Below are 56,439 nucleotides of genomic sequence, written 5' to 3'. Positions count from 1 at the left end.
GTCTCGCAGACGGGGTTGTCTGACAGAACTGCAATCATGTCTCTCTCTCCTGCTTCGATGAGAGTCAGCAGGAGGGCCGACCGTTTCACCGCGTCGCTGAGAACATCGGTTCGTAGAGAGACAGACAGAAATGCAGGCGCGCCGTGCTTGGTCAGCGCGGTTGGCCAGCGGCGGCGGAACTGGAAGATTCCGTTTCTGCGCACGAGATGCAGACCCCATCTTCGGCGGGAATGACTCGGCCTGACGCGCATACGATGTGAAGCAGGCTGTGAAGCAGTGTGACACATCGGGGACAGGTTGGCCGTTTTGACATCGGCTAACCTATTGGAAAGTATTGAATTTTTCATGTTTGTTGGCTGGGGCGGTAGGATTCGAACCTACGGTACACGGTACCAAAAACCGATGCCTTACCACTTGGCCACGCCCCAACGTGAGGGGCTGATTACTCTGACATTGATACGGGTTCAAGACCCGTTCTTGAAAAAAACGACAGGTTTCGCGTTTCTGGTCATCACTCCCTGACCTCGTCGGGTTTGACGCCCCAAAGCGCGGTCTTGGGGGCCCAGCCGCGATAGCCTCCGGCCGAGAGGCGGCACCAGTCGGGGGTGCAATTGTCCAGGCGTGCCACCACGCCCTGCTCCAGATGCGCATTGGCAGGAGCTGCGGGGTCGGGGCGGCTATGCAGGGCCAGCATGTCCTGATCCACGATCACCGTGCGCGTTCCCGAGAGCAGCGAGTAATGCACCCATCCCCCCGCACCGTCACGGTCGCGCACGCGCCGCCAGTGGCCGTGTTCCGCCGTGATCTCGACAGGCATATCCTCGCGGGTGAAGACCCAGTCGACACGGTGCGTCAGAGAGGGGCCGCGCCGCACATTGACCTCGCCCGACTTGATCGAGACGTAGCGCGGCAAGGGCAGGTTGGTGACGCTGCCCCTGTCCGCCGCCTGCGCCTGTGGCGCGAGAGGTGACATCACCAGCACCGCCAGAAGCGCCGCCACGGCCCGTTTTGCCCGCACAGACCCGCGGTCCGCCCGAAAACTCAGCTTTTTCATTGCGTCTGCCTGCCTTCTATCCGCTCTGACCGGGTGAAATCTGGATTGGGGTTCTTGTGCCCCGCCGGTTCATCCGCCACCATGCCATCAGCCAGCTGATTTGGAAAGAAGGGGAGGGCCTGAATGCCAACTGCACGTCTGAGTGTTGTCGTGACGCGACGCTTGCCCGAAGCGGTCGAGACACGGATGAAGGAACTGTTCGATGTGCAGCTGCGTGAGGACGACACGCCCATGACCCGCGCCGAGCTGGTCGAGGCGATGGCTTCGGCCGATGTGCTGGTGCCGACCGTGACGGATGAGATCGACGCAGGCCTGATTGCACAGGCCGGGGCCCGGATGCGGCTGATCGCCAATTACGGGGCAGGGGTGGATCACATCGACGTGGAAACGGCGCGGCAGCGCGGGATTCTGGTGTCGAACACGCCCGGCGTGCTGACTGACGATACGGCGGACATGACCATGGCCCTGATGCTTGCGGTGATCCGGCGGATGCCGGAAGGGCTTGCCATCATGAACGAGGGCAAGTGGACCGGCTGGTCCCCCACGGCCCTGTTGGGCGGGCGCATCGGCGGGCGGCGTCTGGGCATTCTGGGCATGGGCCGGATCGGGCAGGCCGTGGCCCGCCGCGCCCGCGCCTTCGGCATGCAGATCCATTACCACAACCGCCGTCGCCTGCGTCCCGAAATCGAGGATAAGCTGGAGGCCACCTATTGGGAGAGCCTTGACCAGATGGTCGCGCGGATGGATGTGATCAGCATCAACTGCCCGCATACGCCCTCGACCTTCCACCTGATGAACGCGCGGCGGCTGAAGCTGATGAAGCCCGATGCGGTGATCGTGAACACCTCGCGCGGCGAGGTGATCGACGAGAACGCGCTGACCCGGATGCTGGCGGCGGGTGAGTTGGCCGGGGCCGGTCTGGACGTCTATGAACATGGCACCGATGTGAACCCGCGCCTGCGTGAGCTGCCCAATGTGGTGCTGCTGCCGCATATGGGATCGGCCACGCGCGAAGGCCGCGCCGAGATGGGCGAAAAGGTGATCATCAACATCAAGACCTTTGCCGACGGGCACCGCCCGCCGGATCAGGTCGTGCCATCCATGCTGTAAGGGGCCTCTGACGCCCCGGAAAGGGAGGCTGTCATGAAACACGTTCTTCTGACGCTGGTCGCGCTCTGCGGCTTGGCGGCTGCGGCCTCTGCACAGCAGGCGGCGGATTCGGTGGCACCCGAAGCGGCGAGTGCCCGCGCCAAGGCCGAGGGGCGCCCGGTCGTCGCGCAGGACTGGATGGTCGTGGCGGCGCATCCGCTCGCGTCACAAGCGGGCGCGGATGTTCTGGCCGCTGGTGGCACGGCGGCGGATGCGATGGTCGCGGTGCAGGCCGTGCTGGGGCTGGTCGAGCCGCAATCCTCGGGCCTTGGAGGCGGGGCCTTTCTGGTCTGGTATGACGCGGCCTCCGGGCAGGTCACGACGTTGGACGGGCGCGAGACGGCGCCGCTGGCCGCAACCCCGCGCCTCTTTCAGGATGCGTCGGGTGAGCCGTTGAAGTTCTTCGAAGCGGTGGTCGGCGGGCGCAGCGTCGGCACTCCCGGCACGCCCGCCCTGATGGCGCAGGCGCATCTGCGCTGGGGGCGCAGCGACTGGAGCGGGCTTCTGGACCCGGCGATCCGGCTGGCGGAAGAGGGCTTTGCCGTATCGCCACGGCTGGCCACGCTGGTGGCGGGCGATGCAGAACGACTGGCGGTGCATCCCGATACGGCTGCCTATTTCCTGCCCGGTGGCGTGCCTCTGGCAGAGGGTGATACCCTGCGCAACCCGGCCTATGCCGACACGCTGCGCCTGTTCGCCCAACTGGGCACCGATGGTTTCTACACCGGGCCGGTGGCCGAAAGCATCGTCGCGGCGGTGCAGGGGGCTGCGGGCAATCCGGGCGTGCTGGACATGGTCGATCTGGCGATCTACCGCGTCAAGGAACGCGCCCCCGTCTGCGCGCCTTACCGGTTCTGGCAGGTCTGCGGGATGGGGCCGCCCTCGTCCGGAGCGCTGGCCGTGGGGCAGATCCTTGGCATGCTGCAAGGCCATGATCTGGCCGCCCTTGGCCCCGACAATCCCGAAAGCTGGCGCTTGATCGGCGATGCAAGCCGCATGGCCTTTGCCGACCGGGGCCGGTATGTCGCCGATAGCGATTTCGTGCCTGTCCCTGTTCAGGGGATGCTCGATCCCTCGTATCTGCAAGGACGCGCGATCCTGCTGGCAGGGGATGACGCCTTGCCAGAGGTGACGCCCGGCACGCCGGACTTCGACCACACGCTGCTCTGGGCGGATGGCGACACGCTGGAGCAACCCTCGACCACCCATGTTTCAATCGTGGACAGCTACGGCAATGTGCTGTCCATGACCTCGACAATCGAGAACGCTTTCGGCGCGCGCGTCATGGCAGGCGGGTTTCTGTTGAACAATGAATTGACGGATTTTTCCTTCCGCAGCCATGACGGCGGCGTGCCGATTGCCAACCGGGTGGAGCCGGGGAAACGCCCGCGCAGCTCCATGGCCCCGACCATCGTCATGCGCGACGGTGTGCCGGTTCTGGCCATCGGCAGCCCCGGCGGAAGTTCGATCATCGGCTATGTGGCACAAGCCCTGATCGCGCATCTGGACTGGGGCATGAATGTGCAGCAAGCGGTCAGCATGGGCCATGCGCTGAACCGCTTCGGGGTCTATGATCTTGAGGACGGCACGGATGCCGCCGCGCTGGCCGAACCTTTGCAGGCGATGGGTTATGAGGTGAAGATCGGGGCGCAGACATCGGGTCTGCATGCGATTGCCATTACTGCGGATGGCTTGCAGGGCGGCGCCGATCCCCGACGTGAAGGTGTCGCGCTGGGCAAGTAAGCACGCGGCACGCGTCGCTTTCGTGCGCCAGGTCGCTTTCAGACAGGATTGCGTCGGCTGGTTCACACGCGCATTTCTGTGACTGCTATTGATCGGCCAACGCTTGATCCAAGGGAGTCGCAGGCACCATGAAAACACATGTCAAAGCTCTGGTCGTCGGTGGCGGCGCGGTAGGCACCTCGATCGCCTATCATCTGGCACGCGCCGGCTGGCAGGATGTGATGCTGCTGGAACGCGACGAGCTGACATCGGGCTCGACATGGCATGCGGCGGGGCTGTTGCCGCTGTTCAACATGTCCTTTGCGACCACCCATATCCACAAATATTCGGTCGAGTTCTACAAGTCGCTGGAGGCCGAAACCGGCCTGAACGCGGGCTTTTCCGTCGTCGGCAACCTGCGGATGGCGCAGACACAGGCGCGGATGGACGAATACATGGTCTATGCCACCACGGCCGAGACCTGCGGCGTGCCCTATGAATGGATGACACCCGCCCAGATCAAGGACCGCTGGCCCTTGGTGCGGACCGAGGATCTGAAAGGCGCGATCTATCACCCCACGGATGGCTATATCAATCCGGCCGACGTCACGATGGCCATGGCCAAGGGCGCGCGGCAGCGCGGCGTGATGATCGAGCGCAAATGGCAGGCCGACGCCTATCACTGGACCGGGTCCGAATGGCAGGTGACCTGCACCAAGATGGTGGAAAAGGGCGGCAACCTTGTGCCATCCGACGAGCAGATCGTCATCACCGCCGAACATGTCGTGACCGCCACGGGCAATCACGCGCAGCGCACGGCGCGGCTTTTGGGGATCAAATCGCCCGCGATTCCGGTCGAGCATCAGTTCATCGTGACTGAGCCTGATCCGGCGCTGGTCGCCTACCGCAAGGCGGGCGGGCTGGAGCATCCCGTGCTGCGCGATGCCGATGCGAAATGGTATGTGCGCGAGGAACGCGGCGGCTGGATTCTGGGCCCCTACGAGCGGAACGCGCCTGCGCGCTTCGAATTCGGTGTGCCCGACAGTTTCCGCGCCGATCTCTTCCCGCTGGATCTGGAGCGGATCGAAGAGGAATACATGTCCATGATCCACCGGATCCCGTCCTCGGAATCCGTGGGTCTCAAGGATGATTTCAACGGGCCGATCTGCTATACCCCCGACGGTAACCCGCTGGTCGGTCCCGCACCGGGCCTGCGCAACATGTGGCTGGCCGAAGGCTTCAGCTTTGGCATCACCGCCGCTGGTGGCACCGGCTATTATCTGGCGCAAATGATGGTCGAGGGCGAGGCCGAGATTGACATGGCCGCCCTTGACCCAAAGCGTTACGGCAGCTGGATGACCACCGAATATGCCGCGCGCAAGAACGAGGAATGCTATGAGCATGTCTTCATCCTGCATCACCCCGATGAGGAACGAGAAGCCTGCCGCCCGCTGCGCACCGCCCCCGCCTATGACCGCCAGAAAGCGCGCGGCGCACAGTTCGGCCATGTGAATGGATGGGAACGGCCAAACTACTATGGCCCGCTGGATGCGCCGGACAATTTTGACCATGATGCCCGCAGCTTCCGCCGTGGCGGCTGGTGGCATTATGCCGTTGAAGAAGCGACGGCGATCCGCGAGGGCGTGGGCCTCATCGATGCCACCGCCTTTACCAAGCATCTGGTCAAGGGACCGGGCGCAACGCAGTTCCTCGATTGGTTCACCTGCAACAAGCTGCCGAAGGTGGGCCGGATCAACCTGACCTATGCGCTGACCGATCACGGCACCACGCGGACTGAATACACGATCGTGCGTCTGGCCGAAGATGAGTATTATCTGGTCAGTGCGGGCGCATGGACCGATTATGACGCGGATTTCCTGCGCAAATCCGCCGCCGACAAGATGGGTGATTTTGGCTATGTCGAGATCCAGAATGTCACCACGCAATGGGGCGTCTTTGCCATCGCGGGGCCGAAATCGCGTGATGTGCTGAAAGCGGTGATCAAGGATGCCGATCCCGGCACCGCCCTGTCGAACAAGCGGTTCCCGTGGCTCAGCGCGCGGCAGATCGAGCTGGGCATGTGCCCGGTCAATGCGATCCGCGTCGCCTATACGGGTGAATTGGGCTGGGAACTGCACCATCCGATCGAGATGCAGAACTACCTTTTTGACCTGCTGGAAAAGGCGGGTGCGGATCATGGCATGAAGCTGGTCGGGGCACGGGCGCAGAACTGGCTGCGGCAGGAAAAATCCTATCGCGCCTTCGGCAACGAACTCGGCCGCGACGCCACCCCGCTTGAGGCCGATCTGCCGCGTTTCGTGGATCTGTCCAAAGACTTCCGTGGCAAGACCGCGATGGAGGCCCTTGGCATTCGCTCCAAATGCGTGACGATCCTTGTGGATGGTCCCGCCGATGCCGATCCCTGGGGCCGTGAGGCGCTTTATGCGACCGACGGCACCCGCGTCGGGCGACTGACTTCGGGCGGCTATTCGGTGCATTTCGGCCAAAGCATTGGCATGGGCTATGTCCGCCCCGATCTGGCGGTGCCGGACACGGCGCTGAAGGTCAAGATGTTCGATCAGTTGTGGGATGCACGGGTGGTCGAGGACAGCCCCTATGACCCTGCCAACGCAACGATCCGTCAGGACGGATAAAGGGGCAGGGGGCGTGGTGACACGCCCCCGCCTGTCCGGTCAGCCAGCGGCGGCTGTCATTTCGTCATAACATTCCAGTGCCTTGGCCGCATACATCATCGAGGGGCCGCCCCCCATCTGGATGGTCATCGCCAGCACATCGCCGATTTCCTCGCGACTGGCCCCGGCGCGGATCAGGGTTTCCACATGCAGCACGATGCAGGCGTCGCAGCGGGTGGCGATGGCGATGCCAAGGGCCACGAATTCCTTGGTCTTGAACTCCAGCACGCCGCCTTCCTTCACGGCTTTGCCCAACCCGCCAAAGGCGCGTGTCGCCTCGGGGATGGCCTTGTTCAGGGCGCGCAACTGGTCGCGGGTGCTGTCGAGCTTGTCATTCCATGTCATGATGGGTCCTTGCCTTGATGTCAGTCCGGCAAGGGATAATCACGGCGCAACCGGGCCCGCCTTGATCCTGATCATGAAACCCGCTCAGGGGCGGCGCGCGACAAAGGCAAGGTTGTTGGCGGGCATCTCGACGACCTGCACAAGATCCAGCCAGTTGGCGTGAATCCAGTCGATGACATCCCAGTCGTCCTTGTAGCCGATCTCAGGGTCCTGCGCCCGCAACGAAGCGTGAAAGGCTGTATCCCCATCGGACGTGGTCTGGCCATCCCGCAGGAAAGGACCGTAAAGCACGAAGCGACCGCCGGGGGCCAAGGCCTGCGCCACTTCGGCGATCAGGGTTTTCGCCTCAAACACGCTGATCAGATGCAGCAGATTGACCAGAACGATCAGGTCCTGCCCGGCATGCGCCGCACCCCAACCCGCCGCGGTCGCGTCCAGCGGGATCGCGGGCCGCAGGTTCGGCAGACCGGCGACCGCTGCATGGGCATTGACGGATGACCGCCGCGCCGCGTCGATATCCGTGGGCTGCCAGTCCAGACCGGGCATGGCGCGGGCAAAGACGGCCGCATGCTCTCCGGTGCCCGAGGCGATTTCCAACGCGCGCCCTGTGGCGGGCGCGTGATCGGCCACCAGCGTGGCAATATCGGCCGCATTGCGCGCGGCAGATGGCGCGAACATGCGCCCGTCATCCGAAGGATGCGCGACCGACGCCGTATCGGGCAGGTTCAGGCGGCGCGACATCTCAGGCAAACCGTTTCGGATCAAGGGCCGCGACCGTCGACGCATCCAGCGCGGGCGTGCGGTCCAACACCAGATCTGCCAGCAACTGGCTTGCAGCGGGGGCGGTCTGGAACCCATAGCCACCTTGCCCGGCGCACCAGAAGAACGACGCCTCCTCCGCATCCGCCCCGATCACCAGCGCACGGTCAGGCGCGAAACTGCGCAACCCTGCCCAATTGGCCAGCATACGTGTCACGGGCGCGGTCACGGCCTCCTGATAGCGGGCAAGACCTTCGGCCAGCACCATGTCATCGGCCCAGGCATCCTGCGGCTCTATAGGGTCCTCGTCGGCGGGGGACACGATCAGTGCCCCCGCATCGGGTTTGCAATACCAGCTTTCGCCTACCCCATCGACAAAGGGCCAGTCCGCGGGCGACATGCCCTGCGGCAGCGCAATCCGCGCCATCGACCGGCGATATGGCTGTATGCCCAAGGCAGTCAGCCCTGCCATCTGTGCCACGGTGTCGGCCCAAGCCCCGGCCGCGTTCACCAGAAGATCGCCCTCATGGGTCTGCCCGTCCGCAGTGGTCACACGCCAACCCGTGGCCATGCGCTCGATTCCCGTGACCCGCGCACCGGTCACGATCTGCGCGCCAGCCGCGCGGGCACTGCGGGCGAAATTCTGGATCAACAGATCCGTGTCGATATCCTGCGCATCCTCGCGATAGGCGGCATGGGTGATCGTGTCGCGGTTCAGGATCGGCCACAGTGAGGCCGCCTGATCCATCGTGATCGCGTCCAGCCCCAGATCGGCGCTGTCGGCGCGAAAGGCCTCTTCATGCCCCGCGCTGGCCACCATCATCATGCCGCGCGGCGACAGCACACCGCCATCGGCATGGTGATGATGATCCGCGCTGGCTGCGTTCAGCGCCTTGATCGTGGCATTGCCGTAGTTGCGCAGGAACATGGCCGCCGACCGGCCCGAGGCGTGATAGGCCAGACTGTCCTCACCCTCCAGCACGGTGACATCCGCATGCGGTGCGAGGCGGGCGGCCGCGGAAATGCCCGCGATGCCTCCGCCGATGATGAGGACCCGGCTCATGCCTCCTCCAGCCGGTCCGTGGCGGGGGCGGGCGTGGGGGCAAGGGCCGTCAGCCGCGCGTATAGCGCGTCGTCAAGTGTATAGGTCATGGCCGCCAGAGATGGCGCCAACTGTTCAGCCGAGCGGCCCGAGACGATGGGCGTCGGCCCGGCCTTGTGGCGTGCGGCCCATGCGACGGCCAGCGTCGCGGCATGGACGCCCACATCGGCCGCAATCTCCTGCAACCCGACGGCCGCCTTGTGCATCCATTCGGGCGCATAGCGGCTGGCATAGGCCTGATCCTCGACCAGACGGCCGCTGCCCCCGGCGGCATATTTGCCCGTCAGCAGGCCACCGCCCAGCGGAGAATAGGGGGCGATTGCAATGCCTTGATCGACACAGGCAGGGAACAGCTCCACTTCGGCCTGCCGTTTCACGATGTTGTACATCGGTTGCAGGATGTCGATCCGCAGATCGAATTCGGACGCCACCCATTGTGCCTTCATCACCTGCCATGCGGCGAAATTCGACACGCCGACATAGCGGATCTGGCCCTTCTGTTTCAGGTCCGCCAGCGTCTCAAACGTTTCGCGCAGCGGGGTGTTGTCGTCAAAGCGGTGCAGATACAGGATATCCACCTGATCCATTCCCAGCCGTTGGCGCGAGATGTCGAAAGTTTTCAGGATATTCGCGCGCGTCGATCCGCCCACATAGCCCGCCTTGGTCGCCAGGATCAGCCGGTCACGGTGCGGCGCGATCAGGCGGCCCGTGATCTCTTCCGACGCACCGCCTGTATAGGCATGGGCCGTGTCGAAATGGGTGATGCCCGCGGCAAGGCTCGCCTCGAACATGGCGGCAGAGGCGGCTTCGTCCGCGCGTCCACCGAATTGCATGGTGCCAAAGGCAAGGCGGCTGGCGGGAGTGCCGTCACGGCTGGTCAGGATATGTGTCATGGCGTGAAACTGCCACGAGTCCGGACCAAGGAAAAGGGGCAACCTCAGTCCGGCGCTGTCATCCGCATCTTGCGCAAGGCCCAGACGAGGGACAGCAGGTAAAGAAGGTCCAGCATCATCAGCGTGACCCAGGGAAAGCTTATCAACGCCGCAAGGAAGCAGACGAATCCGACATAGAGATAGCGCACATTCTCGCGTCGGATGGTCAGGGATTTCAGCGACCATGTGGGCAGGCGGCTGATCATGAGCAGACCCACACCCAGCATGTAAAGCGCCACGATGGCATCCGGAATGCTCGGCGCACCGGGCAGAGCGCGGTCAATGAACAGCGGCAACAGCACCAGAAGCGCCCCGGCGGGCGAGGGGACACCCTCGAAATGGCTGGCAGGTTTGTCGCCTTCGGCGGTCTTGGTCCCGACGTTGAACCGCGCCAACCGCAGCACGCAGCACAGCGCATAGATCACGACGGCGATCCAGCCCAGATTGCCCATGTCCTTGAACGCCCAGAAATACATCAGCAGGGCCGGGGCGATCCCGAAGTTCAGGAAATCGGCAAGGCTGTCGAGTTCCGCACCAAGCGCGCTTGCGCTTTTCAGCAGCCGCGCAAGGCTGCCGTCCAGACCGTCCAGCACGGCGGCCAACAGGACAAGCTGCACCGCCACGGTGAAATTGCCGGCCGTGGCATAGCGGATTGCCGTCAGGCCCGCGCAGATCGCGCCGACCGTCACCAGATTGGGCAGCAGCTGCACGATCGGCAGCTCGCGCCGCGACCGGACCGGGGGCATCAGGTCGGGATCAGGCTGTTCGCCCACTGCGTGCTCCTTCCGTCGAGGTCAGGTCTGCGATCACCGTCTCGCCCGCGACCATGCTTTGCCCGACGCTGACCAGCGGGGCCACACCATCGGGCAGATAGACGTCGACGCGGCTGCCAAAGCGGATCAGGCCAAAACGCTCGCCCGTCAGCAGGCGATGCTCGGGCCGCGTCCAGCACACGATGCGCCGCGCCACCAGTCCGGCGATCTGCACCACCGCGATCTGCCGACCGTCTTCCATTTCGATGGCCAGCGAATTGCGCTCGTTATCGACCGACGCCTTGTCCAGCGAGGCGTTCAAGAACTTGCCGGGGCGATAGGCGACGGCCGTCACGCGGCCCGCGATGGGGGCACGGTTCACATGACAATTGAACACGTTCATGAAGACGCTGACACGCGTCAGGGCGTGATCGGCCATGCCCAACTCGGCCGGCGGCACGGCCTTCTCGATCAGCGAGATCACCCCGTCAGCCGGGCTGATCAGCAGACCTTCGCGCGTGGGCGTGGTCCGCTTGGGGTCGCGGAAGAAATAATAGCACCAGACCGTCAGACCCACGCCGATCCATCCCAGCGGCTCCCAGATCAGGAACAGAACCGCCGTGATCGCGGCAAAGATCGCCACGAACTTGCGCCCCTCGGGGTGCATCGGCTTGATGAATGTGTCCAGCATGGTCATGGGGCGTGTCGTCCTTCAGGATGTTGGCCCTTGCCCTACATCCTTGCAGGCGTCAGTGCAATGCGACTGACTGGACAGGCCCTCGTCCTGTCGCGGACCGCCTAGGTCCGGCGATCCGCGATGCGCGCGCCCGCCTGTGTCGCGATCTGGGTCAGTTGGCGCAAGGCCGCGCGCAGGTCACGCGGCGGGGCTTGCTCCAGATCGGCATCTATTCGGCCATGTGTCGCGTGCCAGACGGGCAGGGCGGATTGCAGCAGGGCGACACCCTCGGGCGTGATGGCAAGAAGGCGGCTGCGCTTGTCCGTGGCGCAGGGCAGAACACGCACCAACCCCTTGCGCTCCAGTGGTTTCAGCGCGGCTGTCAGCGATGTGCGGTCCATCGCCAGAAACAGGGCAAGCTGGCCGATTGTCGGTGGCTCGGCCCGGTTCAACGCCATCAACAGCGAGAATTGCCCGTGGGTCAGGCCAAAAGGCCGCAACGCCGCATCGAACAGGCGACCCAGCGCCCTTGCCGCCCGCTGGCTGTGCAGGCAAAGGCAGGTCTCGGCGACATGTCGCACGACATCGGGGGCAAGGCGGCTTTGGGTGGACTCTGGCATGATAGGTTGATATCAACCTAAATGATCCGGCGCAAGTCCGGGCGATTCCCGCGCGGCCAACGGATCGTGCGGGGCAGACAAGGAGGGATCGGCACAATGGCATATCTCCAACGCAAGCTGCGCACTTGCCTGTGGTTCCCCCGCGACGGCGACAAGGCGGCTGATTTCTATGTTTCCCTGCTGCCCGACAGCGCCATCGAAGGGGGGCATGGTCCCGCAGGCGGCCCGCCTTTGGTGATCGAATTCACGCTGGCCGGTGCACCGATGATGATCCTGAATGCCCAGGGCGCACCCGCGCCCGGCCACGCCGCCTCGATCAGTGTGCTGACCGAGGATCAGGCCGAAACGGATCGACTCTGGTCCGCGCTGACCGCCGATGGCGGGGCAGAGGTGGCCTGTGGCTGGCTGACGGACCGCTGGGGTGTCTCGTGGCAGATCGTGCCGAAACGCCTGCCCGCGATGTTGGGCGACCCGGACCGGGCAGCCGCCGACCGCGCCTTCACCGCCATGCAGGGCATGGTGAAACTGGATCTTGCCGCACTTGAAGCGGCATTCGCAGGACCTCGAAAGGGAGAGACATGATGTATGTGGATGGATTTGTTCTGGCCGTGCCTTCGGCCAACAAGGAGGCCTATCGCAAGCACGCGGCCGAGGCCGCCGTCATTTTCAAGGAACACGGCGCCTTGTCGATGGTGGAAGGATGGGGCGACGACGTGCCCGAGGGGAAGATCAACTCCATGCACACGGCCGTTCTGCGCAAGGAGGATGAAACGGTCGTCTTTTCGTGGATCACCTGGCCCGACCGGGCGGCCCGCGATGCCGGTATGGCCAAGGTCTTTGCCGATCCGCGCATGAACGGCACCATGGAGGCGATGCCGCTGGATGGCAGCAGGATGATCTTTGGCGGATTCGAGGTGATCGTCGACGCCTGACCCTTGGTGGGGCTGTGCCCGGTCTGAACGCGCCCGAGGATGCGGGTGGCAAGACCAGCTACTTGACCATTCTTCCCCGGTGAATTACTTGAGCCACCAGTGCGGGCGTTGTGTAATGGTAAGACCCTTGCCTTCCAAGCAAGAGACGCGGGTTCGATTCCCGCCGCCCGCTCCAAATCCCCTTCCCATGATTGAACTGATGGCATGCCCGGTTGTGGCGGCTTGACTCGTGCTGTCCTCTGGTTAGGATCGTATACAATCCGTGCGGTTCAGATGGTCGCGCCCTTCATTGTGGCAAGACACGCTCCGCCGGACGCTGTGGCAGAAGGAGGAGCTGCCACAGCGGTTAAATCTTGAAATCCATCCTTTCAGAAACACGACACGCAGAAATCGGACGGGAGCGTATGGCGCACCCGTCCGCTCCGCAGGATCACGCCGGTCTGGCAGCAGGGCTGGACCGGGGTCGGGCAAGGACGTAAGACTTCGTCAGAGAGGGGCGACTCTGATGCAGGATCAGGGCGCGACCTCGGACCGCAGAGCCGTTTTCGGCCGGTCCTGCGGGGGCAGATCGCAAGGGGTATGCAGGGCGCTACGCCATGTACCCGCGCCCCCCGTCCATGGCAGGAGGAGCCGTGACAGGGGGCAAAGTCGCCGAACGCTCAACGCCGCACCGCGGCACTGTCTTTGGGAGGAGATGGAGCATGACATTCACACGGATCGGGCTGGTTGCAGCCCTCGCTCTGGCGCCGGTCGCCAGTTTTGCCGAAAGCTACAACGTCACGATGGTGGCGGGCCATCCGCCGGTGTTCCGCTGGGTGCGGATGATCAGCGAAAGCTTCATCCCCACCGTGCAGGCCGAACTTGAGGCGGCAGGCCACACCATGACCTTCTCGGAACAATACGGCGGCGCACTGGCTGCGGTGGGCGAGGAATTGGAGGCGGTCGAGGCCGGGCTGGCCGAGATGGGCACCTGTCAGGCGCTGTTCGACCCGGCCAAGCTGGCCGTGCAGAACGTGACCTATTACACGCCCTTCGTCAGCGATGACGTGCGTCTGATCGCGGACACCGTGAACGAATTGCACCGCACCCATACCGAAATGAACCTGGCCTATGCGGAAAACGGCGTGGTCTACCTGGGCGCGCCCATCGGGATTGACGACTATACGCTGATGACGAATTTCCCCGTCACCTCGCTGGATGATCTGAAAGGGCGCAAGATCGCCGCACCGGGAGCCGCGATCAACTGGTTGTCGGGCACGGGGGCCGTGGGGGTCGCAGGCAACCTGACCACCTATTACAACGAGTTGAAAGCGGGCGTGTATGACGGCGTTCTGGTTTTTGCCAGCGCCGCCCTGCCGGGCAAGCTGTTCGAGGTTGCCCCCTATATCACCAAGATGGGTCTGGGCGCGCAATATGCGGGTTCGATCTGCGCAAATGCGGAATGGTTCGCGGGTCTTCCCACCGAAGTGCAGACCGCGCTTGTGACCGCCGCCGATGCTGCGCAGGTCTGGTATCACGACGATCTGGAAGCCTTTGTCGAAGTCGCCCTGACCAAGATGGCCGAAGCTGGTGCGACCATCACCGAGGCCAGTCCCGAAATGCGGGCGGCATGGGCCGAAGGGATGGACAATGCCGCCGCCAAATGGACTGCGGAACTGGACGCGCAGGGCAAGCCCGCCAGCCTGATCCTTGGCCTTTACATGGAGGCGATGCGCGCCGCCGGGGCCACCCCGTTGCGGGACTGGGACAAGGAATAGGCGCGTCATGCGCCCATTCCTGGCCACGTGCCTGCGCCTTTTGGACGGGATCACCCAAGGGCTGAACGTCCTTGGGTCGGTCCTGATCCTGATGCTGATGGCGCTGGTCGGCGTGGACGTGGCCGGACGCAACCTCATGGGCGCGCCCGTCGCAGGCGTGCCCGAACTGGTGACGCTGTCGATCGTGGCGATCGTCTTTCTGCAAATCCCGCAGGCCTTGCGCGCAGGCCGCCTCACCCGGTCGGACGCCTTGCCGCTCTGGCTTGGCCGGACCCGCCCGACACTGGGCCGTTGGCTGGAAACGGCGTTTGACCTGATCTCGATGGCGGTAGTCTGGGTGATCGTGGCCACCACCTGGCCCATCTTCACCCGCGCGTGGGAACGGGGCGAGTTCATCGGCGCGATGGGCGATTTCACCGCCCCCACATGGCCCGTGAAACTGACGATCCTTGTGGGCGGCACCATGCTGACGCTGCAATTTGGCGCACGCATCCTGCGCCGCTGGGTGGACCTGCCGGAACCGGAGGCCGCACCGTGACCCCGTTCGAGATCGGCCTGATCGCGCTGGCTGCGATGTTCGTGACCGTGTTGGCGGGGCTGTTCGTGCCCATCGCGCTGATGGTCTGCTCGTTCCTTGGCGTCTGGGCGATCAAGGGCTCGCCCTTGCTTGCGTCCAAACTGATGGCGCTGGCGGCGAATGACGCGATTTCCAGCTATTTCTTCGGCGTGGTTCCCCTGTTCGTGCTGATGGGCTTCATCGTGGCCGAGGCGGGGCTGGGCCGCGATGCTTTCGACGTGGCCAATGCCATGTTCCGCCGTCTCAAAGGCGGCTTGGGCGTCGGCACCGTCGGGGCCAACGCGATTTTCGCGGCGATCACCGGAATCTCCATCGCCTCCGCCGCCGTTTTCACCAAGATCGCCGTGCCGCAGATGATCCGCCACGGCTATACCCCGCGCTTTGCCGTGGGTGTGGTGGCAGGTTCCAGCGTGCTGGGCATGATGATCCCGCCATCCCTTTTGCTGATCCTCTACGGCATCCTGACCGAGCAGAGCATCGGTGATCTGTTCATCGCAGGTATCGGACCGGGCCTGCTACTGGCGGTATTCTTTGCCGTCGGTATCGTGCTGATGGCCATGTTCACCCCCGGTTTCGTGGGCCGTCCCGAAGGCGCGCCAGCGGCATTGCCGCCGCGCGCCCTTCTGGCCAAGGGGCTGCCCATCGCATCCCTGATCGTGCTGGTGCTGGGCGGCATCTACGGCGGCCTCTTCACTCCCGTCGAGGCCGGTGCCGTCGGTGCCATCGGCGCGCTGGTGATCGGCTTTGCCCTGCGCCGCCTGACACTGCCGGGGTTGTGGCGCGTGCTGGTGGAAACCGGACTGGTCACGGCGACGGTGTGTTTCCTGATCATCGCCGCGCAGATGTATAGCCGGATGCTGGCCCTGTCGGGTGTGCCCTCAGGTCTGGGCGCATGGGCGGCCGGGGCGGATCTGGGCTTCTGGGGCCTTATGATCCTCTACGTCCTGATCGTGATCGCGCTGGGCATGATCCTCGACAGTTCCTCCATCATGCTCATCCTCGTGCCGCTCATGCTGCCTGTCGTGGTGCCCATGGGGGTCGATCTGGTCTGGTTCGGCATCGTCACCGTGCTCGCGGTCGAGATCGGCCTGCTGACCCCGCCATTCGGCATATCCGTCTACGTGATCAAGGCCACGCTGGACGACCCCACGATCACGCTGGCCGAGATCTTCAAGGGGGCCGCGCCCTTCGCCCTGATCATGCTGGCGGTGCTGGCGCTGGTCATCGTCTTTCCCGTCATTGCCATCGGCCTTGTGCCGGGGCGCTGAAACCCAACAACAGGAGGGTGCATCATGGCACGCAGATTCATCGACATTTCGGTCGCGCTGGAAGCAGGGATCGCCAGCGACCCGCCGATCATGCTGCCGCAGATCGACTATCTGGATCACAAGATGACCGCAGGCCAGATTGCGGGCTTCTTTCCGGGCCTCACGGTCGATGAGCTGCCCGGCGGCGACGGTTGGGCGGTCGAGATGCTGCGCATCAGCAGCCATAACGGCACCCATCTGGACGCACCCTATCACCACCACTCCACCATGGACGGCGGCAAACGCGCCATCACCATCGACGAGGTGCCGCTGGAGTGGTGCATGAATCCCGGCGTCAAGCTGGACTTCCGGCATCTGCCCGACGGCTATCTTGTCAGCGCGGCCGAGGTCGCGGCGGAACTGGAACGCATTGGGCACGACCTGCAACCGCTGGACATCGTCGTGGTCAACACATCGGCGGGGGCAAAATACGGCCAGCCCGACTATGTCGATTCCGGATGCGGCATGGGGCGCGAGGCGACGCTCTATCTGCTGGAACGCGGCGTGCGCGTGACCGGCACCGATGCATGGTCCTGGGATGCGCCGTTTTCGCACACGGCCAGAAAATGGGCCGAAACCCATGACCCCAGCATCATCTGGGAAGGGCACCGCGCCTCGATCGACATCGGCTACTGTCACATGGAAAAGCTGAGCAATCTGGAAAACCTGCCCGCCACGGGCTTCACCATCAGCTGTTTTCCGGTCAAGCTGAAAGGCGGATCGGCGGGCTTTACCCGCGCGGTCGCCATCATCGAGGAGTAGCGCCATGAAACTGGGAACCGTCAGCCATGAGGGCGTGGAAAAGCCTGTCGCCGTGTTGGGCGAGGACACGCTTCTGGACCTGCGCGCCGCCGGCATCAAGGTGCGCGACATGGTCGAACTGGTCGAAGCCGGCGCCGAGGGTCTGGAGGCGGTACGCGCCGCGCTCACAAATCCGCCCTTCAGCGCCACCATCGCCCGCACGGATGTCCAGATGCGCTGCCCCATCCGGCCCGTGCAATACCGCGATTGTCTGGTGTTCGAGGAACATCTGCTCAACTCTTTCGCGCAGGCCGAAAAGATGACGGGCCGCCCTTTCGCCATCCCGCCCGTCTGGTACGAGCAGCCCATCTATTACAAGGGCAACCGCATGTCCTTCATCGGGGCGGATCAGGACGTGATCTGGCCATCCTACGCCGAACATCTGGATGTGGAGCTTGAACTGGCCGTGATCATCGGCAAGGGCGGCAAGGATATCGCCGCCGCCGACGCGCCCGGCTATATCTGGGGCTATACGATCCTCAACGATGTCAGCGCCCGCGACGCCCAGATGCGCGAGATGCCGGGGCAGTTGGGCCCCGCCAAGGGCAAGGATTTCGACACCGGCAATATCCTCGGCCCGTGGATCGTGACCGCGGACGAGATCGCGCATCCCGTGGCCCTGGATATGGAGGTTCGCGTGAACGGGACCCGCTGGGGGGGCGGCAATTCGCGCTCCATGCACCACACATTCGCGCGGATCATCGAACATATCTCGGCCTCGGAAACGCTCTATCCCGGCGAGGTGATCGGCTCGGGCACAGTGGGCACCGGCTGTGGTCTGGAAACCGGCCGCCGCCTTGCCCCCGATGATGTGTTCGAGCTTGAGGTCGAGGGTATCGGCGTCCTGCGCAACCGCATCGTCCGCCCCTGACGCCCGCGTCGGGATCTGAGTATTTGAAGCAAGATGAAGCGCGCGCGCCTGCCCTTCATCTTGCCAAAAATATTCAAAAAATGGCCGGTCGTCCTCAGACGCGCCAGGCCAGAAGGCGCCGCTCGGCCCAGCCGATGGCACCCGATGTGAGCACGCCCAGGGCCGACAGGATCACCACGCCCGCGAAAAGCCGTTCCAGATCGTAAAGCGAGCCGGCTTCAAGGATATAGGCGCCAATGCCGTAGCGCGCGCCCAGCATTTCGGCCGCGACCAGCAGGATGATCCCGATCGACAGCCCGATCCGCAGACCCGACAGGATGCCGGGCAGGGCCCCGGGCAGCACGATCTTGCGCACGATGGACCACCAGCCAAGGCCGAAGCTTTGCCCCATGCGGATCAGCGTGCGGTCCACATTGTCCACCGCGCCATAAGTCGACACAACCGTTGGCGTGAAGGTGCCAAAGGCGATGAGCGCGTATTTCGACCCCTCGTCGATGCCGAACCAGATCACGAACAGGGGCAGCAGCGCGATCTTGGGAATAGGGAAGATCGCCGCGACCAGCGGCACCAGCCCCGCCCGGGCCAGTGAGAACAACCCGATCATCACCCCCACCGCGATGCCCGTGCTGACCCCCAGCGCCGATCCCACCGCCAGCCGGGTCAGCGAGGGGATCAGATGGTCCCACAACATCCCGGTGGTCCAGAGGTCGCGGAACGTGCCCAGCACATCCGAGGGACGCGGCAGCGTCAGGTTCGAGATCACCCCCGCCCGCGTGCCCCATTCCACGAACAGGATCAGCGCCACGATCACGGCGGCCCCCAGAAAGCGCAGGCGCACCGGCTTGAACCCGCCGCCGCGAAAGGGCACCGGGCGCGCGTCATTGCGCACGCCGCCTTGGCCGGTCAGGGGCAGCTCAGACATCGCTCAGCTCCATATCGGCGGCCTCGGCCTCATCGCGCATCAATTGCCACAGCCGCGCCTGATGCGCCTCGAGCGCCGGATCACCCGCCCGCCGGTCCGACAAGGGCGTGTCGATGCTGACCACCTCGCGGATACGGCCGGGACGGCGCGACAGCACCACGATGCGATGCCCCAGACGCACCGCCTCGGCCAGATTATGCGTCACGTAAACAGCTGTGAAGGGCGCGCGGGTCCACAGCGCGATCAGGTCATCCATCAGCAATTCGCGGGTCTGCGCGTCCAGCGCCGAGAGCGGCTCGTCCATCAGCATCACCGCCGGGTTGACCGCCAGCGCGCGGGCAATCGCCACGCGCTGCTTCATGCCGCCCGACAACTGCTTGGGCAGCGCATCGCGGAAATCCGACAGCTTCGTGCGCGCCAGAACATCGGCCACGATCCGGTCGCGCGCGGCACGCGTCAGCGGATGATCCTCCAGCACCAGTTCGACATTGCCCGCCACCGTCCGCCACGGCAGCAGCGCGAAATCCTGAAACACGAAGGTCAGCGGGTTCAGGCAATCGGCAGGTGCCAATCCCTGTTGCAGCACCTCGCCCTGATCGGGCCGTTCCAGCCCGCCGATCATCCGCAACAAGGTGGATTTGCCACAGCCCGACGGCCCGACGATGCAGACGATCCGCCCCTGCGGGATCGTGAGGGAGATATCGGACAGAACCTCGACCCGGCCATAGCGGTGCGAGATGCGGTCAAGGTGCAAATCCATGTTGGTCCATCCCAAGGGGCGGCACGCAGAGACGCACCGCCCGGTTGTCGTGATCGTGCAGACTTACATCGTCTGCACGTAGGACGGATCGACCAGCATCTCCATGGTGATGCTGTCCTTGACCAGCCCCTCGGAGATGAACCAGTCCAGCTGATCCTTGACCGAAGTCGTGTTCAGCGCCGCCCCCGCGTTCAACCGCATCGCCCCGTTGACGATGGACCCGCGCGCCTTGTCATAGGGTTGATCCGCGTTGACGTATTTGTGGATCAGCTTGACCATTTCCTCCATCTCGGCCTCGGATGTGGTCTTGTCGATCAGGGCCGCGTTGAAATCATCGGCCCCTTTCGACAGGGCGCGCAGCACGGCCTCGGTCTTGGCCCGCTCGGCACTGGCGTTGCTTTGCGAGGTGAAGATGGTCGTGACCTGATAGTCAGGCAGGTAATCGGCCACATCGCCGATGATATGCACCTCGGGACCTGCGGCCAAAGGCTTGGCGATATGCGGCACGATGGTCCAGGCGTCGATCTGCCCTGTCTTGAGCGCACCGATGACCGAGCCCACCTTTTGCAGCGGTACGAATTCCATCGTCGCACCCTCGGCGGCGGCGATCTTGGCGCCCATGTAATGGAAGGACGACCCCGCCTGCGTGATCCCGAATGTCTTGCCGTCCAGCATGGCCGGGCTGGTCAGCCCCGCCTTGAAGGCCGCATCCGAGGCAAGGATCTTCTGCCCATCCACGCCCTTCTCCTCGGACAAAGAGCCGCCGATCACCTTGACCGCCCCTTTCTCGGCCAGAGAGATCAGCCCGCCCGAAATCGCGGTGACGGCATAATCGGCATCACCCGAGGCAATGGCGACGGCCATCGGCTGGGCCGCCTGAAAGAATTTGAACTCGACGTCGAAACCTTCTTCGGCGAAATAGCCCCGCTCGAAAGCGATGAAACTGGCCGCATGGCTGGTGAAATTCAGCGCACCGATATTGAGTTTGGAATTGGCAAGGGCAGGACGGCCCAGCATCGGCAGGGCGGCGGCCCCGCCCAACAGGCCAATGGCCCCGCGGCGTGAAATTGTCGTCATTGGGTCTCCTCCCCCTTTGAACGCAGATGGAAACGGTCGGTCTGCCATGCGTCAGGGTAGGCAAACCCCCGTCCGGGGGGTCATTCTGCGGGTTCGAACCGGGAAATCAACCCAAGAAAGCCCCCGCCAACCCTGCAAACTGCCCGCGACAGGACAGCCGCTTGCCCCGCGCCGCGCCAGCGCTTAAACCGATTTCGCAGGACAAGAAGGAACACTGGCATGGCCGCACCGGGGATCACCGCCGAGCAGGAACGCGCGAAATCGAAAGACATCGGCGCGCTGGCCGCCCTCTGGCCGTTCCTGCAACCCTATCGGCGGCTGCTGGCGGCGGCTGTCCTGGCGCTGGTGCTGACGGCTTGCGTCTCGCTGGTGCTGCCGCTGGCCGTGCGTCGCGTGGTGGATAATTTCAACGCCGAGGATGGCGCGCTGCTGAACCTCTATTTCACGGCGGCACTGGGTATAGCGGCCCTTCTGGCGCTGGGCACGGGGCTGCGCTACCTGCTGGTCACCAAGCTGGGCGAGCGGGTCGTGGCCGATATCCGCAAGGCTGTGTTCAACCGCGTTCTGGGTATGTCCCCCGCCTTCTTCGAGCGGATCATGACCGGCGAGGTTCTCAGCCGGATCACCACGGATACCACGCTGATCCAGTCGGTCATCGGCTCATCCGTCTCGATCGCGCTGCGCAACCTGCTGCTGTTCATCGGCGGGCTGATCCTGATGCTGTTCACCTCGGCCAAGCTGACGGGGCTGGTGCTCTTGATCGTGCCGGCCGTGATCGTGCCGATCCTTGTGCTGGGCCGCCGTCTGCGCGTCCTCAGCCGCGAGAACCAGGACTGGATCGCGGCCAGTTCCGGCAATGCCTCCGAAGCGTTGTTGAGCGTGCAGACCGTGCAGGCCTTCACCAACGAGGGGGCCGCGCGCAAGACATTCGGCGACGTGACCGAACTCAGCTTCGAGGCGGCGCGCAAGCGGGTGAACACCCGGGCGATCATGACCGTGATCGTGATCTTTCTGGTCTTTACCGGCATTGTCGGCGTTCTCTGGATGGGGGCGCTGGACGTGCGGGCCGGCACCATGACGGCGGGCGCGCTGATCCAGTTCGTGATCTATGCGGTGATGGTTGCCGGGGCGGTCGCGGCCCTGTCCGAGATCTGGGGCGAATTGCAGCGCGCGGCGGGTGCGACAGAGCGTCTGGCCGAGTTGTTGCAGGCCGACGATCCGGTCAAGGACCCGGCCGGCCCCGTGGCTGTGCCATCGCCGGTGCGCGGGCGCATCACCTATGAGGGGGTCAGCTTCCGTTACCCCGCGCGCCCCGAGATCCCGGCACTGGATCAGGTCGATCTGGTGATCGAACCCGGCGAAACCGTGGCGCTGGTCGGTCCTTCGGGGGCGGGCAAGACCACGATCATCCAGACCTTGCTGCGCTTCTACGATCCGACCGCAGGCCGTATCCTGCTGGACGGTGTCGCGCTAGACACGATGCGGCGCGAGGATTTCCGCCACCACATGGCGCTGGTGCCGCAGGACCCGGTGATCTTCGCCACCACCGCGCGCGAGAACATCCGCTTCGGGCGCCCCGATGCCTCCGATGCCGAGGTCGAGGCGGCGGCGAGGGCTGCGGCGGCGCATGATTTCATCATGGCGCTGCCCGACGGCTATGACGCGCAGGTCGGTGAGCGCGGCGTGATGCTGTCGGGGGGGCAGAAGCAGCGCATCGCGATTGCCCGCGCGATCCTGCGCGACGCGCCGGTGCTGTTGCTGGACGAGGCCACATCCGCGCTGGACGCGGAAAGCGAGCGGGCGGTGCAGCAGGCGGTGGACGCGCTGTCCAAGGGGCGGACCACGATCATCGTGGCGCATCGTCTGGCGACGGTGAAGAAGGCCGATCGCATCATCGTACTGGACCGGGGCCGCATCGTGGCGCAGGGCACCCATGACGCGCTGGTGGCGGAAGGCGGGCTTTATGCGCGCCTTGCTCGGCTGCAATTCACCGACGGGGCCTTTGCGGCCTGAAATAGGACTTGCCTGACACTGCGGGGTGGCAGACACTTTGCCCGGTGCAATGTGACCCGGCATTTCGCGGGTATTGGTCAGGGGAGGAACAAAGATATGGGACTATTCAATTTCTGGAAGAAATCCGGCAAGAAGGTGGCTGGGGGCGGTGAGGCTGCGCCCAGTGCCGAGGCGCTGAAGAAGGAAGTGGCCGATCTGGGCCTTGATACCAAGGGCGCCGAGATCACGGTCGAGGGCGACACCGTCAAGGTGTCGGGGGGCACCCTGTCCGCTGAGGAGCGTGAGAAGGTGATCCTTGCCGTGGGCAATGTCGAGGGGGTCGCGGCGGTCGAGGCGGATGAGGCCGAGGACGCGGTGTTCCACACGGTCGAGAAGGGCGATACCCTGTCGGCCATCGCGAAGAAGACGCTGGGCAACGCCAACCGCTACAACGAGATTTTCGAGGCCAACAAGCCGATGCTGACCCATCCGGACAAGATCTATCCCGGGCAGGTCTTGCGGATTCCGGGCGGCAAATCCGCCTGATCCTGAGAGCATGACGGGCAGGGGGCCGCCTTGGGGCGGCCTTTTGTTTTGGGGAATGTCCCATCGTGGGACATTCTCCAGATTGAATGATTTCAATAGCTTGGCGGCTCGCGTTAGGAATTTTTTAACGAATCCAAGGTGATTTGGCCGCTGGTCGCGGGTCTGATGCAGCACGGGCGCGGGCTTGCAGGTCAGGGACGACTTGGCAAACCTGCACCCTGAAGCGGCAGTCTTGGCAGGGGCATAAGTAGCCGTAGGGTGCGTGCTTGCACGCACCACCCCCCCCCTCCGCATCAACAAATGGTGCGTGCAAGCACGCACCCTACGGCTGATCCCTTGGTCTGTGCCGCCTTAGAAGTCGAAAAGATCGCTCAGGAAGGATTCGCGCTTTTTCTTGTGCGGGCGCGAGTCCTGATAGCCGCGATCATAGCCGCCCTGCGGGGCTTGCGGAGCCGCTTGCGCTGCCGCGCCGATGATCTTGTCCAACTCGCCACGATCAAGCCAGACGCCACGGCATTTGGGGCAATAGTCGATCTCGACACCGCTACGTTCGGCGATGACGAGCACTTCTCCGTCTACAGGGCATTGCATGTGATTTCCCTTCCTCAACCATACAACTTTTTGTCCCTTTGCAGGTAAGGAGTGGCTGCGGGTTTTCAACGGTTGATTGGGTGAAACATCCGCGAGCGGCCGCGCGATCAGCCGCCGGTCAGGCGTGGTCACGAGTCCCAACTGGCGGCATCGGATCAACCGGTGGACTGTGCTGCGGGGTGGGGGGCGGGCGGCCAGCGTGTCACGGGTGTTTTGTGGCCACGATGCCCATATCCCCGGTGACGCAACCCTGCCGATCCGCTGGCATTGCCGGGTGACGGTAGCCGTAGGGTGCGTGCAAGCACGCACCACGTCCCGCCCTCCGCATCAACAAAGGGTGCGTGCAAGCACGCACCCTACGGTGCGTATTGACTGCGGATAAAATCCAGCATGGTTTGCGCGTCCGAGACGGTGACCGGCACGCCGGGCGGGTTGTCGCGCAGCTCGGGTTCGGCGAAGAGCTTCACGATCTCGCCATCCTCGACCAGCATGGCGTAGCGCCAGCTGCGCAGGCCCATACCGGTGCTGGAGCGGTCCACCAGCATGCCCATCTTGCGGGTGAATTCGCCATTTCCATCGGGCAGCATGCGGACCTTTGCGATGCTCTGGCTGCGCGCCCATTGGTGCATGATGAAGGCGTCATTGACGGCAAGGCAGATCACCTCGTCCACGCCAAGGGCGATGAAGTCGTCATGGAGCCGTTCGAAGCCGGGCAGGTGGCTTTCGGAACAGGCCGGGGTGAAGGCGCCGGGGACGGCGAAGAGGACCACGCGCTTGCCTGCGAAAACCTCGGCGGTGGTGACGTCGCGCCATTCAAAGGGGTTGTCACCGGGCAGTGCGGGATTGCGCACCCGCGTGCGAAACAGGGCTTCGGGAACACGGGATGGGGTCATGGGGTCTTCCTCCTCTTGCTGATGGGGTCGTGGTAGCATGGCGCAACACCGGGCGCGAGAGGGGGCGGCGGGCCGTTCCGGATGACGCAAGCCATGCTAACGTCACGCCACCTTTGGTGCTGAACACTTGTAACCTGACGCAAACCCTTTCACATTATACCCCGAGGATGAGGTGCGGGCCGCCATGCGGCCCTAGTGGGAGGACCGAGATGGGTTTTGCATCTGTTGCCGATACGCTTGCGCTTGAGCAGGAAATGCCCTGGGCTGACCGGGACGTGCCCAAGACGCTTTACCAGATGCTGTCCCAGACGCGGGACAAGGTGCCTTTGGGCAAGGCTGTCACCTTTCAACTGCTGAGCGGGCCGACCGACAAGGCGGAGACGCTGACATGGACGCAGCTGCATGAGAAGACCTGTCAGACGGCGAACCTGTTCCGGTCATTGGGGATCGGCGAGGGGGATGTGGTCGCTTGTGTCCTGCCCAATTGCAACGAGACGGTGCTGACCATTCTGGGGGGCGCGATTGCGGGGATCATCAACCCGATCAACCCGCTGCTGGAACCCGAACAGATCGCCTCGATCCTGCGGGAGACGAAGGCGAAGGTCGTGGTCACGCTGAAAGCCTTTCCCAAGACCGATGTGGCGCAAAAGACGGCCGAGGCCGTGCGCCATGCACCCGGCGTGCATACGGTGCTTGAGGTCGATCTGAACCGCTATCTGACGCCGCCGAAATCGTGGATCGTGCCGCTGGTGCGGCCCAAGAACCCCGGCAACCATCATGCCGATGTCAAGGATTTCAACGCCGAGGTGGCGCGCCAGTCCAAGACGCTGTCCTTTGCCGACAGTGCGGGGGACCGGGTCGCGGCCTATTTCCACACGGGCGGCACGACGGGCATGCCCAAGGTGGCGCAGCATCGCTATTCGGGGATCATCTATAACGGCTGGCTGGGGGGCACCTTGCTGTTCACGCCGGAGGATAACGTGATCTGCCCCTTGCCGCTGTTTCATGTGTTCGCCTGTCATGTGATCCTGATGGCGGTGGTGAAATCCGGCGCGCATGTGGTGTTTCCGACGCCTGCGGGATATCGCGGGGAAGGCGTGTTCGACAATTTCTGGAAGCTGATCGAGCGCTGGAAGATCACCTTCATCATCACCGTGCCCACCGCGATTTCGGCGCTGATGCAGCGGCCGGTCAATGCGGATGTGTCGAGTGTGAAGACCTCGTTCTCGGGCTCGGCGCCGCTGCCGCTGGAACTGTTCAAGCGGTTCGAGGCGGCGACGGGGGTGACCATCGTCGAGGGCTATGGTCTGACCGAGGCGACCTGCCTTGTGTCCGTGAACCCGGTGGATGGCGAGAAGAAGGTGGGGTCGGTCGGTATCCGCTTCCCCTATACGGATGTGAAGATCCTCAAGACCGTGGGCGGCGATGTGGTGGATTGCGCGGTGGACGAGGTGGGCGAGATCTGTATCGCCAGCCCCGGTGTCTGGGCGGGCAACACCTATACCGAAGAGGACAAGAACCGCGATCTTTACCATTATGGCAAGTATCTGCGGACCGGCGATCTGGGCCGGATCGACCCGGATGGCTATATGTGGATCACGGGGCGGGCCAAGGATCTGATCATCCGGGGCGGGCACAATATCGACCCCGCCGAGATCGAGGAGGCCTTGCTGGCGCATAAGGACGTGGCCTTTGCGGGCGCGATCGGACAGCCGGATGCCCATGCGGGGGAATTGCCCTGCGCCTATGTCGAACTGGTGGCGGGCGCGACCGTGACGGGGGCGGAACTGGTCGAGCATTGCCGCGTGCATGTGCATGAGCGGGCGGCGCAGCCGAAACATGTCGAAGTTCTGGCGGAACTGCCGAAAACGGCGGTGGGCAAGGTGTTCAAGCCCGATCTGCGCAAGCGTGCGATCACGCGTGTCTACAATGCCGCGCTGGACGAGGCGAAGATGAACGCGCAGGTCGTGGAGGTCGTGGACGACAAGAAGCGCGGTCTGGTGGCGCGGGTGCGGCGCACCGGCGTGGTGCATGACGAGGAAGTGGGGCATGTTCTGGGGGCCTTCACCCGGCCTTGGGAATGGGCCGAGTGATCAGGCCGCGGCCTGAGGTGTTGGGGCGGGCTGCATGATCCTGCTGGTGACCGGGCTGATGGCTTTGGTCCTGATCGGGGCCACCGTTCTGATCCATTACGAGGTTCTGCGTATCACGGGCAAGATGCTGCCGGATCTGCCCATCCGGGCGCGGCAGCGCGTTCTGGTGGTGATCGTGGCCTGTCTGATCGGGCATATCCTTGAGGTGGGGCTATATGCGGCGGCCTATGCCGCGCTGCTGCACTTTCCGGTGTTCGGCAGCATCGAGGGGCTGTTTACCGGGACGGTGACGGATTATTTCTATTTCTCGCTGACAAGTTACACCACGCTGGGGATTGGCGAGGTGCACCCTGTCGGGCCCATCCGCATCATCGTGGGGTTGGAAGCCTTGAACGGGTTCCCGCTGATCACGTGGTCGGCCTCTTTCACCTATCTGATGATGCAGCGCTATTGGCATCCGGAAAGGGAGCACTGAGTCCTCACGCAACTGCGTTCGGGGAAGGGGTGCACTTTGTCGCAGCTTGGCCTAGGTTGCGGCCAGACCCCGTAACGAAGCGAGAGTGAGAGATGAGCTATACCCCCCCCAAAGTGTGGACATGGACACCCGGCAATGGCGGCCAGTTCGCCAATATCAACAAACCCACCGCAGGCGCGACCCATGACAAGGCGCTGCCGGTCGGCAAGCATCCGTTCCAGCTGTATTCGCTGGCCACGCCCAATGGCGTGAAGGTCACGGTGATGTTCGAGGAATTGCTGGCCGCAGGTCACACGGGGGCCGAGTATGACGCCTGGCTGATCCGCATCAACGAGGGCGACCAGTTCGGCAGCGGGTTCGTTGAGGTGAATCCGAATTCCAAGATCCCGGCGCTGATGGATCACAGTGGCGACAAACCCCAGCGGGTGTTCGAATCCGGGGCGATCCTGCTGTATCTGGCGGAGAAATTCGGGGCGTTCCTGCCTTTGGATCACGCGGCGCGGACCGAGTGCCTGTCATGGCTGTTCTGGCAGATGGGCAGCGCGCCTTATCTGGGCGGTGGCTTTGGCCATTTCTACGCCTATGCGCCCGAGAAGATCGAATATTGCATCGACCGTTTCGCGATGGAGGCCAAACGCCAGCTGGACGTGCTGAACCGGCATCTGGCGGATCATGCCTATATGGCGGGGGATGAGTATACGATTGCCGACATGGCGATCTGGGCCTGGTATGGGCAGTTGGTGCTGGGGCGGCTTTACAATGCGGCCGAGTTCCTGGACGTGGCCTCGTACACGCATGTTGTCGCCTGGGCGGAAAAGATCGACGCGCGCCCTGCGGTCAAGCGCGGGCGGATGGTGAACCGGGCCTTCGGCGAGCCGGAGCTGCAACTGCACGAGCGCCATGACGCCAGCGATTTCGATCTGCGCACGCAGGACAAGATCGCGAACGAAACAGCCTGATCCGTCAGGCGGCGGGGCGGAAATAGGCGTCGCGGTCCAGCACGCCTGCCAGCCGCCCCGCCGTGACAAGGCTGTCGCAAAGCCGCGCCTCGGAGGCCGCCGCGCCGATGAGGGCGATGGCCGTGCCGGGCAGGCGCAGCGGGTCGAGTGCGGCGCGCACGACGCTGGCCAGCACCGGCCAGGGCGCCGTGGCCGCAGGCATGGCCGCCGCCGCCGCGAAGGGCAGGTTCGACACCTCGCGCAGTTCTTCCAGAAATTCCGTGGGGTGTTCGCCCTCGGGCGCGAGGGCCAGCAGATGACAGGTCCCCAGTCGCGCCAGATGGCTGCGCACGGTATCGGGGATTTCCAGCCGCCGTTTCAGACGCAGGTGCAGCGCGCCGGGGGTGAAGAGAAGCCCCGCCGGATCGCGCCCCGCCGTGCGATAGAGGGCGGCATATTCAGCATAGCCCATTCCCAGTTCCGCGGCCCGCGCCATCCGCATCCTGACCACGGCCAGCGGCAGGCGTCGGTCCGGCTGTTCGGCGCGGGCGCGTTCCCACATGTGCTTATGCCACAGGCTGACCGGGGCGGGGTCCTGATTGTGCCCGATGCCGGGCGGCGTGGACGGGGATGTCATGGCGGACCTGATGGCGTGGCTGCTGTTCCGGGCAGAGGATGGCGTGACCCGGCCTGCCAAGGCAAGGGGGGACGCGGCACCGTTGCCTTGTTCTGTGGCGGTGTTGCCTGTTTTTCAGGCAGTTTCGGGGCGTCGCATCCTGTGGGCCGCGACTGTCCTTGTCGGCGAAAGACGGCCCGCGCGTGGCCAGCCCATCTGCCCTGTCCCGCACCTGAGGCGCGCCGCGTGGCGGTCCGGAAAGCCGATGATTTCAGTCGGATTGCGGTTGACGAGAGGGGGCCAGACAGCCCATACGCTGGGGCCGAGCGGGAAGGGGCACTGTCCCTTTCCCAAGGTGGCGCGGGCTGCCGAGGGGATCAGAAGGAGGAACCGACGTGGCATATCTTGCCATCCTGATGCGGGTGATCAACCGGATCAACATCATCGTGGGCCATACATTCTCGTGGCTGGCCGTGGGCATTTTCGCTGTGTGTTTCTGGGTGGTGATCGAGCGGTATTTCTTTGGCAACACGCGGCTCTGGATGCAGGATCTGTATGTCTGGATGAACGGGGCCATGTTCACGGCCGTGGCGGCCTTTGCGCTGTATCGCAATGATCATGTGCGGGTGGACATCTTCTTTCGCACGGCCTCGACCCGGGCGAAGGCAATCATGGACCTGATCGGCGTGCTGATCTTCCTGTTGCCCTTCATGTATATCGTCTGGACCTATTCCTTCACCAATGTGATGCGGTCCTGGGGGCGGTTCGAGGCCTCGGCCAATGTCGGCGGGATGCCGGGGCTGTTCGTGCTGCGGAGCTTCATTCTGGCCTTTGCCGGATTGGTTGCGATGCAGGGGATCGCCATGCTGATCCGGTCGATCCTGATCCTGGCGCGGCGCGAGGATCTGATCCCGGAAGATTTCCGCTACAAATACGAGACGGAGTGATCGCAATGGATCCTGTGCTTATCGGCGAGATCCTTGCGGGTCTGATGTTTTTCGGTGTCATCGGGATGCTCATGCTGGGCTTTCCGGTGGCCTTCACCCTTGGCGGCACATCGTTGATCTTTGCGCTGATCGGGATGCAATATGGCGTCTTTGATCCGTCCAATTTCGGCGCGCTGGCGGGACGGTATATCGGTTACATGACCAATGAGGTGCTGGTGGCGGTGCCGCTGTTCATCTTCATGGGCGTGATGCTGGAGCGGTCCAGCATCGCCGAGCAATTGCTGCTGACCATGGGCAAGCTGTTCGGCAATCTGCGTGGCGGGCTTGGCATTTCGGTGGTCATCGTGGGGGCGCTGCTGGCGGCATCCACGGGGGTGGTGGGCGCGAGGGTGGTCACGATGGGCCTGATCTCGCTGCCGGCGATGCTGAAGGCGGGCTACAGGCCTGCGCTGGCGACGGGTGTGATCTGTGCAAGCGGCACGCTGGGGCAGATCATTCCGCCCTCCACGGTGCTGATCTTCATGGGCGACATGATCGCTGGCATCCATTCGCAGGTGCAGATGTCCAAGGGCAATTTCGCGCCCACGTCGGTGTCAGTGGGGGATCTGTTCGCGGGGGCGTTCTTTCCGGGGCTGCTGTTGGTGGGGCTGTATCTGGGCTTCATCGTGTTCAAGGCGATCACCGATCCGACAAGCTGCCCGGCGACGCCCGTGGCGCCCGAGGATCGCAAGGATCTGGGGCGCGAGATCATGACCGCCTTCGTGCCGCCGCTGGCGCTGATCGTGGCCGTGCTGGGGTCGATCCTGGGCGGGATCGCCACGCCGACCGAGGCGGCCTCGGTCGGGGCTGTGGGGGCCACGCTTCTGGCGGCGCTGCGCTGGCGGTTGAGCTTTGGCGTGCTGCGCCAGACGGCGGTGGCGACGGCGACGATCACCTCGATGATCTTTGTCATCCTGTTCGGGGCGTCGATCTTTGCCATCGTGTTCCGCCAGATGGGGGGCGACAATCTGGTCGAGGAGTTCCTGACACGGCTGCCCGGTGGCGCCACGGGGGCGATGATCGCGGTCATGGTGATCATGTTCGTGCTGGGCTTCATTCTGGACACGTTCGAGATCATCTTCATCGTGATCCCGATCACGGCGCCGGTGCTGCTGGGGCTGGAAATCGATCCGGTCTGGCTGGGGGTGATGGTGGGGGTGAACCTGCAGACGTCCTTCCTGACGCCGCCCTTCGGGTTTGCGCTGTTCTACCTGCGGGGCGTGGCGCCGAATTCGATCTCGACCATGCAGATCTATCGCGGCGCGGTGCCCTTCGTGATCCTGCAGATCGTGGCGATTGCCTTGTTGTTCATCTTCCCCGGTATCGTGACATGGCTGCCGTCGGTTCTGTATTGACGCAGGCGCGCGGGATCGTGTGACACGGAAAAAGGCCCGGAGTTTCCTCCGGGCCTTTTGTTTGCGTGATCTGAACGGATCAGATCTTGAAATACTTCTCGCGCGCGGCGACGAAGCCCGCATCGGTGCCTTCGGTCTTTTGACGCACGATGTTCAGCGATTCGATGAAGCTTTCGGTGGTGCGCTTGACCAGCGGGTCGCTGCTGTCGCGCAGTTCGGTGATGATCTCGGCTGCGGCCTTGGCGGCGCCTTCAAGGATGCTGTCCGGGAAGGAGGAGTGCAGCGTCACACCGTGATCGTTCACCAGCGTTTGCAGCGCGCGCGGGTCATTCGCGGCGAAGTCGGCGGCGGTGTTGTCATATTCGGCGGCACAGCAGCTGCGCACGATCTCCTGAATGTTCGCGGGCAGGGCCTGGAACTTGGCCTTATCCACGACGAGTTCGGTCGCCAGACCCGGCTCGGTGAAGGAGGAGGTGTAGTAGTGCTTGCAGACCTGGTGGAAGCCGAGGGCCAGATCGTTGTAGGGGCCCACGAATTCGGCGGCATCGAGCGCGCCGGATTGCAGGGCTGCGAAGATCTCGCCGGCGGCCATGTTGGTCACGGATGCGCCGATCTTCTGCCAGACCTGACCACCCAGACCGGGGGTGCGGAAGCGCAGACCCTGCACGTCTTCGACGCCGGTCAGTTCGTTGCGGAACCAGCCGCCGGCCTGTGTGCCGGTGTCGCCCGACAGGAAGCCTTGCAGGCCGAACTGGTCATAGATCTCGTCCCAGAGTTCCTGACCGCCCATGTGGCGGACCCAGGCCGTCAGTTCGCGCGAGGTCATGCCGAAGGGCACGCCGGTGAAATAGGACAGGGCGACGGATTTGTTCTGCCAGTAGTAGGCGGCACCGTGGCTCATCTCGGCGGTCTGGTCGATGACGGCGTCCAGAGCTTGCAGCGGGGGGACCATTTCGCCGGCGGCGAAAAGCTGCACGGTCAGCGCGCCATCGGTGGCGGCAGTGATGCGGTCGGCCAGACGCTGCGCGCCGATTCCAAGGCCGGGGAAGTTCTTGGGCCATGTGGTGACCATGCGCCAGGTGATGTTGCCCTGTGCGATGGCGGGGGCGGCCAGGGTGCTTGCGGCGGCAGCGGTGCCACCCAGCGCCGAGGTTTTCAGAAATGAACGACGATCCATGATGTTACTCTCTCCCTATCAGGACACGGTCTCGTGACGTCCCGAGACCAAGGACGGGCCGTATATAGGCGACCAGCCGGGGGGACGCAATTCAACCCAGACGGTTTCTTCGCCTTGATCAGGGGGATAATTCTCAACCAGAGCGCGGGGTTGGTCCTTGACAGCGGGGATCAGCCGTCCAGCAGGGTCCGCAGCAGGGGATGGGGGAAGCTGCGCCGCGCGGTGACGGCGTAGAAGCCTTCGACGATGTCGAGCGCGAAGGGGGCGGATTGCAGAAGCCCTGCGCGGATCTCGTCGGTCAGAACGACGGCAGGGGCGATGGCGAGGCCCACATCCTCGCGCGCCAGAAGGCGGACCATGGCCATGTCGTCCACCTCGGCCACGATGCGGGCGGTGATGCCCAGCCGTGCGACAAGGCTGTCAAAGCCGCTGCGGATCGTGCTTTCGGATGGCAGGATGACAGGCTCATGCGTCAGCATCGCGGCCAGTGAGGGATGGTGCATGCGCGCGGGTGTGCCATAGAGCCCGATGGGCTGTTCGTCGAGGCGATGGGTGATGAGGTCCAGCCCGCCCTCGCGATGCGGCGGCTCGTTTGTCAGCACCACATCGAGCGCCAGATCGGCCAGCGCCTCCATCAGCACGGCATTGCTGCCGGACCGCAGGATGATCTCGGTCTCGCCGGAGGCGAGCGCGGGGCGCAGGAAGGCCAGCTGAAAGTTGCGCGAGAGCGTCGACTGGGCGCCGATGCGCAGGGTCTGGCGCGCCTCGCCCGTCTGGCGCAGGGTGGCGATCAGTTCCTCGCCCGCGCCGAAGATGCGGTCAGCGTGGTCGAGCGCGATCCGCCCCGCTTCGGTCAGAGTCAGCCGCCGCCCGGCACGGGTGAAGAGTGGATGGCCCAGCCGATCCTCCAACTGTTTGATCTGGATGGACAAAGCGGATTGCGACAGGTTCAGGCGCCCGGCTGCGCGGGTCAGATTTCCCTCATGCGCGACTTCGCGGAAATAGCGCAGATGATGATAGTTGAGATCAGCCATATATTTACTAAACAGAACGATATTGTAAAAACAATGAATTTTTTAAAGCAATCTGGCGATGTTACCTGAGGGCAGTTTCTTCAGGAGCAGATGACATGACATTTCTTCCCTACCTTGGCCCGCTTGTCCTTGCGCTGGTGGCCCTTGATCTGGTGCTGCGGCCGGTGGCGCGCGAGGGCGCGCGGCTGCGCCTGCCCGAAGCTGCGGCCTGCGTGGCGATCCTTGCGGCTGTCGGGGCCGCGGTGATGTTGGCGTTGCAGGGGCCGTCGACAGCCGGTCTGCCCGGTCCGCTGGGATTGGCGTTTTCCGTGCGGATCGACATCGTGTCGGTCGCGATGCTGGGCACGGTGTCCTTTGTGGGCTGGATCGTGCTGCGCTATGCGCGCACCGCCTTGGACGGCGAGGGCGGACAGGGGCATTTCATGGCGACGATGTCGGCCACGCTGGCGGCGGTGCTGCTGCTGGTGAGTGCGGGCAATCTGGTGCAACTGGTGCTGGCTTGGGCTGTGGTGGGCGTCGGGCTGCATCGTCTGTTGCTGTTCTATCCGGACCGGCCCCGCGCGCAGCGGGCGGCGCGGAAAAAGACCCTGAGCGGGATCGCGGGCACGACGGCCTTGCTGGTTGCGGCCGGGGTGCTGATCCACGGCTTCGGGACGGCCGATATCGGCGTGATCGCGGCGGCCGTGCAGGCGGGGCAGGTGCCGGGCACGCTGTGGCTGGCGGCGCTGCTGCTGGCGGTGGCGGCGGTGTTCAAGTCGGCGCTGATCCCGACGCATGGCTGGCTTACGGAAGTGATGGAGGCGCCGACGCCTGTATCCGCCCTGCTGCATGCAGGTGTGGTGAATGCGGGCGGCTTTCTGTTGATCCGCTTTGCCGATGTGTTGCTGGCGGCCCCCGGTGTGCTGGCGCTGTTGGCGCTGATCGGCGGGTTCAGCGCGCTGGTGGGCGCGGCGGTGGCGCTGACGCAGCCATCGGTCAAGACGGCGCTGGCCTGGTCCACCTGCGCGCAGATGGGGTTCATGGTCTTGCAGATCGGTCTGGCGCTGTTCCCGCTGGCCCTGCTGCATATCGTGGCCCATTCGCTTTACAAGGCGCATGCCTTTCTGGCTTCGGGCGGGGCGGTCGAGCAGGTGGCGCGCATCCGGCGACCCGGTCCGGTGGCGGTGCCTGATCTGCGCGCGGTGATGCGGGCCTTTGGGCTGGCGTTGGTGATCTATGGCGCGGTCGGGGTGCTGTTCGGGATCATGGACAAGCCGCCGCAGACCGTGGCGCTGGGGGCGATCCTGATCTTCGGGGTGGCCTATCTGATCGCGCAGGGTCTGGCGGATCTGGCGCCGTGGCCGCTGACGATCCGCACGGTGGCGATGTCGGGGGCGGCGACGGTGGCCTATTTCTCGCTGCAGACCGGGATCACGGCGCTGGCGGCGGGCACGCTGCCGCTGCCGCCGGCCCCTGATGGGTTGATCTGGGCGACGCTGGTGCTGGCGCTGGCCAGTTTCGGGCTGGCCTCGGTCGCGCAGGCGACTTTCCCGCTATGGGCGGGGCATCCGGCGGCCATGGGCCTGCGGGTGCATCTGATGAATGGACTTTACCTCAATGCGCTGACGGACCGGCTGATCGGTCAGTGGCGCGCGTCGAAAGGATGATGCCATGACGACCCCTTCGCAGCTTTTCACCGGGCCTCAGCTGGAAATCTTTGCCGCCGCGCATGAGGCCGCCACGCTGATCCCGCCCGCCTTTCCCTTGGCGGCGACGGTCGCGGTCAATCCCTTTCTGGGGCAGGCCGGGCAGGGGCGGGCGCAGACGGCGGCCCTTCTGGCGCGGGTGGCGGGTATCCGCATCTTCCGCGACCGGGCGGATTATGCCGCAGCTTTGGCCGAGGGCCGGATGGACCGGGCCACGCTGCAAGCCGCGGCGCAGGCGCGCGGTTTGCGCATGGCCGAAATCGAGGCCGCGTTGACGCGGCCCACGCCGCAGCCCGCGCCCTTGCCGACGGTGGCCGAACTGGCTGCGGCGCAGACGGGGCAGCGGTTGGCGGAACTGGTCGAGGACCGGATCGGGACATGGGCGGCGGCGCATTTCGATCAGGGGCAAGCCTTGTGGCCGGCACCGGATGGATCGGCCTATGCCTCATGGAAGGCCTTCGCGACCCGGGATCTTTTGCCGGGGATCGCGGGTCTGCCGGGGATATGCGGTCGCGTCGCGGCGCTGCCGCAGGACCCGCGCGCGGCCTTTGCCCAGGCCTGTCAGGCCCTGGGGGTGACGCCGTGGAACGCGCGGACCTATTTCCAGCGGCTGTTGATGGATTTGCAGGGCTGGGGGCAATATGCGCGGCATATCGACTGGCTGGCAGCGCGGGATGGCGGGCGCGACACGGTGCTGTTCGAGATGCTGGTGATCCGGATGATCTGGGACATGCTGCTGCTGGAGGCCCATGGCCCGCAATTGGCCAAAGGGTGGGAGGGGGCCTTGGTCCGCTTTGCAACCCCTGTGGTTCCCGATCAGGACGATCTGATCGACGAGGCGTTGCAGGATGCGCTGGAGCGGTCCGAGGAGGCGCGGCTTCTGTCGCGGTTGGCGGCGCAACCCAGCCCCGCGGTCGAGATGCCGCCCGCCATTCAGGCGGCCTTCTGCATCGACGTGCGGTCGGAAGTGTTCCGGCGCGCCTTGGAGGGGACGGATGCGGGCATCCAGACCATCGGTTTTGCCGGGTTCTTCGGGCTGGCGGCGGCGCATCGGGGCTTTGCCTCGGATGTGATCGAGGCGCGGGCGCCGGTTCTGCTCAAGCCCGGTGTCGCCACGGAATCGCGCGGCTGGGCGGATGATGATCTGGGCCAGCGGATCAGTGCCCGTGCCACGCGCGCCTGGGGACGGTTCCGCATGGCCTCGGTCTCGGCCTTTGCCTTTGTCGAGGCGGCGGGGCCGCTTTATGTGGGCAAGCTGCTGAAGGATACCGTGGCGCGGGCCAAGCCGGTGGCGCAGGACCCGGCCCCGGTGGCCGATCTGCCGCTGGCCGCGCAGGTCGATGCGGCGGCGGCGATCCTTGGGGCGATGTCGCTGACGACCGGGTTCGCACGGCTGGTGCTGATCGCGGGGCATGGTGCCGGGGTAACCAATGCGCCCCATGCCAGCGCGCTGCAATGCGGGGCCTGTGGCGGGCATGCGGGCGATGTGAACGCGCGGCTGCTGGCGGGGCTGCTGAACGATGATGCGGTGCGCGCGGGCTTGGTGGCGAAAGGGATCGAGGTTCCGCAGGAGACGCGCTTTGTCGCGGGGCTGCATGACACGGTGTCGGACAAGGTGACGCTGTTCGAGGATGCGCCCCTGCCGGAGCATGCCGCCGATCTGGCGCGGCTGCGGGTGGCGCTGGACCGGGCCGGGGCCATCGCGCGGACCGAGCGCGCCGCGCGGTTGCCACGGGCGCACAGTCCCGAGGCGATGGCCCTGCGCGGCGGTGACTGGTCGGAGCTGCGGCCGGAATGGGGTCTGGCGGGCTGTGCCGCCTTCATCGCGGCCCCGCGCGGCCATACGCTGCGCGTTGATCTGGGCGGGCGGGCCTTCCTGCATGATTATGACTGGCAGGCGGACACCGGCTTTGGCGTGCTGGAACTGATCATGACCGCGCCTGTGGTGGTGGCGAGCTGGATCTCGTTGCAGTATTACGGATCCTCGGTGGCACCCGCGGCTTATGGTGCGGGCAACAAGCTGCTGCATAACGTGACCGGCGGGATCGGGGTGATCGAGGGCAATGGCGGGATGCTGCGCGCGGGCCTGCCGTGGCAATCGGTGCATGACGGCGAGATGTTGCGCCACGACCCGCTGCGGCTGACCGTGATGATCGAGGCCCCGGTTGCGGCGATTTCGGACATTCTGGAGCGTCATCCCGGCGTGAAGGCGCTGTTCGACAATGGCTGGCTGGCGCTGATCGCATCGGATGCGGCCGAGGGCGCCGTGCGCCGCTATGAGGCGGGCGGATGGACCCTGCTGGCGCATGGCACGGGGCTGTCGCAGGCGGCGTGACGCAAAGCCCCGTCGCGCCTGAACCGCCCCCTGAGCAGTTGTGAGTATTTGGGGAACGGTGAAGGGGGCGCGGCGGGTTTCGCCCTAGCGGGGGGCGAGGGTCGGCCAGTCTTGCAGGAGGCCGTCGCGGGTCAGGATGCCGGGGGACACGGTCCTGCGGTGGCTGGCCTGTGTGAGGCGGACGAAGATCACGCTCTGGTCGGCCTGCGTCGCCCAGCCGACATACCAGCCCCAGCCCCGCGCATAGTCAAAGCTGCGATCCGCACGGCGGGGATAGGCGGTGCCGGTCTTGCCGTGCAGGTTCCAGCCCGCGCTTTGATGGGTTTCAAGCAGGGCGCGGCTTTGGGCCATGGCGGCGCGCGTCACGGGCAGGGCGTCGCGCAGAAGCGCGCGCAGGAAGGCGGCTTGCTCGCGTGGAGAGATGGTCAGGGAGGAGGCGATCCACGCCCGCTCCAGCCCGTTGTCGAAACCGGGATCACCGGAGAGATCGGCATTGCCATAGCCGAAGTCCTGCGCGTAGCGGGTGAGGCTGTCGGCGCCCATCGCGCGGGTCAGGCGTTGCGAATACCAGACCACCGAATGACGCATCCAGTCGGCGGGGGATGTGTCACGCATCCACAGCGCGCCGCCCCAGTCCGGGTCGCCGGGGCGAAAGGACAGGATGGGGCTGTCGGGGCTGGTCAGCACTCCTGCGTCGAAGGCCATGACGGCGAGCGGGATCTTGAAGGTCGAGGCCGGGGTGACGCGGGTGGCGCAATCGCCCTGCTCCAGCAGGGTGGCGCCTGTCTGCGCGTCTGTCAGAAGCGTGCAGAGGGTGCTGGCCTGTGTGGGCAGGGGCGCGGTTGCCCAGAGGATGAGGGCGATGACTGTAGCCGCTGCGCGCATGGCGACCCTCCTGTTGATGAGCCGTGTCGGATGGCGGGCAAGGCGCGGGCCGTCCATCGGTGGCTAAGGCGCGAAGCGCAACCATTGCCCGCCCGGCTGTTCGCGTCTGTCGAAGTGGTAGGGCACGGCATCCCAGCACATGACGGTGTCGGACAGGTTGTCAAGAACCCAGGTGCCGGCATCGGTTTCGACCAAGAGGACGGCATGGGGGAAATGCCGCGTTTCGTGCTGGACGATGGCCATTGTGAGGGAGGCGCTGGGCAGTCCGGACTGGACAAGGCGGTGGCGTTTTTCCAGAGCGAAGTCTTCGCAGTCACCTTGGCAGTCATGCGGCAGATCCCAGTCTTCCTCGATCCCGCGATCAGGGTCCGGAACCAGATCAATGTCGCTGTTGACCGCCGCGGTCACGCTGGACAACAGGCGGATCAGGGCGGGGTTGAAGGGCAGGACGGCCGCGCCCGTCAGGGCACATTCGGACGGGTGGTCGGTGCAGAACCTGACATATTGGGAGGGAGGGGGATCGACGCGCAGGACCGGGATGGCAAGGGTGGTGCAAGGGGTTTGTGCAGGCGCATTCCCCGACAGGAAGGCTGCGACGAGCCCCGCCATCGTCATTGCCATCGGATTGGTGGGGCGGCGCATCTTGGCTTTGATCTCTGTCGGCACGCCGGAAGCTTACGCCCGGATCGGTCCGGTCACAACGTCTTGTCGGTGCTGTGACCGTTGCAGGGCGCGGGCTCAGTCGTAACGCAGGTCGCGGGCCTTGCCGCGGAAGATGTAATAGGCGAGCGCCGAATAGGCCGCGATGATCGGGAAGACGACCAATGCGCCGATCAGGATGATGAAGAGGCTCTCGGGCGCGGAGGCGGCCTCGTAGATGGTCAGCCTTTCGGGCACCACATAGGGGTAGAAGGAATAGGCCAGCCCCGTGAAGGCCAGCACGAAGAGCACGCTGGCCCCCGCGAAGGGCAGCCATGCGAAGCTGTCATTCGCGGTGGGCAGGCGGCGCAGCACGACCCAGATCGCCACGATGACGGCGACGGACATCAGGGGCAGGGGGGCGAGGAGGAAGAATTCTGGCACGGAGAACCACCGCTCCCAGATGCGGGCGCTGACCAACGGGGTGGCCAGAGAAATGGCCCCCACGCCCAGGATCACGCCCCAGATGCCGCCGCGCGCCCATGACACGGCTTTCCTTTGCAGGCTGCCTTCGGTCTTGAGGATCAGCCAGCAGGCGCCGATGAAGCTGTAGCCCACGGTCAGGAACACGCCCGAGAGCAGCGCGAAGCCATGCGCGGCGAGGCTGTGTTCCAGACCCATCACGTAAAAGCCCAGCATGTAGCCCTGCGCCATAGAGGTCATGATCGAGCCTGCGAAGAAGGCGATATTCCATGCGTTCTTCTTGGGCAGGGCGACTTTGGCGCGGAACTCGAAGGCGGTGCCGCGCAGGATCAGGCCGATCAGCATGATCGCGACGGGCAGGTAGAGCGCGGTCAGGATCGCGCCATGCGCCGCCGGGAAGGCCACCAGCAGGATGCCGACGGCCATCACCAGCCATGTCTCGTTCGCGTCCCAGAAGGGGCCGATCGAGGCGACCATGCGGTCTTTCTGGGCCTCATCCGCCAGAGGGGTGAGGATGCCCACGCCCAGATCGAAGCCGTCGAGGACGACATAGATCAGGATCGAGAGGCCCATCAGGGCGGCGAAGATCACGGGCAGGGTGAGGGTCTGATCGCCAAGCATGTCGGTCATGGGGGTCACTCCGCCGGGATGGACTGGATGGCGCCGCTGACCGGGCGGCCAGCTTCGACGGTGGACTGGCCCTTGGCCTTGCGCCGGGCCAGATAGACCAGCACGCCGATATAGGCGACCAGCAGCGCGGCGTAGATCACCAGATAGGCGACCAGGGTCGAGGCGACCAGCGCGGGGGGCACGTCACCCACCGCCGCATCAGTGCTGAGGACACCGGTGACGAGCCAGGGCTGGCGGCCGATCTCGGTCGTGTACCAGCCCGCGAGGGTGGCGAGCCAGCCCGAGAAGGCCATGGGCAGGAAGGCCCAGAGCACGGGGCGGGGCAGCCCCTCGATGCCACGGCCACGGCGCATGAAGAAGAGGGCGGCCCATGACAGCACGAGCATCGCCATGCCGGTGCCGACCATCACGCGGAAGGACCAGAAGACGGCTGTGACGGGCGGGTGCAGGACGGTGCCATCTTCGGCCACGAAATCGTTGAGGCCCGGCACCTCGCCATCCAGACGGTGGGTCAGGATCAGGCTGGCGCCCGAGGGGATGCCGATCTCGAAGCGGTTCATCCGCGCCTCCTCGTCGGGCAGGGCGAAAAGGAGCAGCGGCACATTGCCCCGCGTCTCCCAGTTGCCCTCCATCGCGGCGACCTTGGCGGGCTGGTATTCCAGCGTGTTCAAGCCGTGCATGTCTCCGGCATAGATCTGCACGGGGATCAGGGCCGCGCCCATGATGGCACCCAGCCGCAGGGATTTGCGCACCTCGGCACCGCGATCCCCCATTACCCAGCGCAGGGCCGAGATCCCGGCGATGAGGAAGCCGACGGTGAGGCCGGAGGCCAAGAGCACATGCACAAGCCGGTAGGGCATCGAGGGGTTGAAGATGATGGCGAACCAGTCCGTCGCATGGGCGACGCCGTCGCGCATCTCGAAGCCTTGCGGCGTGTGCATCCAGCTGTTGAGGACCAGAATCCAGAAGGTGGACATGGTGGTGCCCACGGCGACCAGAACGGTGGCCCCGGTATGCGCCCATCCGGGCACGCGGCTGAAGCCGAAGAGCATGATGCCGAGGAACACGGCCTCCATGAAGAAGGCGGTCATGATCTCATAGGCCAAGAGCGGCCCTGCGATATTGCCCACGCTTTCCATGAAGCCGGGCCAGTTGGTGCCGAACTGGAAGGACATGGTGATGCCCGAGACGACGCCCATGGCGAAGGAGAGGGCAAAGACCTTGACCCAGAAGAAATAGGCCTCCATCCACACCGCATCCCCGGTGCGGGCATAGCGCCATTTGAAAAAGACCAGCACCCAGCCCAAGGCGATGGTGATCGTGGGAAAGAGGATGTGGAACGAGATGTTGGCCGCGAATTGAATCCGCGACAGCAAGAGGGTGTCCATCATCTCCATGTCGTTGCTCCTTCGGGCCAGAGTGGCCCGCCTTGAAAGAAGGCCCGGTCGGGGGCCCTGAAACCGTCATGTCGCGGGACCGGCGCAAAACCGCTGCCTCGTCGCGACTTGAAAAGCTACATATGGCGCGTTCCTTTTCTGAGGATGCGGCAGGAGGGCGCAGGACGGTCGATTTTCGGGGCTGGGCCGCGCCATTGGCAAAACTTGGGCTGCGACGGGAAATCCATAATCTTGGATTATAATTGTGATGAGAAAATGCAACTTAAACTAATGGCTTTGTTTTGTTAGAACAGTTCCAGTTTCCCGGAGGAGGAAGGCTCATGTGACGGGCGGGCATGCCCTTGTCACAAAGACGCGCCACTTGTGGGACACCCCTTTGAACCAACAAAAATCGGAGAGAAACATGGACGGAAATGACATCGGCAAATGCCCGGTCATGCATGCGGCGGTCAACCCGAACGCAACGCACAAGGGCCGCACGAATCGCGAGTGGTGGCCGAATTCGCTGAATCTTAAGATCCTGAGTCAGCATTCCGCCAAGGTCGATCCGATGGGCGAGGCGTTCAACTACGCCGAGGAATTCAAGAAGCTGGACCTCAAGGCGCTGAAGAAGGATCTGGCGGCGCTGATGACCGACAGCAAGGAATGGTGGCCGGCGGATTGGGGCCATTACGGCGGTCTGTTCATCCGCATGGCATGGCACAGCGCAGGCACCTATCGCACCGCTGACGGGCGCGGGGGCGGCGGCACCGGGTCGCAGCGTTTTGCGCCCACCAACAGCTGGCCGGACAATGCCAACCTGGACAAGGCGCGCCGCCTGCTGTGGCCGATCAAGCAGAAATACGGCAACCAGATCTCCTGGGCTGACCTTTACATCCTGGCGGGCAACGTCGCGATGGAGACGATGGGCTTCAAGTGCTTTGGTTTTGGCGGCGGTCGTGCCGACATCTGGGAGCCGGAAGAGGACATCTATTGGGGCAAGGAAGACAGCTGGCTGGGTGACATGCGCTACACCGGCGAGCGCGAGCTGGAAAACCCGCTGGCCGCCGTGCAGATGGGCCTGATCTACGTCAACCCCGAAGGTCCGAATGGCAACCCCGATCCGGTGGCCTCGGGCAAGGACGTGCGCGAGACTTTTGCGCGGATGGCGATGAATGACTATGAGACCGTGGCGCTGGTGGCCGGTGGGCACACCTTCGGCAAGTCGCATGGCGCGGGTGACGCGGCGCTTGTCGGCCCGGAGCCGGAAGCGGCCCCGATGCACCAGATGGGTCTGGGCTGGATCAGCACCCATGGCAGCGGCAAGGGCGGCGACACGATCACGTCCGGGATCGAGGGCGCGTGGAAGCCGAACCCGACGACATGGGACATGGGCTATTTCAAGGTGCTGTTCAAATATGACTGGCAACTGGTGAAAAGCCCCGCGGGCGCGCATCAATGGCAGCCGATCAACTGCGAGGAAGAGGACATGGTCGTGGATGCGCACGATCCGTCCAAGAAGCACCCGCCGATGATGACGACGGCCGACATGTCGCTGAAGATGGACCCGATCTATGAGCCGATCTCGCGCCATTTCCATGAGAACCCGGAGGAGTTCGCCGATGCCTATGCGCGTGCGTGGTTCAAGCTGACCCACCGCGACATGGGGCCGAAGGCGCGCTATCTGGGCGAGGAAGTGCCGGCAGAGGACCTGATCTGGCAGGACCCGATCCCGGCCGTGGATCATCCGCTGGTGGATGCGGGCGATATCGCGTCGCTCAAGGCCAAGCTGCTGGCCTCGGGTCTGTCGGTGCAGGATCTGGTGATGACGGCATGGGCCTCGGCCTCGTCTTTCCGTGGGTCGGACATGCGCGGCGGGGCCAATGGCGCCCGTGTGCGTCTGGCACCGCAGAAGGATTGGGCGGCGAACCAGCCTGCCGAACTGTCCCGCGTGCTGGGCGTGCTGGAGGGGATCCAGTCCGCGTTCAACGCGGCGGCCACGGGTGGCAAGAAGATCTCGCTGGCCGATCTGATCGTGCTGGGCGGTGTCGCCGCCATCGAAAAGGCCGCCAAGGATGCGGGGCATCGCGTCGATGTGCCCTTCACCCCCGGCCGGATGGATGCCAGCCAGGAGCAGACTGATGTGGAAGGCTTTGAGGTGATGGAGCCCATCGCCGACGGTTTCCGCAACTATGCCAAGGACATCTACACCGTCCCGGCCGAGGCTTTGCTGATCGACAAGGCACAGTTGCTGACGCTGACGGCACCCGAGATGACCGTGCTGGTCGGCGGGATGCGGGCGCTGGGCGCGACCCATGGTGGCACCAAGCATGGCGTATTCACCACCCGTCCGGGGCAGTTGACGAATGATTTCTTCGTCAATCTGGTGGATATGGACACCGCATGGCAGCCCGTCGACAAGGAGGAGCAGCTGTTCGAGGGGCGCGACCGCAAGACCGGTGCCGTCAAATGGACCGGCACCCGCGTCGATCTGGCCTTCGGGGCCAATTCGCAGCTGCGCGCCCTGTCCGAGCTTTATGCGCAGGATGACGCGAAGGACAAGTTCGTCCGCGATTTCGTGGCGGCCTGGACCAAGGTGATGAACGCGGATCGTTTCGATCTGGCCTGATCCGGCGTGATGCCGCGGGGGCATCCCTTGCGGCATGGTGACAGACAAGGGGGCGGCGCGTTGACCTTTGGTTGGCGCGCCGTTCCTGTTTCGGGGTGACCCCTGTCGCGGCGGCGTGTGGCGGCGGCTGTCATGACCGGTGCAAAGGCTTTACCCCGCAAGCCGTCCGGTAGTATGTGAGGTCAGGGTGGTTCGCATGGACCGGACCTCAGGATCCCGGGGGCAGGAGAGACGATGGCGCGCGACAATCAGGAACGGTTCCGGGACCTTGCGGCCCGGATCTCCGATCTTGCGCCTTACGGTGTCTTTCTGACCTTTGTCGGAGCCTTGAACCTGTTGCCTTACGGGCTGCGGGTCAGGCTGGGCGGATTTGTGTTTGCGCGGGTGGTGGCGCCTCTGGCCGGCTATCGTGCGCGGATCGAGGATAATCTGCGGCTGATCTTTCCCGCCATGACCGAGGCGCAGCGCGCCGCCGTGACCGCCGCTACGGCGCGGAACATCGGGCGGATGGCGATGGAACTGCTGTCGCCCAAGGGGCTGCGGGAGCGGGCGCTGGCCGCCCCCGTGACCGGGCCGGGCTGGGAGGCCATGCAGGAGGCCAAGGCGCAGAACCGGCCCATCATTCTGGTTTCGGGGCATTTCGGCAATTACGACGTGATCCGCGCGGGCACCATTGCGCATGGGTTCCGGGTGGGGGGCATCTACCGCGCGCTGAACAACCCGTATTTCAACCGGTATTATCTGCGCAATATCAGCACCATCGGCACGCCGCTGTTCGAGCGGGGCCGTCGCGGCATCGGCGAGATGGTGCGATTTCTGCGCGGGGGCGGCACGGTGGCGATGCTGATTGATCAGCATATGCACAAGGGCGAGCCGCTGGATTTCATGGGGCAAACCGCGATGACGGCCTTGTCTGCCGCCGAGATGGCGTTGAAATATGATGCGCTGCTGGTGCCCTGCTATGGGATCCGCCGCAAGGACGGGCTGACCTTCGATGCGGTGTTCGAGGCCCCTGTGCCCCATACCACGCCGGTCGAGATGACGCAGGCGTTGAACAACAGTCTGCAAGCGCGGATCGAGCAGAATATCGACCAGTGGTTCTGGATCCATCGCCGCTGGAAGGGCGGCGCGCCGGATGTCTGACCGGGGCCGAGGATGAGCGGGCTGCGCGACAGGCTGCATAATTTCTGGGTAGATCAGGGCTTTGTGCGCCTGTTCTGGAGCAATGCCGCCCAGATCGCGCCGGGGGTTTACCGGTCGAACCAGCCCGACCGGCGGCGTCTGGCGCGGATGAAGGCGCAGGGTCTGACCTCGGTGCTGTATCTGCGGGGCAGCGACGGATCAGCGCCTTACCGGGCCGAGGAACGGGCCTGCGCGGCGCTGGGTCTGCACTTCCACAGCTTCAACATGAGCGCGCATCGCCTGCCGCCGCGCGAACGGATTCTGGCGCTGATCGCCCTGTTCCGGCGGATTGAAAAGCCGTTTTTGCTGCATTGCCGCGCCGGGGCGGATCGCACCGGGCTGGCGAGTGCCATCTATCTGCTGGCCATCGAGGGGCGCAGCGTGGAGCAGGCCAAGGCGATGTTGTCGGCGCGGTTCGGGCATTGGAGCTGGTCCTCGACCGGGGTGCTGGACCAGATGCTGCATGCTTATGCGGCGGATCAGCGGGGCAGCGGGATCGGGTTCGAGGATTGGGTGCGCGGGGTCTATGACCCGGTGGCGATCACCGCGGCTTTCGATGCCATGGGTCTGGGCGAGCGGATCAGACAGACGCGCGGCTGAAGCGCAGGGTGTTTTCGTCAAAGCGCAGGCCGATCCGGCCCGCCATCTTGTGAAAGCTGCGGATCAGCGCGATCCGGTTCAGGCGGGTGGATGCCGAGCGGAAGGGGATGGCGTGAATATCGCCGAAGCCGTCGATCAGCACCAGTTGCGGCTGCCCCCCACGTTGGCCCAAGGCGATGTTGGCGGCTGTCATGTCGCCCGCGACGATGCCTTGGGCGAACATGCGCGCGGCGAATTGATCCAGCAGGGCGATCGTCTGCGCGTCAAGCGGGCCTGCGGCGGCCAAGGATTTCAGGGTGCGCCCCAGCGCCTCACCCGGCAGGGCGATGCGTTCCACCGCCAGAACCGGGCCGATGTCGGAGTCGCAAAAACCGTAAAGGTTTGGGATGGGCAGATCATCCGTCGGTGTGCCGGACAGGCGCGCGCTATTATAGCAGTCGCTTTCCTTGAAGAACGGATGCCAGAGCGTGCGGGGGGCCAGTTTCAGCATCAGGCGGCGGAAATTGCGCAGATCGGCAAGGGTCAGACGAATGGCTGCGCCTTCGGGCAGGCCCAATGCCGCGTGGAGAGATTTGGAGGCCTTGAACAGAAGATCCGGAAAATCGGGGTGGTCATAGACCAGCCGGTCCTGTCCGTTGGCCACCGGCCCGCGTGCCGCCAGTGCCAGAGGGGCTGCCGGAAAGGCCATCGCGGCTGGCACGGCTGCGTCCGTCATGCGCCGCCCTGCCGGCTGTCGGGCAACGATCCCGCGCGGTGCCCTTCGAGCAGGGCGCCCCAGTCGGGATCGGTCCAGTGCAGGTCGGGCACCTTGCCCTTTTCCTTGATGAGCGAGCGTTCCAGCCGTTGCAGGTTTTCTTGTATCCAGCGGCCCTGCGGGCGGCGTTCGCATTTGTCGAAGTCGATCAGCCAGATCCGGCCATCCGTATCCAGCAGGATATTGCGGCAGTTCAGGTCCGAGTGATGCACGCCCAGACGGTGCATCCGGGCGATGACGGCCCCGATCCGCATCCAGTCGGCCACGGGCAAGGCCCCTTCGGCCAACAGGTCGGCCAGTGGCCTTGTGTCGGGGATGCGCTCCATCAGCAGATCGGCACGGTAGAAAAGCCATGCGGGGCTGTAGCGCGCGGCCACGGGGCGCGGCACCGGCAGACCCTGCGCGTGCATCCAGTCGAGCAGGGAGAATTCCCGCATCGCGCGGCTGTTCTCGACCGGCTCGCGCCAGTAGCGGTCCTTGATGACGCGTCCGACCATGCCGCCGCGCCAGTAGTGACGCAGCACCATGTCGCGGCCCTGATGCCGCAGGAACCATGCTGTGTTGCGCCCGGTGGAGGTGCCCGTCAGGTGCCCCGTCCGTTCCAGCCAGGCCGGGTCGAACAGGCCCGGTTCCACCGCAGGCAGAAGGGTGGCGTCATGCCAGATCACGCTGGCGCCGATATGTGCTGTGCGGATGTCGGCCATGCCTTGCGCCTTGTGCCTCAGCGCCACAGCTCGTCGACCCAGGCGACCGGCAACACCCGGCGATACCATTTCCCGCTGCGCCCGATGATGGCGTCGGGGGGGTTGGGCTTGCCGTGGAACACGACGACCTTGGCGCCCTCGGGGATGCGGGCGGGTTTGAAGAAGCCCATGATGCCGGGGTGCATGCAGTGGCGTTTGAAGCTGACGCACCAGCCCTTGGGCCAGTAGGTCATCTTGCCCTGGCGCGAGAAATAGGTGGTGACGAATTCCTGCTCGTTGCGGTAATCGGCCTGCGCGGAGTCGAGCGATTTGGCCAGATAGGCGATCAGGTCGCCATGCGCGCCTGCGGTATAGCGGAAGACGGAGGTATTGCCCGTCTCGTCGCGCTTGTCCCATTCCTTGATGACGATGAAGTCACCCGGCGGGTCGAAGAAGGCATCCAGCGGGCCGGTGATGACGATATCCACGTCCAGAAACAGCGTGGGGCCGGTCAGGTCATAGAGCGGGGCGGCAAAGACCGTGACCTTGAGCCAGCCATGCAGGCGTGTCCAGCCGGTGGCCGCGTCGAATTCGGGGATGCCGATGGCGGGCAGGGGATGGGTTTCGATCGCAGGATCGATGCCGGTGGTGTCATCGGTCAGGCAGACGAAGCGGTAGGGCCGCGACATGTTGCGCCGCACCATCGAGGCCAGCTTGTTCACATAGTCGGGGCCATATTTCGTGCCCCATTTCACGCAGAGGATATTGACGGGTTCCATCGCCTTGCCTTTGGGCCAGCCCCAGGCAACGCGCCGGGCCGATTGTCGGCCTGCAACCTGTCAGGTCTTGGGCGCCGTTGCAAGTGTGGCAGGGCCGCGCGCCACCTGTCGGCACGCCCGCGCCACCTTGCCCCGGCAGGGCGATTGGGGCAGTGTCCGGCGGATGACTTTGTGTGCGCAGGATCGGCAGGGGACAGGCAGGATGACCAGTGGGCAGGATTGGGTGACGATCGTCACCGTTTCCTACAACAGCGAAAGCGTGCTGCCGGTCATGCTGTCCTCGGTCCCGGAGGGCGCGCGGGTGATCATTGTGGACAATGCCTCGAACGACCGTGCCTTGTTGCACAAGATTGCATCGCAGCACGGGGCGCGGGTGATCGAGATGGAGCGCAATGCGGGATTTGGCGTGGCCTGCAATGCGGGTGCGGCAGCGGCCGAAACCGAGTATCTGCTGTTTCTGAATCCGGACGCGGCCTTGCAACCCGGCGCGCTTGACGCGTTGCGCGGGGCGGCGGGGCGGCATCCTGCGGCGGCCGCCTTCAACCCGCGCATCACGCATGAGGATGGATCGGTCCATTTCAAACGGCGCAGCAACCTTTTGCCGCGTCGCGCATGGCTGCCGCGCGGCTGGCCCGTTCAGGAAGGTGAGGTGCCGGTTCTGGTGGGATCGGCCATTTTCATGACAAAGGCCAATTTTCAGGCCGTGGGCGGGTTCGATCCTCATATTTTCCTGTATTACGAGGATGATGACCTGTCCTTGCGGCTGCGCAAGGAGATCGGCCCGCTGATCTTCGTGCCGGGGGCAGAGGTGATGCACCGGGGAGGCGCGTCCTCGGTCCGGTCGGTGGCGGTGGCGCGGATCAAGGGGCATCATCTGGGCCGCTCTCGCGTCTATGCGGCGGTCAAGCATGGTGTGCGCTGGGGACGGTTGGCCGCGCTGCGGGACGCGGTTCTGGCTGCGCTGTCGCCGCTGGTGCTTGTCTCGGCCCGCAAACGCGCCAAGGACTGGGCGCGGCTGCGGGCGACGATCCGGGGCTGTTTCAACCCGACGGCCGATTGACATGATTTGCGACAGAACAGGACAGAACACATGACCATCACCACGGCGATCATCGGATTGGGTATCATGGGGCGGCGGATGTTGGAGCATATGCTGAAGCATCCGTCCTATGATCCGGCGTTTCTGTGGGATCCGAATCCGGCCAACATGGCGCTGGCGCGCGAGATGGCGCCGGGGGCGATCTTTGCGCAGAGTGCCGAGGCGGCGATGGCGGGGGCGGATCTGGTCTATCTGGCCTGTCCGCCGGGGCCGCGCAGGGAGTATGCCTTGGCGGCGGCGGCGCAGGGCAAGGCGCTGTTTCTGGAGAAACCTCTGGGTGTGGATATTGCGGCGAGTGCCGATCTGGTGGAACGGATCGCGGCGGCGGGCGTGCCTGCGGCGGTGAATTTCACCCAAGCCGCAGGGGCGGCGCTGACGGATGTGGCGGCCGATGCGCGATCCGGGCAGATGGGCGCGCTGGCCGGTGTTGATATCGTTGTGACATACGGAGCATGGCCACGCGCATGGCAAATGGGGGCGGAATGGCTGCGTTTTCGGGATGAAGGCGGGATGACGCGCGAGGTGATCTCGCATTTCCTGTTCTTCTCGGAGCGGATTCTGGGGCCGTTGTCGCTGGTCTGGGCAAGGCCAAGCTATCCCGCAGATCCCAAGCTGTGCGAAACGCATATGCTGGCGCGGCTGGAGAATGCGGATGGTTTGCCGGTTTCGGTGCTGGCCTCGGTGGGCGGGGCACAGCCGGACCGGCAGGAGGTCACGGTGAAGGGAACACAGCGAAGCCACCGGACCGCGGATTTCTATGCGGTGTCCACCTCGGACGGGGGCGCGTTCCAGCGCGTGACGCCGGAAGGGATCGACCCGCGCAGCACCAGTCTGCGCGCGCAGCTGGATGATCTGGAGGCGATGATCGCGGGGCGTCCGCATCGTCTGGCCACGCTGGAGGAGGCGTTGCGGGTGCAGCGGTTGATCGAGGGGATGCTGGCAGGCACATCCTGAACGGGGCCTCTTGATCCTGTCGCGTGGCCGTGGAAGCCTGCGCGCAAAAGATCAGGGAGGATCACCATGACCGACGCGCGCCCCATCCTGTGGGAGCCTGATGCTGCCCGTGCCGAGGCGTCAACATTGGCGCAGTTCATCCGTTGGCTGAAGGCCGAGCGCGGGCTGGCGTTTGCGGATTATCACGCACTGTGGGACTGGTCGGTCACGGATCTGGAGGGGTTCTGGACGGCGATCATCGGGTTTTTCGATCTGCCCGTATCGGGGTGGTCCGAGGTCTTGCCGGAGCGGAAAATGCCCGGCGCGGAGTGGTTTGCCGGGGCCGAGACGAATTTCGCGCGCCAGATGCTGCGCCATGCGGTGACGCGGCCGGATGATGTGGCGGTGATCCTGCAATCCGAAACCTTCGGGCGGCACGAGGTCACATGGGGCCAGTTGCACGCGCGCGTGGGCGCGGCGCAGGCAGCGTTGCGGGACATGGGGGTGGGGCAGGGTGACCGGGTGGTTGCTGTGCTGCCCAATGCGGTCGAGGCTTTGGTGGCCTTTCTTGCCACCGCCTCGCTGGGGGCGGTGTGGTCGCTCTGTGCGCCGGATATGGGGCATGTGGCGATATTGGACCGGTTCCGGCAGATCGAACCCAAGGTGCTGATCGCGCAGGATGGCTATGTCCATGCGGGCAAGCGGATGGACCGGCGCGCGGTGCTGGAGGGGATCGCGGCGGGTCTGCCCACGCTGGCGCATCGGGTGATGGTGCCGGCGTTGTTCGATCTGCCCGAAGGCTGGACCGATTGGGCCGTGATGGAGGCGGCGCCGCAGGTGCCCGCCTTCGTCCCGGTGCCTTTTTCGCATCCGGTTTGGATCGTCTATTCCTCGGGGACCACGGGCAATCCCAAGCCGATCGTGCATGGGCATGGGGGCGTGCTGCTGGAGGGGGCCAAGCAATCGTTGCATCAGGACCTGAGCGCGCGGGACCGGTTCTGCTGGCTGACCTCATCGGGCTGGATCATGTGGAACGCGCAATGGGCGGCGCTGGGGCAGGGGGCGGTGGTGGCCCTGTTCGATGCCGCCCCGCATCACCCCGACATGCTGGAGGCGTGGCGGTTGGTGGCGCGGGAAGGGCTGACTTATTTCGGGGCGGGTGCGGCGTTTTTCATGGGCTGTCAGAAGGCGGGTGTCCGGCCCGGTGAAGCCCTTGATCTGTCGGCGCTGCGGTCCATCGGGGCGACGGGATCGCCGCTGAGTCAGGAGGGCTATGACTGGGTCTATGGTCAGGTGAAGCGCGATGTCTGGCTGGCGCCGATTTCAGGGGGCACGGATCTGGCGGGGGCCTTTGTCTGCGGCAATCCGATGATGCCGGTGCGGGCAGGCGAGATGCAGTGCCGCGCGCTGGGCAATGCGGTGCGCGCCTTTGACGAGGGCGGGCGCGAGGTCGTGGGGCAGGTGGGGGAATTGGTCTGCACCGAACCCTTGCCGTCGATGCCGCTGTATTTCTGGGGCGATGAGGACGGGTCGCGGCTGCATGAGAGTTACTTTGACACCTATCCCGGCATCTGGCGGCATGGCGACTGGATCGAGTTCACGCCGGAGGGCGGATCGGTGATCTATGGCCGGTCGGATGCGACGATCAACCGGCGCGGGCTGCGGCTGGGCAGTTCCGAGATCTACCGCGCGGTCGAGGGGCTGGATGCGGTGCTGGACAGTCTGGTGATCGATCTGGAGTTTCTGGGGCGCGAGAGTTTCATGCCGCTGTTCGTGGTGCTGCGCGAGGGCGTGGCCTTGGACGATGCCCTGCGCGGCCAGATCCGCGATGCAATCCGGCACGCGGTTTCGGCGCGGTTCCTGCCGGATGAGATCGTGCAGGTGGCCGAGGTGCCGCGCACGCTGTCGGGCAAGAAGCTGGAAGTGCCGGTGAAGAAGCTGCTGCTGGGCGGCGATCCGGCGCGGGTGGTCAATCGCGATTCCATGGCGAACCCTGACAGTTTCGATGCCTTCATCGCCTATGCGGCGGCGCGCGCGGCCTGATACTTTCTGCGCCTTGCCCAAAATGAAACCGCGCCGGAGTGATCCGGCGCGGTTGTGTCTTTCGGGCCTGCCCGTGTCAGAAGCTGAGGGCGAGGCTGCGGTGATTGGCGGTGCAACTGGCCAGAAACAGGGCCTGTTCGCGTGTCAGGCGTTGTTCGTAGCGCACACCCATCGTGGCCCGCGTGTCGTCGAGGAAAGCCTGCAGGCCGGGCAGAACCGACGCCTCGGCGGCGTTGCGCCAGCCCGCCTGCGCCTCATACTCGGCGAGGGCGCTGTCGAACTCCTCCAGAGCTTCGGCGCGGTTGTCCGGGTCGCGTTCCAGAACGCGGCGCGCGGCCCCCAGATCCGAGCGGATGTCGCCGGCCCCTTCGATGTCGCGGAACTGGTTCGCCAGCGCATCGAGAGCCGTGGCCGTCGCGGCAGGATCGCCGTTTTCGACATCGGCGCGCAGGGCGCGGAGCGGATCGCCAAGGGCGTTGAAGGCGGCGTTGCCCCGCAGGACGGCTGCGACCTCGGCCACGGCCTCGTAGGTGCTGTCACCGATGCGACGGGTGGCCAGACGGGCCTTTTCCTCGTCATCGGTGAGCGCCTTGAAGGTGTCGTGGATGGGGTCCCATGTTTCGGGGATCTGGGCTTCGAGGGCGGCGATGGCCGCTTCCAGTTCGGCCTTGCGCTCTTCCAGCACGAGCACACGGCTTTCGCTGGCAGCTTCGCGGACGCGGCCCATCTCGGTGTTGATGTCGGCCAGATCCTCCTGATGGTTGCGGATACGCTTTTCGATGTCGCGGACCCGTTCCAGATACGGGCGATATTCCCCCGCTGCGGCCTGCACGGCGGCTGCCTTTTCCGGGATCAGGGCCGCTGCTTGCGGGAAGTCGGCGGCATCCTCGGCGGCGCTGCGGAGATCGCGCGCCAGATCATCCGGCAGGGCCGACAGGTCCAGACCGCCCAATGCCGCGATGGCCCGTTCCGTGCGCCCGCCATCCGATTGCAAGCCCGCCTGCACATAGTCGTCCATGCAATATTGCAGGCGCGGGTTGCGCGGCGGCGGCGAGGTTTCGGACAGGTAGCTGGACCGGTTGGGCACATAGTTCACCAAGGGCGGATAAAGGCCCACGATGAGCAGCGCGATCAATTGCAGGGTGATGAAGGCCACGACGCCCTTGTAGATCTGCATCGTCTTGACCGCCGCAGGTGCCACACCGCGCAGGTAGAACAGTGCAAAACCGAAAGGTGGCGTCAGGAAGGAGGTCTGGATGTTCAGGCCGATCATCACGCCCAGCCAGACGGCGGTGATGTTGGCCGTGGGATCGGCCAGCAGGATCGGGGCCACGATGGGCACCACGACGACGGCGATCTCGATGAAGTCCAGAAAGAACCCAAGGAAGAAGATCACCAACATCACGATCAGGAACTGGGTCCAGAACCCGCCCGGCAGGCCGGTCAGGAAGTCGCGGACCAGTTCCTCGCCGCCGAAGGCGCGGAAGGCGGCGGTCAGCATGGCCGCGCCCAGCAGGATCACGAAGACAAGCGAGGTCGTCTTGGCCGTTTCCAGCATCACACCGGTCAGCGTGTCGTCGATGCGCATCACGCGGATGCCCGACCAGATCAGCGAGACGATCATCAGCAGGGTGCCGAAGGCGCCGATGTAGAGCCCCGTCATGTCCTCGGGCGTGGTCGCGGCCTTGAGGTTCATCGGGTAATTGGCCAGCGCGAAGGCGATCACGCCCAGCCCGACCAAGGCCAGGATCGCCGGCACATAGGTGCGTTTGCCGCTGGTGTTCAGCCGGTAGCCGGCCATGATCATGGCGCCTGCGGCCCCGATGGCCCCGGCCTGGTTCACGGTGGCGATGCCCGCGATGATGGAGCCCAGCACGAGGAAGATCAGGGTCAGCGGCGGGACCAGGGTCAGTGCGACATTGCCCCAGAAGGCCAGGCTCATCTCTTCATCCCGCGGCACCGAGGGGGCCTTCTTGGGATTGATCAGCGCATAGACCAGAATGTAGAGCATGTAGATCAGCACCAGCAGGAAACCCGGCACCAGAGCCCCGAGGAACATCTCGCCTGCGCTGGTTGAGGACACGTCGAAGACCGAGGGCATCTGCAATTCGCCCGTGGCTTCCTTGTGCAGAAGCTTGCGCGCCGTGGACGCCTGATCCGTGGCCGAGGCCAGCTGATCGGCCAGAATGATCAGCACGATGGAGGGTGGAATGATCTGCCCCAGCGTGCCCGAGGCGGCGATGGTGCCGGAGGCCAGCGAGGGCGAATAGTTGTTGCGCAGCATCGCGGGCAGCGAGATCAGACCCATCGCCACCACGGTGGCGCCCACGATCCCGGTGGTGGCGGCCAGAAGCGCACCCACGAAGACGACGGAGATGCCAAGGCCGCCCGGCACCGGGCCGAAAAGCTGCGCCATGGTGACCAGAAGGTCCTCGGCGATCTTGGAGCGCTGGAGCATGATGCCCATGAAGATGAACAGCGGAATGGCAATCAGCGTATCCCTGTCCACCTCCCAGTAGACACCTCGGAGGTTGGTGACCCCCGCCGACAGCCATTGCTGCGGCCCGCCCGAGTGGAAATAGGCATCCGTGCCGCCGCCGAAGAAATATCCTGCCCCGGCCGCCAGAGCGATGGTGACGATCGCGGCCCCCGGAAGGGCGAAGGCCACCGGATAGCCCGAGCCAAGGGCCCAGGCCATGATCAGCAGCAGGATCGCGAGAAAGAGAAGCTCCATGGTCAGACCTCAGTGCGCAATGGGTTGATGCTCGCGATGTCCAGGTTCGTCCCGGATATCCGCCACTGCTTCGAACAGGTAGCTCACGAACTGGATGATCATGGTGATCGCGAAAATGGCCAGAAACGCAGCCATCTGGTATTTGATGAACATGCCGACAGCGCCGGTCTGGGTGATCTCGAAATTGGCCACGGGGGCGTTGATGATCGCGGTTTTCCCGTTCAGGCCGATGGCGAGGATCACGGCGCAGGTGGTGACACCCAGCAGGATCGAGCCCCAGGCGTTGACCACACCGCGCTTGCGCGTGCTGAAGCCGGAATAGAACACGTCGACGCGGACATGGCCTTCGTCGAACAGCGTATAGGCCGAGGCGAAGAGGAACAGCGCCGCATACCAGTAGCGCACCAGATCGCCCATCAGCGCCTGTTCATAGGAAAAGACGAAGCGCAGGAACACGATCAGCAGTTCGGCCACCACGATCAGCAGCGTCAGCCATGTGAAGCCCAGCGTGCGGGTGAACAGCGCCACGACAAAGCCAAGCGCCACGAGCGGCATGTGGATATAGGGTCCGACATAGGCGGATCGTCCCAGCGCGCGGCTGGTGTCTTCGGAGAAGAACAACGTCAGCATGTTCTCGACCCGCATTTGTGCGATGGCCGCATCGACAATGCCCACGAAGAGGACGGACCAGAAACAGGCGCGGATCAGATAGAGGTTGAAGCGGTGCAACCGCCGCCCGTCCGTGCGCAGCGCAGTGGTGCCGGTGGACAGCACATAGAAGGCACCAAGCCCGAGGCAGACGGCATAGATCAGGATCGGGACGATCGCCCCGCTGGCCGCCCTGCCGCCGATGGCTTCGGCCAGCGTGGGTGTGCCATAGCCGATATTGACCGCATTGTTGATGAGAAAGGCCGACATAATGGCCAGAATGGTCCAGCCCAGCAGGCGTATGCCCGGTGCCGATCTTGCATGGCCCCCGGCCTGCGCGGCCGTGATCGATTGTGCCATGATGTCCCCCGTTCACGTTACTGTCGTCCCGCGTCTCCGGCCACCCCCCAAGGATGCGCCGCCGCAGGTCTCATTCGCGCGACAAGCGGGGCGCATTGCTGAGCCCCGCTTGCCTTCAGGTCAGAGTGATGCCTTAGCCAAGGCCGAGGATACGGTTGCGCTGGTTCAGGAAGTTGCCTTCGAACTGTGCGATCGTGCCGCCGATTTCCTTGAGCTTGGCCTGGAAGTTGTCGTCGACGCGCTTGGCCAGATCCGAATGGTCGCGGACTTCTTCGAAGACCTCTGCCGCCGCTTCACCGAAGGCGTCCCAGACGTCGTCGTTGAAGGCTTTGACCTGTGAACTTGATCGCTACTTGGCGGTCTTTTTTGAGCGTTAATTGGCGTTTCCGATGACGAGGGTCTGAGCGGCGGCCTCTACCACATCTTCGGTGATTGCGGCCATTTCGTTGATGCGGGCG

The 56,439-nt window shown here is 64.8% G+C and carries 52 protein-coding genes and 2 tRNA genes (1 of these 54 only partly in view); 27 read left to right on the top strand and 27 right to left on the bottom strand.

Annotation, left to right across the window (positions count from 1 at the left end; translation table 11 throughout):
• The 3 genes from PVW27_RS17310 to PVW27_RS17300 all read right to left on the bottom strand — a co-directional run.
• On the bottom strand, positions 1-38 hold the beginning of the coding sequence (locus PVW27_RS17310; RefSeq protein ID WP_274559926.1) for a hypothetical protein. The gene continues 1,423 nt to the left of window position 1, outside the view; 38 of the gene's 1,461 nt are visible here — the first part of the coding sequence; its start codon is at positions 36-38; the stop codon falls past the left edge of the window.
• Positions 39-353: 315 nt separating this feature from the next.
• Positions 354-428, bottom strand: a tRNA-Gln gene (locus PVW27_RS17305).
• Positions 429-511: 83 nt separating this feature from the next.
• Positions 512-1,054, bottom strand: coding sequence for an SH3 domain-containing protein (locus PVW27_RS17300; RefSeq protein WP_432762091.1), 543 nt, complete (start codon positions 1,052-1,054; stop codon positions 512-514).
• A 123-nt stretch (positions 1,055-1,177) separates the two neighbouring features.
• Between PVW27_RS17300 and PVW27_RS17295 the strand changes: the two genes are divergently transcribed.
• From PVW27_RS17295 to PVW27_RS17285, 3 genes are all read left to right on the top strand, one after another.
• On the top strand, positions 1,178-2,164 hold the full coding sequence (locus tag PVW27_RS17295) for a 2-hydroxyacid dehydrogenase (RefSeq protein ID WP_274559925.1): 987 nt from the start codon (positions 1,178-1,180) through the stop codon (positions 2,162-2,164).
• Positions 2,165-2,197: 33 nt separating this feature from the next.
• A complete protein-coding gene (ggt, locus tag PVW27_RS17290) occupies positions 2,198-3,946 on the top strand; it encodes a gamma-glutamyltransferase (protein WP_274559923.1) in 1,749 nt (582 codons plus the stop codon).
• Between the two features lie 128 nt (positions 3,947-4,074).
• Positions 4,075-6,579, top strand: coding sequence for a GcvT family protein (locus PVW27_RS17285; RefSeq protein ID WP_274559921.1), 2,505 nt, complete (start codon positions 4,075-4,077; stop codon positions 6,577-6,579).
• 39 nt (positions 6,580-6,618) lie between these two features.
• On the opposite strand, the gene PVW27_RS17280 is transcribed toward PVW27_RS17285, so the two are convergent.
• From PVW27_RS17280 to PVW27_RS17250, 7 genes are all read right to left on the bottom strand, one after another.
• On the bottom strand, positions 6,619-6,963 hold the full coding sequence (locus PVW27_RS17280) for a carboxymuconolactone decarboxylase family protein (protein ID WP_274559919.1): 345 nt from the start codon (positions 6,961-6,963) through the stop codon (positions 6,619-6,621).
• A gap of 84 nt (positions 6,964-7,047) precedes the next feature.
• Positions 7,048-7,704 (bottom strand): DUF938 domain-containing protein, encoded by a 657-nt coding sequence (locus tag PVW27_RS17275; protein WP_274559917.1) that lies wholly within the window; start codon positions 7,702-7,704, stop codon positions 7,048-7,050.
• 1 nt (position 7,705) lies between these two features.
• Complete coding sequence (locus tag PVW27_RS17270; protein ID WP_274559915.1) at positions 7,706-8,785, bottom strand: NAD(P)/FAD-dependent oxidoreductase; 1,080 nt, start codon at positions 8,783-8,785, stop codon at positions 7,706-7,708.
• Positions 8,782-9,717, bottom strand: coding sequence for an aldo/keto reductase (locus PVW27_RS17265; RefSeq protein ID WP_274559913.1), 936 nt, complete (start codon positions 9,715-9,717; stop codon positions 8,782-8,784). The genes PVW27_RS17270 and PVW27_RS17265 overlap by 4 nt, the downstream gene beginning before the upstream one ends.
• A gap of 44 nt (positions 9,718-9,761) precedes the next feature.
• Positions 9,762-10,529, bottom strand: coding sequence for a CDP-diacylglycerol--serine O-phosphatidyltransferase (pssA, locus tag PVW27_RS17260; RefSeq protein ID WP_338019964.1), 768 nt, complete (start codon positions 10,527-10,529; stop codon positions 9,762-9,764).
• Entirely contained in the window at positions 10,513-11,205 is a 693-nt protein-coding gene (locus PVW27_RS17255) for a phosphatidylserine decarboxylase (RefSeq protein ID WP_274559911.1), read from the bottom strand. The genes pssA and PVW27_RS17255 overlap by 17 nt, the downstream gene beginning before the upstream one ends.
• Before the next feature lie 101 nt (positions 11,206-11,306).
• The gene (locus tag PVW27_RS17250; RefSeq protein WP_274559909.1) at positions 11,307-11,804 is read right to left on the bottom strand and encodes a MarR family winged helix-turn-helix transcriptional regulator; all 498 of its coding nucleotides are present in this window, start codon (positions 11,802-11,804) and stop codon (positions 11,307-11,309) included.
• 96 nt (positions 11,805-11,900) lie between these two features.
• Here PVW27_RS17250 and PVW27_RS17245 point away from each other — a divergent pair, with 96 nt between their 5' ends.
• From PVW27_RS17245 to PVW27_RS17210, 8 genes are all read left to right on the top strand, one after another.
• Entirely contained in the window at positions 11,901-12,386 is a 486-nt protein-coding gene (locus PVW27_RS17245; protein ID WP_274559907.1) for a VOC family protein, read from the top strand.
• Positions 12,383-12,736, top strand: coding sequence for a DUF1428 domain-containing protein (locus tag PVW27_RS17240; RefSeq protein ID WP_274559905.1), 354 nt, complete (start codon positions 12,383-12,385; stop codon positions 12,734-12,736). Before PVW27_RS17245 ends, PVW27_RS17240 begins: the two co-directional genes overlap by 4 nt.
• A gap of 101 nt (positions 12,737-12,837) precedes the next feature.
• Positions 12,838-12,911, top strand: a tRNA-Gly gene (locus PVW27_RS17235).
• A 526-nt stretch (positions 12,912-13,437) separates the two neighbouring features.
• Entirely contained in the window at positions 13,438-14,493 is a 1,056-nt protein-coding gene (locus tag PVW27_RS17230; RefSeq protein WP_274559903.1) for a C4-dicarboxylate TRAP transporter substrate-binding protein, read from the top strand.
• A gap of 7 nt (positions 14,494-14,500) precedes the next feature.
• Positions 14,501-15,031, top strand: coding sequence for a TRAP transporter small permease subunit (locus PVW27_RS17225; protein ID WP_274559901.1), 531 nt, complete (start codon positions 14,501-14,503; stop codon positions 15,029-15,031).
• Positions 15,028-16,338, top strand: coding sequence for a TRAP transporter large permease (locus PVW27_RS17220; RefSeq protein ID WP_274559899.1), 1,311 nt, complete (start codon positions 15,028-15,030; stop codon positions 16,336-16,338). The genes PVW27_RS17225 and PVW27_RS17220 overlap by 4 nt, the downstream gene beginning before the upstream one ends.
• Before the next feature lie 24 nt (positions 16,339-16,362).
• A complete protein-coding gene (locus tag PVW27_RS17215) occupies positions 16,363-17,139 on the top strand; it encodes a cyclase family protein (RefSeq protein ID WP_274559897.1) in 777 nt (258 codons plus the stop codon).
• A gap of 4 nt (positions 17,140-17,143) precedes the next feature.
• A complete protein-coding gene (locus tag PVW27_RS17210) occupies positions 17,144-18,049 on the top strand; it encodes a fumarylacetoacetate hydrolase family protein (protein WP_274559896.1) in 906 nt (301 codons plus the stop codon).
• A gap of 94 nt (positions 18,050-18,143) precedes the next feature.
• Here PVW27_RS17210 and PVW27_RS17205 read toward each other — a convergent pair whose 3' ends face one another.
• The 3 genes from PVW27_RS17205 to PVW27_RS17195 all read right to left on the bottom strand — a co-directional run bounded on the left by PVW27_RS17205 (position 18,144) and on the right by PVW27_RS17195 (position 20,808).
• The gene (locus tag PVW27_RS17205) at positions 18,144-18,971 is read right to left on the bottom strand and encodes an ABC transporter permease (protein WP_274559895.1); all 828 of its coding nucleotides are present in this window, start codon (positions 18,969-18,971) and stop codon (positions 18,144-18,146) included.
• Positions 18,964-19,731 carry an ABC transporter ATP-binding protein gene (locus PVW27_RS17200; RefSeq protein WP_274559893.1) on the bottom strand — a complete coding sequence of 256 codons (768 nt, stop codon included), beginning with the start codon at positions 19,729-19,731 and terminating at the stop codon, positions 18,964-18,966. Before PVW27_RS17200 ends, PVW27_RS17205 begins: the two co-directional genes overlap by 8 nt.
• A 63-nt stretch (positions 19,732-19,794) precedes the next feature.
• A complete protein-coding gene (locus PVW27_RS17195) occupies positions 19,795-20,808 on the bottom strand; it encodes an ABC transporter substrate-binding protein (RefSeq protein ID WP_274559891.1) in 1,014 nt (337 codons plus the stop codon).
• 219 nt (positions 20,809-21,027) lie between these two features.
• Between PVW27_RS17195 and PVW27_RS17190 the strand changes: the two genes are divergently transcribed.
• Entirely contained in the window at positions 21,028-22,821 is a 1,794-nt protein-coding gene (locus tag PVW27_RS17190; protein ID WP_274559889.1) for an ABC transporter transmembrane domain-containing protein, read from the top strand.
• A gap of 96 nt (positions 22,822-22,917) precedes the next feature.
• Entirely contained in the window at positions 22,918-23,346 is a 429-nt protein-coding gene (lysM, locus tag PVW27_RS17185) for a peptidoglycan-binding protein LysM (protein ID WP_274559887.1), read from the top strand.
• 351 nt (positions 23,347-23,697) lie between these two features.
• Here the strand turns inward: lysM and PVW27_RS17180 are convergent, their stop codons facing one another.
• Positions 23,698-23,937 (bottom strand): TFIIB-type zinc ribbon-containing protein, encoded by a 240-nt coding sequence (locus tag PVW27_RS17180; RefSeq protein ID WP_274559885.1) that lies wholly within the window; start codon positions 23,935-23,937, stop codon positions 23,698-23,700.
• A 356-nt stretch (positions 23,938-24,293) separates the two neighbouring features.
• On the bottom strand, positions 24,294-24,830 hold the full coding sequence (locus tag PVW27_RS17175; RefSeq protein WP_274559883.1) for a peroxiredoxin: 537 nt from the start codon (positions 24,828-24,830) through the stop codon (positions 24,294-24,296).
• A gap of 209 nt (positions 24,831-25,039) precedes the next feature.
• On the opposite strand from PVW27_RS17175, the gene PVW27_RS17170 reads away from it, so the two are divergent.
• The 3 genes from PVW27_RS17170 (at position 25,040) to yghU (ending at position 28,357) form a co-directional block, all read left to right on the top strand.
• Positions 25,040-26,923: an acyl-CoA synthetase gene (locus tag PVW27_RS17170; protein WP_274559881.1), complete on the top strand. Its 1,884-nt coding sequence runs from the start codon at positions 25,040-25,042 to the stop codon at positions 26,921-26,923.
• A gap of 34 nt (positions 26,924-26,957) precedes the next feature.
• Positions 26,958-27,398, top strand: a complete 441-nt coding sequence (locus PVW27_RS17165) for an ion channel (protein ID WP_274559879.1) — start codon at positions 26,958-26,960, stop codon at positions 27,396-27,398.
• Positions 27,399-27,490: 92 nt separating this feature from the next.
• A complete protein-coding gene (gene yghU / locus PVW27_RS17160; protein ID WP_274559877.1) occupies positions 27,491-28,357 on the top strand; it encodes a glutathione-dependent disulfide-bond oxidoreductase in 867 nt (288 codons plus the stop codon).
• A gap of 4 nt (positions 28,358-28,361) precedes the next feature.
• Here the strand turns inward: yghU and PVW27_RS17155 are convergent, their stop codons facing one another.
• Complete coding sequence (locus PVW27_RS17155) at positions 28,362-28,973, bottom strand: hypothetical protein (RefSeq protein WP_274559875.1); 612 nt, start codon at positions 28,971-28,973, stop codon at positions 28,362-28,364.
• Between the two features lie 374 nt (positions 28,974-29,347).
• On the opposite strand from PVW27_RS17155, the gene PVW27_RS17150 reads away from it, so the two are divergent.
• The gene (locus PVW27_RS17150; RefSeq protein WP_274559874.1) at positions 29,348-29,899 is read left to right on the top strand and encodes a TRAP transporter small permease subunit; all 552 of its coding nucleotides are present in this window, start codon (positions 29,348-29,350) and stop codon (positions 29,897-29,899) included.
• A 5-nt stretch (positions 29,900-29,904) separates the two neighbouring features.
• Complete coding sequence (locus PVW27_RS17145; RefSeq protein ID WP_274559873.1) at positions 29,905-31,293, top strand: TRAP transporter large permease; 1,389 nt, start codon at positions 29,905-29,907, stop codon at positions 31,291-31,293.
• Between the two features lie 79 nt (positions 31,294-31,372).
• Here the strand turns inward: PVW27_RS17145 and PVW27_RS17140 are convergent, their stop codons facing one another.
• On the bottom strand, positions 31,373-32,470 hold the full coding sequence (locus PVW27_RS17140; protein ID WP_274559871.1) for a TRAP transporter substrate-binding protein: 1,098 nt from the start codon (positions 32,468-32,470) through the stop codon (positions 31,373-31,375).
• Between the two features lie 170 nt (positions 32,471-32,640).
• Positions 32,641-33,504 carry a LysR family transcriptional regulator gene (locus tag PVW27_RS17135; RefSeq protein WP_274559869.1) on the bottom strand — a complete coding sequence of 288 codons (864 nt, stop codon included), beginning with the start codon at positions 33,502-33,504 and terminating at the stop codon, positions 32,641-32,643.
• Positions 33,505-33,599: 95 nt separating this feature from the next.
• On the opposite strand from PVW27_RS17135, the gene PVW27_RS17130 reads away from it, so the two are divergent.
• Both PVW27_RS17130 and PVW27_RS17125 read left to right on the top strand, forming a co-directional pair.
• Complete coding sequence (locus PVW27_RS17130; RefSeq protein ID WP_274559867.1) at positions 33,600-35,150, top strand: proton-conducting transporter transmembrane domain-containing protein; 1,551 nt, start codon at positions 33,600-33,602, stop codon at positions 35,148-35,150.
• Positions 35,151-35,154: 4 nt separating this feature from the next.
• Complete coding sequence (locus tag PVW27_RS17125; protein WP_274559865.1) at positions 35,155-37,524, top strand: YbcC family protein; 2,370 nt, start codon at positions 35,155-35,157, stop codon at positions 37,522-37,524.
• Positions 37,525-37,608: 84 nt separating this feature from the next.
• Here the strand turns inward: PVW27_RS17125 and blaOXA are convergent, their stop codons facing one another.
• From blaOXA to PVW27_RS17105, 4 genes are all read right to left on the bottom strand, one after another.
• Positions 37,609-38,409 carry a class D beta-lactamase gene (gene blaOXA / locus PVW27_RS17120; protein ID WP_274559863.1) on the bottom strand — a complete coding sequence of 267 codons (801 nt, stop codon included), beginning with the start codon at positions 38,407-38,409 and terminating at the stop codon, positions 37,609-37,611.
• Positions 38,410-38,472: 63 nt separating this feature from the next.
• A complete protein-coding gene (locus PVW27_RS17115) occupies positions 38,473-39,075 on the bottom strand; it encodes a transglutaminase-like cysteine peptidase (protein WP_274559862.1) in 603 nt (200 codons plus the stop codon).
• Positions 39,076-39,147: 72 nt separating this feature from the next.
• On the bottom strand, positions 39,148-40,161 hold the full coding sequence (locus PVW27_RS17110) for a cytochrome d ubiquinol oxidase subunit II (protein WP_432762092.1): 1,014 nt from the start codon (positions 40,159-40,161) through the stop codon (positions 39,148-39,150).
• Positions 40,162-40,166: 5 nt separating this feature from the next.
• The gene (locus PVW27_RS17105) at positions 40,167-41,558 is read right to left on the bottom strand and encodes a cytochrome ubiquinol oxidase subunit I (RefSeq protein ID WP_274559860.1); all 1,392 of its coding nucleotides are present in this window, start codon (positions 41,556-41,558) and stop codon (positions 40,167-40,169) included.
• Positions 41,559-41,961: 403 nt separating this feature from the next.
• On the opposite strand from PVW27_RS17105, the gene katG reads away from it, so the two are divergent.
• The 3 genes from katG to PVW27_RS17090 all read left to right on the top strand — a co-directional run bounded on the left by katG (position 41,962) and on the right by PVW27_RS17090 (position 45,948).
• A complete protein-coding gene (gene katG, locus PVW27_RS17100; protein ID WP_274559858.1) occupies positions 41,962-44,166 on the top strand; it encodes a catalase/peroxidase HPI in 2,205 nt (734 codons plus the stop codon).
• Between the two features lie 234 nt (positions 44,167-44,400).
• On the top strand, positions 44,401-45,309 hold the full coding sequence (locus tag PVW27_RS17095) for a lysophospholipid acyltransferase family protein (protein ID WP_274559856.1): 909 nt from the start codon (positions 44,401-44,403) through the stop codon (positions 45,307-45,309).
• A 12-nt stretch (positions 45,310-45,321) separates the two neighbouring features.
• A complete protein-coding gene (locus PVW27_RS17090; protein WP_274559854.1) occupies positions 45,322-45,948 on the top strand; it encodes a tyrosine-protein phosphatase in 627 nt (208 codons plus the stop codon).
• On the opposite strand, the gene PVW27_RS17085 is transcribed toward PVW27_RS17090, so the two are convergent.
• From PVW27_RS17085 to PVW27_RS17075, 3 genes are read right to left on the bottom strand one after another with little or no spacing between them, the layout of a single operon-like run.
• Complete coding sequence (locus PVW27_RS17085) at positions 45,929-46,663, bottom strand: YrbL family protein (protein WP_274559852.1); 735 nt, start codon at positions 46,661-46,663, stop codon at positions 45,929-45,931. The two genes, PVW27_RS17090 and PVW27_RS17085, sit on opposite strands and share 20 nt — an antisense overlap.
• Complete coding sequence (locus tag PVW27_RS17080) at positions 46,660-47,406, bottom strand: 3-deoxy-D-manno-octulosonic acid kinase (RefSeq protein WP_274559850.1); 747 nt, start codon at positions 47,404-47,406, stop codon at positions 46,660-46,662. Before PVW27_RS17080 ends, PVW27_RS17085 begins: the two co-directional genes overlap by 4 nt.
• 17 nt (positions 47,407-47,423) lie before the next feature.
• The gene (locus PVW27_RS17075) at positions 47,424-48,164 is read right to left on the bottom strand and encodes a hypothetical protein (protein ID WP_274559848.1); all 741 of its coding nucleotides are present in this window, start codon (positions 48,162-48,164) and stop codon (positions 47,424-47,426) included.
• A 202-nt stretch (positions 48,165-48,366) separates the two neighbouring features.
• On the opposite strand from PVW27_RS17075, the gene PVW27_RS17070 reads away from it, so the two are divergent.
• The 3 genes from PVW27_RS17070 to PVW27_RS17060 all read left to right on the top strand — a co-directional run bounded on the left by PVW27_RS17070 (position 48,367) and on the right by PVW27_RS17060 (position 52,239).
• The gene (locus PVW27_RS17070) at positions 48,367-49,224 is read left to right on the top strand and encodes a glycosyltransferase family 2 protein (protein WP_274559846.1); all 858 of its coding nucleotides are present in this window, start codon (positions 48,367-48,369) and stop codon (positions 49,222-49,224) included.
• A 30-nt stretch (positions 49,225-49,254) separates the two neighbouring features.
• Positions 49,255-50,217 carry a Gfo/Idh/MocA family protein gene (locus tag PVW27_RS17065; RefSeq protein ID WP_274559844.1) on the top strand — a complete coding sequence of 321 codons (963 nt, stop codon included), beginning with the start codon at positions 49,255-49,257 and terminating at the stop codon, positions 50,215-50,217.
• A gap of 66 nt (positions 50,218-50,283) precedes the next feature.
• Positions 50,284-52,239 (top strand): acetoacetate--CoA ligase, encoded by a 1,956-nt coding sequence (locus PVW27_RS17060; RefSeq protein WP_274559843.1) that lies wholly within the window; start codon positions 50,284-50,286, stop codon positions 52,237-52,239.
• A gap of 76 nt (positions 52,240-52,315) precedes the next feature.
• Here the strand turns inward: PVW27_RS17060 and PVW27_RS17055 are convergent, their stop codons facing one another.
• Both PVW27_RS17055 and PVW27_RS17050 read right to left on the bottom strand, forming a co-directional pair.
• On the bottom strand, positions 52,316-54,973 hold the full coding sequence (locus tag PVW27_RS17055; protein WP_274559841.1) for a TRAP transporter large permease: 2,658 nt from the start codon (positions 54,971-54,973) through the stop codon (positions 52,316-52,318).
• Positions 54,974-54,982: 9 nt separating this feature from the next.
• The gene (locus PVW27_RS17050) at positions 54,983-55,981 is read right to left on the bottom strand and encodes a TRAP transporter small permease subunit (protein WP_274559839.1); all 999 of its coding nucleotides are present in this window, start codon (positions 55,979-55,981) and stop codon (positions 54,983-54,985) included.
• Between PVW27_RS17050 and PVW27_RS17045 the strand changes: the two genes are divergently transcribed.
• The gene (locus PVW27_RS17045; protein WP_274559837.1) at positions 55,980-56,321 is read left to right on the top strand and encodes a hypothetical protein; all 342 of its coding nucleotides are present in this window, start codon (positions 55,980-55,982) and stop codon (positions 56,319-56,321) included. The genes PVW27_RS17050 and PVW27_RS17045 overlap by 2 nt on opposite strands.
• The last annotated feature ends 118 nt before the right edge of the window (positions 56,322-56,439 follow it).

This window comes from Seohaeicola sp. 4SK31, from assembly GCF_028802875.1.
In the GTDB taxonomy this organism is placed as follows: domain Bacteria; phylum Pseudomonadota; class Alphaproteobacteria; order Rhodobacterales; family Rhodobacteraceae; genus Seohaeicola.
Note: the sequence above shows the minus strand (reverse complement) of the source record. Positions and strands in the feature narration are given on the sequence as shown.

Bases quoted from the DNA above. Each gene is read 5' to 3' on its own strand.
- PVW27_RS17300 (WP_432762091.1), bottom strand. From the start codon at position 1,054: ATGAAAAAGCTGAGTTTTCGGGCGGACCGCGGGTCTGTGCGGGCAAAA.
- PVW27_RS17295 (WP_274559925.1), top strand. From the start codon at position 1,178: ATGCCAACTGCACGTCTGAGTGTTGTCGTGACGCGACGCTTGCCCGAA.
- ggt (WP_274559923.1), top strand. From the start codon at position 2,198: ATGAAACACGTTCTTCTGACGCTGGTCGCGCTCTGCGGCTTGGCGGCT.
- PVW27_RS17285 (WP_274559921.1), top strand. From the start codon at position 4,075: ATGAAAACACATGTCAAAGCTCTGGTCGTCGGTGGCGGCGCGGTAGGC.
- PVW27_RS17280 (WP_274559919.1), bottom strand. From the start codon at position 6,963: ATGACATGGAATGACAAGCTCGACAGCACCCGCGACCAGTTGCGCGCC.
- PVW27_RS17275 (WP_274559917.1), bottom strand. From the start codon at position 7,704: ATGTCGCGCCGCCTGAACCTGCCCGATACGGCGTCGGTCGCGCATCCT.
- PVW27_RS17270 (WP_274559915.1), bottom strand. From the start codon at position 8,785: ATGAGCCGGGTCCTCATCATCGGCGGAGGCATCGCGGGCATTTCCGCG.
- PVW27_RS17265 (WP_274559913.1), bottom strand. From the start codon at position 9,717: ATGACACATATCCTGACCAGCCGTGACGGCACTCCCGCCAGCCGCCTT.
- PVW27_RS17255 (WP_274559911.1), bottom strand. From the start codon at position 11,205: ATGACCATGCTGGACACATTCATCAAGCCGATGCACCCCGAGGGGCGC.
- PVW27_RS17250 (WP_274559909.1), bottom strand. From the start codon at position 11,804: ATGCCAGAGTCCACCCAAAGCCGCCTTGCCCCCGATGTCGTGCGACAT.
- PVW27_RS17245 (WP_274559907.1), top strand. From the start codon at position 11,901: ATGGCATATCTCCAACGCAAGCTGCGCACTTGCCTGTGGTTCCCCCGC.
- PVW27_RS17240 (WP_274559905.1), top strand. From the start codon at position 12,383: ATGATGTATGTGGATGGATTTGTTCTGGCCGTGCCTTCGGCCAACAAG.
- PVW27_RS17230 (WP_274559903.1), top strand. From the start codon at position 13,438: ATGACATTCACACGGATCGGGCTGGTTGCAGCCCTCGCTCTGGCGCCG.
- PVW27_RS17225 (WP_274559901.1), top strand. From the start codon at position 14,501: ATGCGCCCATTCCTGGCCACGTGCCTGCGCCTTTTGGACGGGATCACC.
- PVW27_RS17215 (WP_274559897.1), top strand. From the start codon at position 16,363: ATGGCACGCAGATTCATCGACATTTCGGTCGCGCTGGAAGCAGGGATC.
- PVW27_RS17210 (WP_274559896.1), top strand. From the start codon at position 17,144: ATGAAACTGGGAACCGTCAGCCATGAGGGCGTGGAAAAGCCTGTCGCC.
- PVW27_RS17205 (WP_274559895.1), bottom strand. From the start codon at position 18,971: ATGTCTGAGCTGCCCCTGACCGGCCAAGGCGGCGTGCGCAATGACGCG.
- PVW27_RS17200 (WP_274559893.1), bottom strand. From the start codon at position 19,731: ATGGATTTGCACCTTGACCGCATCTCGCACCGCTATGGCCGGGTCGAG.
- PVW27_RS17195 (WP_274559891.1), bottom strand. From the start codon at position 20,808: ATGACGACAATTTCACGCCGCGGGGCCATTGGCCTGTTGGGCGGGGCC.
- PVW27_RS17190 (WP_274559889.1), top strand. From the start codon at position 21,028: ATGGCCGCACCGGGGATCACCGCCGAGCAGGAACGCGCGAAATCGAAA.
- lysM (WP_274559887.1), top strand. From the start codon at position 22,918: ATGGGACTATTCAATTTCTGGAAGAAATCCGGCAAGAAGGTGGCTGGG.
- PVW27_RS17180 (WP_274559885.1), bottom strand. From the start codon at position 23,937: ATGCAATGCCCTGTAGACGGAGAAGTGCTCGTCATCGCCGAACGTAGC.
- PVW27_RS17175 (WP_274559883.1), bottom strand. From the start codon at position 24,830: ATGACCCCATCCCGTGTTCCCGAAGCCCTGTTTCGCACGCGGGTGCGC.
- PVW27_RS17170 (WP_274559881.1), top strand. From the start codon at position 25,040: ATGGGTTTTGCATCTGTTGCCGATACGCTTGCGCTTGAGCAGGAAATG.
- PVW27_RS17165 (WP_274559879.1), top strand. From the start codon at position 26,958: ATGATCCTGCTGGTGACCGGGCTGATGGCTTTGGTCCTGATCGGGGCC.
- yghU (WP_274559877.1), top strand. From the start codon at position 27,491: ATGAGCTATACCCCCCCCAAAGTGTGGACATGGACACCCGGCAATGGC.
- PVW27_RS17155 (WP_274559875.1), bottom strand. From the start codon at position 28,973: ATGACATCCCCGTCCACGCCGCCCGGCATCGGGCACAATCAGGACCCC.
- PVW27_RS17145 (WP_274559873.1), top strand. From the start codon at position 29,905: ATGGATCCTGTGCTTATCGGCGAGATCCTTGCGGGTCTGATGTTTTTC.
- PVW27_RS17140 (WP_274559871.1), bottom strand. From the start codon at position 32,470: ATGGATCGTCGTTCATTTCTGAAAACCTCGGCGCTGGGTGGCACCGCT.
- PVW27_RS17135 (WP_274559869.1), bottom strand. From the start codon at position 33,504: ATGGCTGATCTCAACTATCATCATCTGCGCTATTTCCGCGAAGTCGCG.
- PVW27_RS17130 (WP_274559867.1), top strand. From the start codon at position 33,600: ATGACATTTCTTCCCTACCTTGGCCCGCTTGTCCTTGCGCTGGTGGCC.
- PVW27_RS17125 (WP_274559865.1), top strand. From the start codon at position 35,155: ATGACGACCCCTTCGCAGCTTTTCACCGGGCCTCAGCTGGAAATCTTT.
- blaOXA (WP_274559863.1), bottom strand. From the start codon at position 38,409: ATGCGCGCAGCGGCTACAGTCATCGCCCTCATCCTCTGGGCAACCGCG.
- PVW27_RS17110 (WP_432762092.1), bottom strand. From the start codon at position 40,161: ATGACCGACATGCTTGGCGATCAGACCCTCACCCTGCCCGTGATCTTC.
- PVW27_RS17105 (WP_274559860.1), bottom strand. From the start codon at position 41,558: ATGGAGATGATGGACACCCTCTTGCTGTCGCGGATTCAATTCGCGGCC.
- katG (WP_274559858.1), top strand. From the start codon at position 41,962: ATGGACGGAAATGACATCGGCAAATGCCCGGTCATGCATGCGGCGGTC.
- PVW27_RS17095 (WP_274559856.1), top strand. From the start codon at position 44,401: ATGGCGCGCGACAATCAGGAACGGTTCCGGGACCTTGCGGCCCGGATC.
- PVW27_RS17090 (WP_274559854.1), top strand. From the start codon at position 45,322: ATGAGCGGGCTGCGCGACAGGCTGCATAATTTCTGGGTAGATCAGGGC.
- PVW27_RS17085 (WP_274559852.1), bottom strand. From the start codon at position 46,663: ATGACGGACGCAGCCGTGCCAGCCGCGATGGCCTTTCCGGCAGCCCCT.
- PVW27_RS17080 (WP_274559850.1), bottom strand. From the start codon at position 47,406: ATGGCCGACATCCGCACAGCACATATCGGCGCCAGCGTGATCTGGCAT.
- PVW27_RS17075 (WP_274559848.1), bottom strand. From the start codon at position 48,164: ATGGAACCCGTCAATATCCTCTGCGTGAAATGGGGCACGAAATATGGC.
- PVW27_RS17070 (WP_274559846.1), top strand. From the start codon at position 48,367: ATGACCAGTGGGCAGGATTGGGTGACGATCGTCACCGTTTCCTACAAC.
- PVW27_RS17065 (WP_274559844.1), top strand. From the start codon at position 49,255: ATGACCATCACCACGGCGATCATCGGATTGGGTATCATGGGGCGGCGG.
- PVW27_RS17060 (WP_274559843.1), top strand. From the start codon at position 50,284: ATGACCGACGCGCGCCCCATCCTGTGGGAGCCTGATGCTGCCCGTGCC.
- PVW27_RS17055 (WP_274559841.1), bottom strand. From the start codon at position 54,973: ATGGAGCTTCTCTTTCTCGCGATCCTGCTGCTGATCATGGCCTGGGCC.
- PVW27_RS17045 (WP_274559837.1), top strand. From the start codon at position 55,980: ATGATGTCCCCCGTTCACGTTACTGTCGTCCCGCGTCTCCGGCCACCC.
- PVW27_RS17050 (WP_274559839.1), bottom strand. From the start codon at position 55,981: ATGGCACAATCGATCACGGCCGCGCAGGCCGGGGGCCATGCAAGATCG.